The organism is Conexibacter sp. CPCC 206217 (assembly GCF_030646165.1).
Taxonomy (GTDB): Bacteria; Actinomycetota; Thermoleophilia; order Solirubrobacterales; family Solirubrobacteraceae; genus Conexibacter.
Genome location: NZ_JAUTDO010000002.1, coordinates 282,568 through 339,144, shown reverse-complemented (window position 1 = coordinate 339,144; position 56,577 = coordinate 282,568). Strand labels below are relative to the sequence as shown.

Here is a 56,577-nt window from a genome sequence, read left to right as displayed (position 1 = left end):
CGTCGTCCAGCTCGTCGCGAGCGCGACGTCGGCGCCCGACCACTGCGAGAAGCCTCTGTGGACCGGCCCGGAGCAGCCGCCGAACTGCTCCTCGATCCGCTGCGCGAGCGCCTCGTCGTCGGCGAGCGCCGCGTGACGGCCGGTCGGGTCGTCGAGCCAGATCGAGCAGCGGTGGCCGCGCGCCTCCAGCTGGCGCACGAGGTTGAAGATCGTCGCGTGGCCGCCGGAACCGGGCGGAAACCACGGGATCACGACCGCGACGTCGAGGGCGGCGGCAGCGTCGGAGGTCGCTCCTCCGCGCGCCGCGTCGCGGTCGGCGCGCGCCGCGTCGCGATCCGCGTCCGGCGTGTTGCGCGCCGCGTCGCGATCGGCGCGCGGCACCAACGGCGCTGGCCCGCGGCGCGCCAGCTCGGCAACCGCCGCGTAGGCGGTGAACGGCGAATCGTCGACCGGCGTCGCGCCGCCGCCAAGGCGCTGCAGGGCGCGATCGACGGGCGCGACGGTGTCACGCACGCGGCGCACCGCGCGGTCGACCTGCGGGGCGCTCGCGCGCAGCTGCCGCACGGCGCGATCGATCCGCGGGTGCCGCGCCATCGCTCAGCCGCTCAGCTTCGCCCGCAGCTTGCGTGTCAGCGGCCGCAACAGCACCCACACCGGCTGCATCGCGGGATGCTCGCGCAGCACCTTCAGCCGGCGCCAGGCCGAGGTCCGCTTGATCCGCAGCATCGGCTTCGCGAGCCGTCTGTACTCGTTGCGCTCGTGCAGCCGCAGGCGGTGCGTCTCGAGCGCGAGGCGGCTGTCGGCGGCGAGCTGGCGCGCGCCCGCGTAGGCGGGCGGCGGCGGATCGCGGCGGATCGTCTCCAGCGCCGCGGCCATGAACGTCGCCGACTGCTCCCAGGTCGGCCAGGCGCGCGCGGTCTCCAGCGCGTTGGAGCGCAGGAAGGTCAGCAGCCGCCGGTCGCGCGCGAGCAGGTCGAGCGCGCGCGCCGCGCCGCCCGCGTCGTCCCAGTCGACGACGAGCCCGTTCCAGCCGTGGACGATGTACTCGTCGTAGCCGGTGACGGGCGCCACCACGCAGGTCGCGCCCATGTGGAAGCCCTCCAGCGGCGGCCCGAACATCCCCTCCACGCGCGACAGCTTCAGCACGACGTCGCTGGCGCCGTACAGCGCGGCCATCTCGCGCTGCGTCAGCGGCCCGACGACGGCGTCGGCGGTGCCGGGTCTGATCTTCGTGTGGTCGCCGGTGACGACCGTCAGGTGGCGCTGCTCGCGCATCAGGCCGACGACGCCGATCGCCTCGTGGACGCCCTTGAACCAGACGTCGGGGTTGCCCTCGACGACGATTCGCAGCGGCTCGCCGAGCCGCACCTGCGGCGCGGCCGGGGACGCGAAGACGTCCTTGTCGATCCCGTTGCGCACGAGGAAGCGCGGCGCGTCGGGCCGGATCTGGGCGAGCGTCTCGGCGATCCAGCTCGCCTCGGTGACGAACGTCAGCGGCAGGTCGAGCGTCATCGCGGCAGCCGGGCGCTCGGCGCTGTCGCGGTCGTAGAAGCGGTCCTCGAAGCTCTGCAGGAAGTGGACGTAGCGGTCCGCCTCCAGCTCGAACAGCGAGTAGGTCGTCTCCCACCAGGTCGCGATCGCGAGGTCGAAGTGCTCGCCGCGGGCGTCGTCGAGCCCCTCCACGTGCAGGTGCGCCAGCCCCTCGAACTCCCACGGCGCCGCCTCCTGCTCGCGCACGAGCACGAGCGTGACGTCGTGCCCGTGTCTGAGCGCCAGCGCACGCGCGTGCTGCACGACGACGCCGACGCCGCCGGACAGCTGCAGGTCGTTGAGCAGGAAGGCGATCTTCACGCGTGGCCGTTCGCAGCGGGCGCGCTGTCGGCGTCGCCGTCCTGCGGCGCCGCGCCGGCGGACGCCCCTGCTGCGGCCAGGCGCTGCTCGAGCGCCCGCACCGACGTCTCGTAGAACAGCAGGTCGCTCTCGCGCTGGCGCTCCCAGCGGCGCTGCGCCTCGACGTCGGCCTGCACGACGCGCGTCGCAGGCCCGCCCAGCTGCCCGGCGCCCGCGCCGAAGGCGAGCAGCACGTGCGAGGGGACCGCGGGCGCGAGCGCGACCTCGGCAGCCACGTCGGCCGACGTGCCGGCGACGACGATCGCCGAGCCCTGCAGCGCGACCTGATGCAGCATGACGTGGTCGGCCGGCAGCAGCGTGCGCAGCTCCCGCACGGCGCCCTCGCCCCAGGTCGTCTGGTGATGCGGGTTCTCGACGCTCCAGAAGGCGTCGTTGGGGACGCTGAGCAGGACCGTCGTCGCCGGTCGCGCCGCCAGCTCCACCAGCAGCGCCACGAGCGGCGCGAAGTCCGACAGGTGCTCGATCGTCTCGAAGCAGGTGACGAGCAGGCTCACGCCGGGCCCCGATCCGGCCGCGGCTCTTCTCGCTCTCGCCGACGTCTTCGGCGGCGTCGCGAGCGCCTCGCGCACGCGGCTCACCCCCGCCTGGTCCGACAGGTCGGCGACGAGCGCGACCGTCTCGCGCGCCTGCACGGCGGCGGCCGCGCGGTCCGCGACCGCCTGCTCGCGGTCGACCAGCAGCGCGCTGCCGTCGTAGGCGGCGTCGCCGAGCGCGGCGACGGCGCCGAGGCCGGTGCCGCAGCCGAGGTCGCACCAGCGCGCGCTGGCGCGGATCAGCGGCGCGGCGAGCGCGTAGCGCAGCTCGTGCTCGGCACGGACCGCGGGGCGGGTGTCGTCGGTGATGCGTTCTTGCCAGTCGGGCATTGCGGAAGCCTCCTGCTCGCCGCGGAAGGCTACCCGTCGCTGCGGCTGGCCGCGTGACGCTGGCCGCGCCCGTACCATCCACGGCCATGCGCACGCGACCCGCCCGCCGTTCGTGAACCCCGCGTTCGCCCGCTCCGGGCAGCCGTACGCGGTGCCGGCCGAGCACGAGCCGCTGCGGCTCGCGTTCGTCGGCCAGGGCACCTTCTTCGAGGCGTGCGCGCTGATGCACGACACGCCGCAGCTGGCGACGCGCTTCGTCGAGTTCCGCGAGGGCGCCGAGCTGGGGCGCCTGCTGGGAGAGCTGCACGCCTACAAGCCGCACGTCGTGCTCGTCTTCCGGCCCGAGATCGTGCCGACGGGCGCCTTCGCCGAGCTGGACGCGGCGACGCTCGGGTTCCTGACCGAGCCGCTGCCGCGCGGCAACGGCGCCGCGCACGACGACCTCGAGATACGGCTCGCCTCGCTGCGCAAGGTGGACCGCTCCAACTTCGACCGGATCGTCGCGTTCGACCCGAACATCGTCGAGGCGGCGGAGGAGGTGCTGCCGGTCTGGCGCTCGCTGCCGCTGCCGGTCGACGACCGCTTCTACGCCGACGTGCGCGAGATCCGCGGGCGCCCGCGCGTGATGTTCGTCGGCCGCTCGACCGACCATCGCGAGCAGCTGCTGATCCCCTCCAAGCACAGCTTCGACGTGCTGCACCTCGCCTTCGGCGTCGACGCCGAGCGGCTCGACGCGCTGATGCGCGAGCACCACGTCGGGATCAACCTCCACAACGAGCCGTACCCGTCGTTCGAGAACCGCGTCTCGCTGCACCTCGCGGCCGGCCACCTCGTGCTGAGCGAGCCGCTGCACCCGCTGCACGGGCTGGAGCCGGGGATCGACTTCCTCGAGATCGGCACGGCGGGCGAGCTGCACAACCGCATCGAACTGCTGCAGCGCTCGCCCGACGCCCACCACCGCGTGCGTGTGCGCGGCCGCATGAAGGCCGAGAGCTTCCGCGCCTCGAAGGTCTACCCGCGGCTCGTGCACGACCTGCTGCTTGACCTGCGGGCGTTCGGGACCGAGCGCGTCACCGGCGTCGGCGCCGCCGGCGCGACGCGCTAGCGTCTGAGGCGCTGCTGAACGCGCTTGCCGGCCTTCAGCAAGGTGCGCATGGCGATCTGGGCGGCGCTCTGCGACAACTCCGCGTTGAGCGCCCGCAAGCTGCGGATCTCGGCGTCCATCGCCTCCTCGCGCTCGCGCGACTGCGCGGCGCGCACCTCGAGGCCGTCGATCCAGACGCGCTGCTCGGCGACGCGCCGCTCGTACGCGTCGCGCTGATCCTCGACGACCGCCTGCAGGCGCAGCACATCGCTGCGGGCTCCGCGCAGCAGCCCGGGAAGGTCGCCCGCCGCGTCCGCGAACGGGCGCTCGACGCGCAGCCACTGCTCCGCGTCGTACGGCGGCTCGATCGTCACGCGCGGCCACTGCGCGCGCAGGTTCACCCACAGCCCGGCCCGGCGCTTGAGCGCGAGCGGCTCCGGCAGCACCTCGAGCCGCAGCCCGGCCGCAGCGGCGCGGTTGAGCAGCTCGTCGTCCGCCTCCTGCGCAGCCGCGTCGGCGGCAAATCCCCCGAGCCGATCCAGCGCGGCGCGCCGGATCGCGTACGGCCCGGCCGTGAAGACGGCCCCACCGAGCCCCGCGAGCGGGGGACCGGGGAGCGGAACGAAGGCGTGGAAGGCGGCGTCCGCGGCGGTAGCGTCCCGGCTGCCGAGTCCGTCGAGCACCGCGCAGGCGTACACGTCGGCCGACGTGGCGGCCGCGGCGCGCCGCAACTCGCCGGCGAAGCGCGGCAGCGGGACGTCGTCGGCCGGGACGAACGCGACGAGCGGCGCGTCGCTGGCCGCGAGCGCGGCGGCGCGTGCGTCGGCGGCATGGCCGGCGCGGGCCGGGCGCACCACCGTGGTGTCGCCCACGACGGCCGGGAGGCGCGTGGCGTCCGCAGGACGCAGGTCGGCGACGACCACGTCGACGCCGTCGATCCCGGTCAGCGACTCCAGCTGCCCCCTCAGCAGGGCCTCGTCGCCGTCGAACAGGACGCAGACGGCGAGCGTCGGCAGCGCGCCGTTCTCGCTGTCGGCGCCTGCGCTCGGCGCGTCAGGAACGCTGGCTGCGCGCGCGCCCGTTCCTGCCGCGTCAGGACCGGCCGCGCCCGCGCTGTCGCTCCCGTCGGCGCTGGTCGCACCCGCCTCGCGGTTCGTGCGCGCGACGGCGCGGTGCCAGCGGTCGTAGGCGGCGTCGACCGCCTCCAGCGTGGCGGGCGGTCGCGCGGGCGTGACCGCTGTCGTCAGGCGGCGCAGCAGCAGCGCGGCGAGCGGGGCCGGATCGACCATCGGCGTCGGCTGCGTGAGCGGGACTGGCAGCGGCGGGCCGTCGCCGGTCGCGCCGAACATGTGGTCGTCGCGCTGCTCGGCGGCGATCAGCTCGCCGGTGCCGCCGGCGCGCGCGGCGACGAACGGCACGCCGAGCGCGATCGCCTCGCTGACCGTGTTGGGCGCGTTGTCGACCGTCGAGGGCATGACCGCCATCACGCCTGGCCGCGCCAGGTACTCGGCCGCGCCGCGCTGGTCGCGATCGCTGACGATCCTCCAGCCCCACGGCCACTGCGCAGCCCGCGCCGCGATGTAGGCGTCGGCGGACTGCCCCAGCACCTCGGAGACCGGGCCGAGGAACGTGACGGAGAACGCCGGCAGCTCGTCGTGCGCGGCCAGCAGGTCGAGCGCGTCGCACAGCGTCACGACGCCCTTGCGCGTCTCGATCCGGCCGAAGAAGACCAGCTCGTCCGGCAGCGCGAGCGCGTCGCCGACGGCGGCGTGCCCGGGCGCGACGACGCCGACGGCGGTCTCGCGGCGCGCGCGCACCGACCGCGGCACGGTCGCCGCACCCGGCCGCACGGCGCTCGGCGTCGCGTACGGCTGCACGTGGACGCGCTCGGGCAGCGCCCATCCGCGCTCGCGCATGTACCCGTGCAGATAGCGGCTGGGCCCGAGCAGGACGTCGGCCAGCTCGACGCTGATCCGCTCCAGCTGCTCGTTGACGAGGAACTCCTCGCGCGTCAGCGCGACGCGGTTCGCCTCCGCGGCCCAGCGCGTCGGTCCGTGCGTGCCGACCACGAACGTCGTGCGCGCGAACGCCGCGCCGTGGCGCTTGGCCAGCTGGGCGTACGCGCCGTGTCCCATGTTCTCGGGCAGGTGGACGACGTCGAACGGCTGCTGCGCGCGCAGCCAGCAGTAGACCTCGTAGGCCGAGCGGGCGGGGAAGTGCGGGTTCTTGACCGATCCGCCGCCGGGCGGACGCAAGATCTCCAGGTGCACGTCGCGCTGCGCGTAGTGCTCGGCCCAGCGCGCGTTGGCATCCTCCGCGCCGGCCTCCTGCCAGCCGCTGAACAGCAGCGTCACATCGTGACCGGCGCGTGCGAGCGTCTCGGCGAGCGAGCTGCTGGCGGTCCCGATGCCGCCGCCGGTCATCCCGGAGGCCTCGAAGCTGACGACGCAGACGCGCGCGGCCGGATCGTCTGCGGACGCGCTCGCGGCGCCGACAGCCGCGTCGAGCGTGAGCGCATGCGGCCCCGCCGCGAGCAGTTCGGCCACGCGCGCGTCGCCCGCGGCTGTCGCGACGACGAGCGGCACCTCCGCCGACGCGCTGGCGGCGAAGGTCGCCAGCGCCACGCTGAGGCCGCGTGACTCGACACGCTCGGCGAGCGCGACAAGCGCTGCGCTGGACGCGTCCGCGGACGCTCCGGTGACCACTGCCGCGGCAGCACTTCTCAGTCGCACCGCCGGCACGTCGTCGAGCTGCTCTGCCTGCATCAGCAGGACGGCGCCTGTGGAAGCGCGTGCCGGCCAGCGGCACACCTCGGCGCCGAGGCTGGCGGCGAGCCGCTCGGCGATCGTGAGCGGCTCGTCCCAACTCATCTCAGCTTCCGGCGCACCAGCTCCAGGCGCCAGCGCGCGAAGCGCGCTCCGCGAGCGGGCCATCCGCTGACCGGTCCGCGCGCCGCGCGCCTCAGCCGCTGCGTCGCCAGGCGCGTGCGCGCGGCGCGCGCGGGCGTCCCGCGGCCTGCGAGCGCGACCCGCATCTCCTCCTTCTGACGCTCGTAGAGCGCGATCAGGTAGCGATGCTCCGCCAGGTTGCCCTCGTAGACGTCGACCAGCTTCGCGAACTCCGCGAGCCGCTCCTCGTACTGGAGCACCAGCTGCTCGCGAACGCCGGCTTCGCCGTTGAACGCCCGCTGCGCTCCCGCCAACAGCGCCGGCAGGTCGCGCAGGTCGTCTCCGAGCGCCCGCCGGAACGGCCGCAGCCGGCGGATCTGCGCCTCGCCCTCCGGCGTCGGTATCGCGCTGGAGCCGAGGAAGCGGCTGCGCACCTCCGACCAGGCGTCGTCGCGGACGGTCGCCGCGAGCGGATCCGGGTGGACGTCGAAGCGCACGCCGTCGAGGGCGAGGCGCGCCAGCAGCTCGTGGTCGATCGTCTCGCCCCACGTGTCGGCCGCATAGCCGCCGGCACGGACGAGCGCCGTGAGCCGGATCGCGTACGGACCGATCGCCAGCGCGGGATAGATCGCTGCGGCGACCGGCGGGCCCGCGATCGGCACGAACGCGCGCAGGTCGGGCGAGGCGCTGGTGTTTCGCAGCGACTCCGGGACGCCGGTTCTGCGCTCGGCGTCCGCATCGCGGCAGATCATCGAGAGCACGTCCGCATCGCCGGCCGCGAACGCCGCGCAGACGCGCTCGACGAGCGTCGCGTCCGGTTGCTCGCGGCCGCGCAGCACGATCAGCACGTCGGCGTCGAGCCGCTCCGTCAGCGCGCGTCGCGCGACGCCCTCGCCGCGTCCGGACGCGCGCACGAGCTCGATGCCCGCGGGCAGCTCCTCGGCCGCGTCGGCGTCGCTGCCGACGGACTCGGCGAGCATGGCGACGATCTGCGCGGGCTGCCGCGTCCCCGCAGCCAGCGCCGCGCCGATGCGGCGCACGTCGTCGCCCTCCGCGTCGACGATGCAGACGGCGGCGGTCGGCAGCCCCGACGAGGCGGGCGCGGTCACCCGCGGGCGACTCGCGATCGCGCGGTGCCAGTGGTCGTAGACGCGGTCGCAGGCGACGTCGGAGACGGCGGGCGAGACGCTCGCCTCGTGGTCGGCGGCCTTCGCGCGCAGCGCCGCGGCGAGCGCCGCGGCGTCGAACGGCTCCTCCGCGTCGGCGAACGTCGGCGGTTCCAGCGCGGTCGCGTTGCTCCAGCCGTCGAACGTCGAGACGGCGAGGTCCTCGGCGGCGATGATCTCGGCGGTCCCGCCTGAGCGCGACGCGATGAACGGGACCCCGAGCGCGACCGCCTCGTAGACCGTGTTCGGCGAGTTGTCGACCAGCGACGGGATCGCGACGACGCACGGGGTCTCGCGCAGGTACGCGATCGCCTCGTCGTGTCCGAGGTCGGGCAGGATCTTCCAGGTCAGGTCCCAGGCGGAGGCGCGACGCGTCACGAAGGCGGTCGCGTCCTCGCCCATCACGCGCTCGGGGCGGCCGACGAACGTGACGCTGTCGAAGGGGCAGTCGGCGCCGTCGCCGACGAGCAGGTCGACGGCGTCGCAGAACGCCTCCAGCCCCTTGCGCGTCTCCAGGCGCCCGAAGAAGACCAGCTCGGTCGGCGCCGGTCCGCTCGCCCGCCGCTCGCTGTCGGCTGCCATCTGACGGACCGACTGCGGCCGCGCGTAGGGCTGCACGAACGTGCGCTCGGGCATCGTCCAGCCGCGGGCGCGCATGTAGTCGAGCAGATACGCGCTCGGGCTCATCACGACGTCGGCGCGCGCGACGCTGAGCCGCTCCAGCCGCTCGGTCACGAGCAGGTCGACGTCCTCGATCCCCTCGCGGTTGCACTCGGCGACCCAGCGTGTGGAGGAGTGCGTACCGATCACGAACTCGACCCCCTCGTAGGCGAGCCCGAGCGCCTTCGCGGTCATCGCGAACGCGCCGTGGCCGAGCGTCTCCGGCAGGTGCACCACGTCGAACGGATGCGCGGCGTGGGCCTCCAGCAGCCAGCGGTGGAACTCGTACGCGCGCCGCACGGCGTGGTGCGGGCTGCGCACGGGCGTGTCCCACGGCGTGCCGAGGATCGAGAAGTCGATCCCGCGCGCTGCGAATCTGCGCTTCCACTCCGGCTCGCCCGTGGCGGCCTCGGGGGCCATCCAGCCGGTGAACAGCAGCGTCACGTCGTTGCCGGCGGCGGCGAGCACGTGCGCGAGCGAGTGATATGCGGTCCCGATGCCCCCGTTGCCGGTCGGGCCGGTGATCTCGTAGGAGGCGATCAGCACGCGCGCCGGTCGGGTCGTCGCCGGCGATCCGGCGATCGCCGGATCGAGCGCGAGGCTGAGCGGGCCGTTGTCGAGCAGTTGCACCAGCTCGTCGTCGGCTCTGCACGCGATCACGAGCGCACCCTCGGTGTGCGTCGCGTGGTCGCCGCTGGTGTCGGGGTGCACGAGCCCCGCGTACGCGGTCGTCCACCCGGCGGCCTCGGCGCCGCGGCGGGCGGCGGCGATCGCGTCGAGCGACGAGCCGGCGGGGTCGAGGTCGACCGCGAACACGACCCGGGCGCGTTCGGCGCGCTCCCACCCGTCGCCGCCGTGCAGCACGATGACGTCGTCGGGTTCGATGCCGGCTGCGGCCGCGACCCGGTCGATCGCCATCGTCAGATAGGGAGATGCCGTGAGGGGCTCCGGCTCGCGACCGGAAAGGGGAGTGCCACCTTCCATGCCCCGGCATCGTAGGCGACCTGTCGCCGGAGTGACGGCAGGTGGGCCCCGGCGCATGTCAGAACAAGCCTCGCGCACCTGGTGCAGCGAAGCGCGGATCAGCTGGCGCGTCGCCGCTGACGCAGCAGACGCTTCAGGCGGTCGGCCGCACGCAGCGACCGCCGATTTCTGAGCTCGGACAGCTGGGCCTCGAGCTCCGCGCCCCGATGCTCGGCCGCACCCGCTCGGGCCTCCAGCTCGTAGACGCGCCGCTCGGCGTCGGCTGCCCGCAGCTCTAGCTCGACCACGCGCCGCTCGGCTGCGACCGCGCGCTCCGTCTGCGCCTGCGCGTGCTGCTCGCCGACGACGGCGCGTGCCTCCAGCTGCTCGCTCCGGAGCGTGGCGGCGGTGGCTTGCTCCTGCGCGGCGGCGGTCACCGCTTCGGCGCGCTCCGTCGCCGCCCGCAGCTGCGTCAAGATCGTGATCGCGCCCGGGCCGCTGTGGCTCTGCGCGCCCCGCCCGAGGCGTGCGTTCGTCTCCAGCAGATTCGCGTTGGCAGCTTCGAGCGAGCGAATCCGCCGCACGAAGACCGGCGCGACTGCAGCGCGCAGGGTCGCGCTGTCGGGCAGCCGTGCGACCGCGTCGGCGAGGCCCGCGACGATCATGAAGTGCTCGGCGTGCTCGGGTTCGAGCCTGTCGGGGAGCACCAACTCGGTCGCGAGCGGCTGCTGCGGGGCGGCGTCGGCTCGTCGCAGCAACGACCCTTCAGCGGCTGCCTGCAGCAGCAGGACGGCGCCGGGGAAGCGCGCGGATGCCGCGAGGACGTCCTCGTAGGTCGCGCCGCCGGTCGTCCCCTGCGCGGTCGCGAGGCCCTCCGCGCCGGGCAGCGAGACGACGACCGCGATCCCGCGGGCGGCTTCGCGCGTCAGCGCGTCGAGCAGCGACTCGCGTCGGGTCGCGTCGCCGAGGTCATCGACGTCGTCGAGCCAGACGATCGCGTCCCACTCTGCCCCGACGCCGTCGGTCAGCAGCGTCGCGAGATCGTCGACGACGAGCAGGTCGGTGCACCCGTGGCTGCGCAGCGTCTCAGCGCCCGCTCCGCTGCGATCGCCCGCGAGGACCACGCGCCGCTGCGCCAGCAGGTCGCCGGCGAACGCGTGGCGCTGGACGAGCGCCGCGTCGACCAGCCCGGCGGCGAAGGGCGCGAAGGCCCGCCGATCTCTGCTCACGTCCACTCGACGCTCCGTTCGCGTTGTCGGGCGCGCAGCTCACCCTCCAGACGCTCCATGTGCGGGATGCCCATCGTGCGCAGCTTCGACGTCGTGCGGACGCGATAGGAGACGAGCGGCGCCGGGATCACCGCTCCGTCATGCCCGGCGTCGTGAAGCTCGCGGTACAGCATCCAGTCCTCGAGGCTGACGAGGTCGGTGCGGTAGCGGAAGCCGAGTTCGAAGACGCGCCGGCGGATCAGCGCCGCGGCATCGCCGGCGATGTTGCGACGGTCGAACTCGATGCCGTGACCGCCCGGTGGGCTGTAGCCGACGTGACCGTCGCCCAGGGGCACGCCCGCCTCGTCGACGAAGGTCGACCAGGAGGTCGCGTAGGCCAGCTGGGGCTCGGCCTCGAGCAGCTCGACGGCACGCTCGACGAAGCTCGCGCAGAGCTCGTTGTCGGCGTCGAGCGGAAGCACGTAGCGACCCGCGCACTGGGCGATCCCGAGGTTGCGCGCCGCGCCGACGCCCTGGTTCACCTGCGTCAGCAGCGTCAGCGGCCAGCGCTCGGCGAGCTGAGGGAGGATCGCGTCAGCGGGCTCGCCGGAGCCGTCGTCGACGACGATCACCTCGATCGCCGGGTGCGTCTGCGCGAACGCCGAAGCGATCGCGCGCTCGACGAATGCCGACAGCCGGAAGTACGGGATCACCACGCTGACGAGCGGTGGACGCGGCCGCGGTGGCGCGACGCGACGCCGCGCGGGGAGTGCCGCGAGCAGCTCCGCATATCCGTCGACCACGGCGCGCTCGTCCGCGACGCGACGGCCGTGCTTGCGCGGTCCTTCGGCGGCGATCAGCGCCGTCAGCTCCTGCGGGTCGTCGAGCACCGCCGCGACGGCCTGGCCGATTGCCCGCGGCGAGCCATCGGCGGTCAGCCAACCCGAGACGCCGGGCTCCGCCAGCGCGTGCAGCCCGCCGACCGGCGTGGCAAGCAGCGGCCGGTTGGCGAGCAGCGCGTGCACGCCGACCGCGGACCAGGACTCCCAGCGCGCGGGCAGCACGAGCATGTCGTGGCTGGCGAGCAGTTGGTCGAGATCGCTGCCGGCGTCGGCGAACACGATGCGCGGGTCGCCGGCCGCCGTCAGCACGAGCTGGTCGCGGATCGAGGTCGCGAGGCCGCCCGCCGCGCGATCGGCGCCGCAGATCGTCAGCTGCCATGCATCGGTGTGCCGAACGAGCCCGAGCAGCGCGTCCACCAGTGCCTGCGGGCCACGCCGCGGATCGAGCGGCGCCGCGAACAGCAGTCTGAGCGGTCGCGCGCCAAGCGCCGGGCGCGGCGGCGCCGCCGCGGCTCTCGCAGCGGTCGCCGCCGCGATCGCGGGCGGCAGCGTCCAGGCTGCGGCGAGCCCGTCCGCTTCGGTGACGAAGTGCGCGTAGGTCGCGTCGACCTCTGCGGTCGGCGTGAGCCGCACGTCGGCATGTCGGAGGCTCGTGCGCTCGAGGTTGTGCAGCAGGTTGGTCTCGGTCTCGTCCGGCAGCCAACCGTCGAGGATTCGCAGCATCTCGTCGGTGCCCCAGGCGCGGACGCCGACGCGCGTCGTGGTCAGGAAGGGGTCCCGCGCGAAGCGCGCCTGAACCGTCACCGCGGCCTCTCCACCGCGGTCGACGAACTCGACGTAGTCGGGTCCCCGCTCGCCGTACACGGTCCGCAGCGACTCCAGCGCCAGCGCGCTGCGGCGGTGCGCGAGCGAGGTGAAGCTGCCGGCGTCGGCGGGTTGGGCGATGACGACGACTCTGACGCGCGCAGCGACGACGTCATCCGTGCTGAGCAGCTGCGCGCCGGCCTGCGGCCCCACGATCGCCGTCACCTCGTGCACCGCAGCGAGTGCGCCGGCCGTCGCGAGCGCGCTTTGGAGCGGTTCGGACGTGAGGCCTGCGGTCGGGTCCAGACACACGAACGCGAGGCGCACGGCTACGGTGGCGATCCTGGCGAGTGGCCCTGGTACCGGTCGATCGTGCGACGCGACAGGAAGAGCGGGTTGGTCCGGCGCAGGTGCGGCTCTGCCGTCGGCCACTCCTCCTTCTGCTCGTAGATCGCGAACAGCCGGTACCCGTGTTCCTCCAGATGCCGCTTGAGCGTCTCGAACGGCACGTGGGTCGCGTTCTCGGGGTTCATCCCCGCCTCGACCCCCACGACGTCGATCTGCTGCGCCGCCAGCAGGCCGGCGGCACCGCGCAAGACCTCGAGGTCGAAGCCCTCGGTGTCGATCTTGAGCAGATCGATGTGGGCGATTGCGCGCTCCCCGCAGAGCTCGTCGAGCGTGCGGACTTCCACCTGCTCGGTGCCGGCGACGCCGCCGGCGCGCTGCGTCGTCGTGAGCGAATGCATCGTCGAGCCGCCGCTGAGCGAGATCGAGGCCGGGCCGCTCGTCGCGCCCAGCGCGCACTGCGTGCAGTGGACGCGCGGCGTGTCCGCGAAGCGCGTCGCGAGCTCGGCGAAGACGCTGGAGACCGGCTCGAAGCAGTGGATCTCCGACTGTGGGAAGGCTTCTGCGAAGACGGCCGCGGACTGCCCGACGTTGGCGCCGACGTCGAACACGACGGCGGGCGCGAAGCCGGGCAGGCAGTGCAACAGGTCACGGATCGGGTCCAGGCCCTTGACGAAGTACTGCTGTTCGGGATCGGCGGACACGGGCGTGAGACTAGTGATTGACCGTCTGGCCGTTGCCAGCTCGCTCAGAGGTCTTCCGCGATCAGGGGGGCTTCGCGGTTGAAGTAGCGGTAGGCGCCGACGACGAGCAGCAGCAGCACGCCGGCGGGGATCAGCAGGAAGGTCCAGCTGCCGGCGGCGGTCGCGGCGCTCGGGTGGCTCGGGTCGATGACAGCGTGGCGGAACTGCTGGATGATCACCGCGAGCGGGTTGACGAGCATCAGCCGCTCGATCGTCGTGTTGTTGATGACGTCGAGCGTGTAGAAGATCGGTGTCGCGTAGAACAGCATCTGCATGATCACGTCCCACACCGGTCTGATGTCGCGGTAGCGGACATAGAGCGCGGACAGCAGCGTGCAGATGCTCGCTCCGAACAGCGTCAGCAGCAGCATCAGCAGCGGCAGCTCCAACCAGCCCCAGTGGACCGTGCCGCCGGAGATCAGCAGGAAGATGATCACGACGATCAGGTTCAGCCCGAGGTTCAGCAGCGCGGTCGTCGCGACCGACAGCGGGATCACCAGGCGCGGGAACTGGACCTTGCGCACGAGCGGCTCGCGGTCGACGAGGCTGGTGACCGCGGTCGTGGTGCTCTCCGACAGGAACGTGAACATGACGATGCCGGACAGCAGCGCGACGGGATAGAACTCCGCGTCGCTGGAGAACTTCAGCACCTGCGTGAAGACGACGTACAACACGCCGAACAGCATCAGCGGCCGCATCAACTGCCACACGTAGCCAAGCGCGGAGCCGAAGAAGCGCAACTTGAACTCGGTGATCGCGAGCGTCCAGGTCAGGTTGAAGAACCGTCTCGCATCGACGCCTATCGCGACCGGACCGGAGATGCGGGCGCCACGCGCCAGCGGTTCTCTGTCCGCGACGGGCGGCGGGGTCGTCGGCAGCTCGACGCTCATGACTCGATCTCCGCGGTCGGCTGGACGGTGGTTCGCTCGACGCCGGCGGCGTAGGGCAGCTCCAGCAGCGCCCCGGAGGCGTGCGTGCCCGACACGACGGTCGAGATGAAGCGCTCGCGACGGTCCATCACCGCGGTCCCGCTGCCGCGCTGCGAGACGACCGGTGTCGCGTCGTAGCGGCCCGGGGCCAGCACGTTGATGAACTGCACGCGGAAGATCGCCTCCTCGCCGGCTGCGAAGTGACCGGTCTCGGCCTCCTGCCACTGCGTCGAGGCGCTGAAGACGTTGTCGTGGGCGGCGTTCTCGAGCGTCACGCCGAAGACGGGATGGTCGATCGCCTCGCTGAAGCGGACGCGGGCGGCGAATCTGCAGCCGTGCTCCAGCTCGAGCATCGACGCTCTGGCGCCGTGCTGGTCCTCGAACCACGCCTCGACGATCTCGGCGCCGCCCACGCCCGAGCGATCGGCGTCGATTCCGTCGGCGCCCTCCGCGGCGACGATCGGCTTGGGCTTGCCGAAGTTCAGCTCGAGGTACTCGACGCCGACCCGGTGCGGGTCGCCCTCGCTGACCATGTCGCCGTGGTCGAACAGCACGGCGCGGTCGCAGAAGCGCTCGACGGCGCCCATGTCGTGCGTCACGAGGATCACGGTGCGGTTCTCGTCCTTCAGCCGGTAGAACTCGTCGAAGCACTTCTGCTGGAAGGCGGCGTCGCCGACCGCGAGCACCTCGTCGACGAGCAGGATCTCCGCGTCGACGTGGATCATCACGGCGAACGCGAGCCGCACGAGCATGCCGGAGGAGTAGTTCTTGATCTTCAGCTGCTCGAACTCGCGCAGCTCGGCGAAGTCGATCACGCTGTCGTAACGGCGCCGCGCCTCGCGCGGGGAGAGGCCGAGCATCGTGCCGTTGATGAGCACGTTGTCGCGCGCCGGCAGGTCCGGGTTGAAGCCGACGCCCAGCTCGATGAAGGCCGACAGGCGCCCGTCGACGTAGATTCCGCCCGTGTCTACGCGATAGATGCCGGCCATGCACTTCAACAACGTGCTCTTGCCCGAACCGTTGCGCCCGACGATCCCGAGAAACTCGCCGTGAGCGACGTCGAACGAGATGCCCTTCAGCGCGACGAACTCCTCGTACGTCGTACGACGCAGCGGATGCAACGCCGTCTCCTTGAGCGTGTGCACACGTTCCGCCGGCACGCGGAAGGACTTGGAGACGTTGTCCACGGCCACGGCCGCGACTGCGCGATTCGTCGACATCAACGCTGAAAGGTAGCGAGAGACGCTCGCGGCGGGCGAGCAGCCACGCGTGCGACGGCCGGCGTGCCAGGCCGCAGCGCGACCGCGCGGGAGGGGGCGTCTTCGCGAGCCGCAATACTACGGCGCCGTCATGACCTCGCCCGACGCGTCACCGACACTGCCACGCCGCACGACCCCGCGGCCGGACGCCGCGACGCTCGCCGCCGTCGCGCTGCTGACGCTCGGTGCGCTGTTCCTGCTCTACGCCAGCCGTCACATGACGTTCTTCTCCGACGACTGGAGCTTCATCGAGACGCGGCGTGCAATCAGCGCCGACGCGCTGCTGGAGAGCCACAACGGCCACATGACGCTCGTGCCGGTCGTGATCTACCAGCTGCTGTTCGCGATCTTCGGGCTCAGCAGCTACCTGCCGTACCTCGTCGTGCTGATCGCGCTGCACGTGACCGCGTGCGCGTCGGTCTTCGTGCTCGCGCGCAGATATGTCGGCGGTGTCGCGGCGCTCGTGCCGATGGTGCTGCTGCTGTTCCTCGGCGCCGCCTACGAGGACCTGCTGTGGGCGTTCCAGATCACGCTCGTCGGCTCGACCGCGTTCGGGCTGCTGGGGCTGGTGCTGCTGGGGCGGGAAGGGCGGCGATCCGACGTCGGCGCCGCGATCGCGCTGTTCGCCTCGGTCGCCTGCTCGGGCGTCGGCGTCGCGTTCCTCGCCGGCGCGGCGGTCGAGTTGCTGCTGCGCCGCGACTGGCGCCGGCTGTGGGTCGCCGGGATCCCGATCTTCCTGTACCTCTGCTGGTACGTCGGCTACGGCGGCGACCAGGAGAAGGCGACCGCGGCCAACCTCGCCAACGCGCCGCAGTACGTCTCCGACGCCGCTGCCGGCGCGGCCGCCGCGATCGGCGGCCTGACGTACAACTGGGGTGCGCCGCTGCTGCTGTTCGGGATCCTCGCGGTGTGGGTCGCGCGTCGCGCCCAACTCGACCCGCGCGAGCTGGGCCCGCGCTTCGCAGCGCTGCTGACGGTCGCGCTCGTCAACTGGGGCCTGACGGCGCTCACGCGCGGACAGCTCAACGACCCTGCCGGCAGTCGCTACCTCTACGCCGGCTCGGCGCTGCTGCTGGTGCTGGCGGTCGCGCCGCTGCGGCCGCCGCGCCGCGACGTGCGGCTCGCGGCCGCCGCGCTGGTGCTGACGGGCGCCGCGGTGCTGTCGAACGTCGGCGCGCTGCGCGACGGTCAGCGGCTCTGGCGCGGCTACGCCGATCAGGTCAAGGCGGCCGTGACCGCGCTCGACGTCGCCGGTCGCACCGCGCCCGCGGACCTGCGGCCGGTGCTCGGCTACTCGCCGCAGATCGTCTCCGGCGAGTACCTCGACGCGGTCGACGACATCGGCTCCTCGCCCGGCTTCAGCCCCGCCGAGCTGCTGACGGCGACGGCCGCGACGCGCGCCTCCGTCGACGCGACCCTGACGGGTGTCGCGGCTGCCGGGATCAGACCGCTGCCGCGCGGCGAGCGGGCGTCCGCGGGCGGCACGGCGCCGACCGTCGACGACGCCGCGGGCGGCGACGCGAGAGTCCGCGGCGCGTGCGTGCGCTTCACCCCGAGCGCCGCCGGCGCGACGCTGCAGTTGAGCGCCGCACCGGGCGAGACGCTGACGTTCAGACCCGCCGCGCGCGGGGCGGCCGTGCCGCTGTGGCTGCGCCGCTACGGCGACGAGTTCCCGACCGATCCGGTCACGTCGCTGGCGCCGGGCGTCGTGACAGAGGTCGCGCTGCCGCGCGACACGCAGCCGCAGCAGGTCTGGCGCCTGCGCGTCGTGCCGGCACGGCCGCTGGTCGCCTGCCGCGACTAGACGGCCGCCGTCGTGATCAGCGACGGCCGATCACGAAGAACTGCTTGCCGAGCACGCGCCAGGCGGCCGGCGTGCGCAGGTAGCGCCGCGTCAGCGCCGGCGACGGCGGCAGCTTGCCCGTGAACGAGTAGGGCAGGAACTGCGCCTCGATCCGCTCGGGCTCGAAGCCGGCCGCGTAGAGGTGCTCGGCGATCGCGCGGTGGGTGAAGATCAGCGTGTGGTCCGCCATGTCGAAGTACTCCTTCGAGCAGTAGCGAAAGTTCGGGCCCATGATCGCGATCCGCCCGCCGGGTCTGATCGACGCGTGCATCTTCTCGAGGAATCTCGCGCAGTCCTCCTGCGACAGCAGGTGCTCGAGGAAGTTCGAGACCCAGACGCCGTCGAAGTGCTCCTGCGGCAGGTCGGCCGTGAAGATGTCGGAGACGACCGCTCTGACGCCGGTGGCGTAGGTGCCCTCGGCGTAGGCGACCTGGTCGACCGCCCAGCGCTCGCGCGCCGGCACCGCGTTGATGAACTCGCCGCGCCCGGCGGCGGGGTCGAGCACGCGCTCGGGCGACCCCATCTGCTCGTGGACGAAGCCGGCGATCTCCTTCCACACGTCTGTCCGTGCGCTCTGGTCGACGTCGCGAAAGCGGTACTCGTACAGACGCTGGAAGTTCAAGTGTCCTGCTCCTATCGGGCTGGGTCGGGCACGCCGGGGCGCAGAGGATAGGCAACGAGCAACGAGCTGTCCGCCGACGTCGACTACTCTGCGCCGTTCGAGATGGCCCAGGACAGCATCGACATCCGCAGCGACGAGGCTTCCCGCCGCGTGCTCGTCACCGGCGGAGCGGGCTTCGTCGGCTCCAGCCTCGCGCTGGCGCTCGCGGCCCGCCACCCCGGCTGGGAGGTCGTCGTGCTCGACAACCTCAAGCGCCGCGGCTCGGAGCTGAACCTGCCGCGGCTGCGCGCCGCCGGCGTCACGTTCGTCCACGGCGACGTGCGCGAGCGCGCCGACCTGGAGGCGCTGGAGCGCGTCGACGCGGTCGTCGAGTGCTCCGCCGAGCCGTCCGCGCTGGCGGGCCGCGACGGGCTGACCGACTACGCGATGCAGGCGAACCTCGTCGGCGCCTGGCACTGCCTGGAGTTGGCGCGCCGCGACGGCGCGCAGTTCGTCTTCCTCTCGACCAGCCGCGTGTACCCGGTCGCGGCGCTGAACCGGCTCGTCCTGGAGGAGGCCGCGACGCGCTTCGAGCTGGCCGCCGCGCAGCCCGTCGCGGGCGCCTCGCCCGCCGGGATCGCCGAGGACTTCCCGCTCGAGGGCGCGCGCACGCTCTACGGCACGACGAAGCTGTCGGCCGAGCTGCTGATCGCCGAGTACCGCGATGCCTTCGGCCTGCGCGCGACGATCGACCGCTGCGGCGTGATCGCCGGCCCGTGGCAGATGGGCAAGGTCGACCAGGGCGTCTTCACGCACTGGATGCTCGCGCACCTGCTCGGCGGCAGGCTGTCCTACATCGGCTTCGGCGGCAGCGGCAAGCAGGTCCGCGACCTGCTGCACGTCGACGACCTCGTCGACCTCGTCGAGCGCCAGCTGCTGGACCCCGCGGGCTGGGACGGCGTCACCGCCAACGTCGGCGGCGGGCGCGACTGCTCGCTGTCGCTCGCCGAGACGACCGCGCTGTGCCGCGAGATCACCGGCAGAGAGCTGCCGGTCGGCGCGGCGGGCGAGGACCGTCCCGGCGACGTGCCGGTCTACCTGTCGGACTGCTCGCATCTGTTCGAGCTGACCGACTGGCGTCCGCAACGCGACGCCCGCAGGGTGCTCGAGGACATCGCGAGCTGGATCACGGAGCACGAGGACGCGGTTCGCTCCGCGCTCCGTCTAAGGTAAGGAGACAGGGATGCCGGTTGCGATCGTCACAGGTTCGGGGGGACTCATCGGCTCAGCGTCGGTGCGTCACTTCGCCGAGGCGGGCTACGACGTCATCGGCGTCGAGAACGACATGCGCGCCCGTTTCTTCGGGCCGGAGGCGTCGACCGCCGGCAACACGCGGCGCCTGACCGACGCCTACGACACGTTTCGCAGCGTCGAGCTCGACATCCGCGACCGCGAGGGCGTCGAGGCGCTGTTCGCCAAGCACGCCGCCGACCTCGAGCTGATCGTGCACACGGCCGCGCAGCCGTCGCACGACTGGGCCGCGTCGGATCCGCACACCGACTTCACCGTCAACGCGAACGGGACGCTCAACCTGCTGCAGGCCGCGCGCGAGCACAAGCCCGACGCGACCTTCGTCTTCACCTCGACGAACAAGGTCTACGGCGACCTGCCCAACCAGCTCCCGCTCGTCGAGCTGGAGACGCGGCTGGAGCTGCCCGCGGACCACAGATGGCACGGCGGGATCGACACGACGATGTCGATCGACCGCTCGATGCACTCGCTGTTCGGGGCGTCGAAGGTCGCCGCCGACCTGCTGGTGCAGGAGTACGGGCGCTACTTCGAGATGCCGACGGTCTGCTTCCGCGGCGGCTGTCTGACCGGTCCGCAGCACGCCGGCGCGCAGCTGCACGGCTTCCTCGCCTACCTGATGAAGTGCACCGTCACCGGCACGCCCTACACGATCTTCGGGTACGACGGCAAGCAGGTGCGCGACAACATCCACTGCGACGACGTCGTGCGCGCGTTCGCGGCATTCCATGCGAACCCGCGCTCGGCCGCGGTCTACAACCTCGGCGGCGGGCGCGCCAGCAACGTCTCGATGATCGAGGCGATCAGACTCAGCGAGCAGATCTCCGGACGCCGGCTGCAGTGGACGCTCAGCGACGAGGCGCGCATGGGCGACCACCGCTGGTGGGTCTCCGACCTCGGCGCGTTCGAGGCCGACTACCCCGACTGGTCGCTGACGTACGACGTGCCCGCGGTGCTGCGCGAGATCCACGACTTCAACGTCGAGCGCTGGAGCGCACCGGTCGCGTGAAGCTCTCGGTCGTGATCCCGGCGCACAACGAGGCCGAGGTGATCGAGCCGACCCTGCGGTCGCTGACGCAGCGGCTGATCGAGCACGAGATCGACTACGAGGTCGTCGTCGTCGACGACAACTCCAGCGACGGGACCGGCGAGGTCGTCGGCCGCGTCGCCGCCGAGGACGGTCGCGTGCGCTGCATCCGCAACCAGCCGCCCAACGGCTTCGGCTACGCGGTGCGCGCCGGCCTGGCGGCCTTCTCCGGGGACGCCGTCGCGATCATGATGGCCGACGGCTCCGACGACCCCGGCGACCTCGTCCTCTACTACCGCGTGCTGGAGGCGGGCTACGACTGCGCGTTCGGCTCCCGCTTCATGCCCGGCGGCGCGGTGATCGACTACCCGCGCTTCAAGCTGTTCGCCAACCGCGTCGTCAACGCCGGCATACGCCTGCTGTTCCAGCACGGCTACAACGACACGACGAACGCGTTCAAGGCCTACAGACGCGAGGTGATCGAGCACATCGGCCCGTTCATCTCGCCGCACTTCAACCTGACCGTCGAGCTGCCGCTGAAGGCGATCGTGCGCGGCTACTCGTACGCGATCGTGCCGACCTCCTGGCGCAACCGCACCGCCGGCGAGTCGAAGCTCGCGCTGCAGGAGATGGGCTCGCGCTACCTCTTCATCGTGCTGTACGTGTGGCTGGAGCATCACCTCTCGCGCGGCGACTACCGCAAGCCGGGCGTCACGAAGCCGATCCGCAGGCGCGCCGCGCTCGCGGAGGAGCGCCGCAGAGCGTCGTAGCCGCGTCGCGGGGGCCGCGTGGCGGCGCCCGCGCCCCGTGTGCGTCATCCTTACGTGGTCGTGCTCGACCGTCTTCCAACGTTCACCGCCGAACGCTTCCGCAAGCTCACCTGGGTCGCGCTCTTCTTCCTGACGGCCGTCGTGCTGACCGGTGCGGCGGTGCGGCTGACCGGCTCCGGCCTCGGCTGCCCGGACTGGCCGGCCTGTCACGGCCAGGCCGTGCCGCCGATCGGCTTCAACACCTTCGTCGAGTACGGCAACCGCGTCTTCTCCGCCTGCATCGGCTTCATCTCGCTGTTCGTCTGGTTCGCGGCGTGGCGCCGGCGCCCCTACCGCCGCGACCTCTTCCTCGTCGCCGGCTTCCTGCCGCTCGGCTGCCTGGCGCAGGGCGTGCTCGGCGGCTTCACGGTCGAGCACCACCTCGCGCCGGGCTTCGTGATGGCGCACTTCTGCCTCTCGATGCTGATCCTGATCGCCGCCGTCTGGCTCGTCTGGCGGGCGCGCTACGAGGAGGACGCCGAGCGGCCGCGCACGGAGGACCGCTGGACGGTCTACCTCGTCCGCTTCGCCGCGCTGCTGGGCGCCGGCGTGATCGTGCTCGGGACGCTCGCGACGGCCGCGGGCCCGCATCCCGGCGACAACGACGGCGAGCTGGTCCACCGGCTCGACTTCAAGGGCGCCGAGACGCTCGTGTGGCTGATCCACCGCCACGGCGTGACGGCGACGACGCTCGGCCTCGCCGTGATCGCGGCCTGGTTCATGGCGCGGCGGCTGACGACGAACGCGCAGCTGGTCGAGGCGCTCACGCTGAGCGGCATCCTGATGGCCGCGCAGGGCCTCGTCGGCAGCGTCCAGTACGCGCTGAAGCTGCCGGCGGACTTCGTCTGGGTGCACGTCACGCTCGCGACGATCACGTGGATATCGCTGCTGTGGTGCGTCGGTGCCGCCGGCCGCGTCGGGACCCCGACGCGCCGCGCCGACGACGACGGCTCCGGCAACGGCAGCCACGGCCTGATCGGCGCCGAGTCGATCGCGCGGCCGGTCCCGCCCGCCGCCCTGCGGTAGCCGCTGCCATCCGGGGCGGCCGGTGAGCTGTTAGCCTGCGCGTCCCGCAAGACGGCGCGTCAGCGGTGGGTCGTCTTCCGGCGAACGCGCTTCCCTGGGCCTATTTCTCGGATTGGAGTGAGTGTTGTTGGAACTGCTGGCTTGGCGCGAGGTGGACCTGCCGGATGACGTTCGCGCCATCCCGACGATGCTCTCTCCCGACGAGCTGACGCTGCTGTATGCGCTGGCGCGCGACCATGCCGACGGGCGTGGTGCGATCGTCGACGCTGGCTGCTTCCTGGGAGGCTCCTCGGTGGCGCTGCTGGCCGGACTGCGTGATCGCGACCGGGAGTGGACCGGGCCGCCGCTGAGCACCTACGACCTCTTTCGCGTCGAGGAGTACACGCGCGAGCAGTTCTTCAAGGGGTCCGCGCTGAAGGTCGGCGATTCGTTTCGGCCACTCTACGACCAGCACGTCGCGCCGTTCACCTCGCCCCACGTCGTTCACGAGGGCGACATCACGCAGATCGGCTGGGACGGGGGTCCGATCGACGTCTTTTTCGTCGACGTGCTGAAGTCGTGGGAGGTCAACGCCGCGGTGCAGCGCAGCTTCTTCCCGCACCTGATCCCCGGTCGGTCGTTGATCGTCCATCAGGACTACGGCTGGGGCATGCTGCCGTGGATCCACCTCTCCGTCGAGCTGATGTGGGACTCGTTGCGACGCCTGGACGTCCTTCCCTGGGCCACGCACGTGTTCCTGCTGGAACGGCCCGTTGATCCCGACGTGCTCGCGCTCGACCCGTTGCGCGACCTCAGCGCTGCCGATCGGCTCGCGCTGCTGGACCGTGCGATCGAGCACAACGAGGGTGAGGCGCGAGGCATGGTGGCGCTGTCGAAGGCGTCCCTGCTCGGATATTCGGGCCAGCGTGGCGCCGCGCTGGAACTGATCGAAGCGGTCGAGGCCGACCATCCCGGCAACGCATCGATCAAGGCTTGCGCTGACGGCACCAGAGTGATGCTGCAGGCGTCGGGCGGCTGACGCGTCCGGGCCCCGGTGCGGGACCGGACGGCATGTCAGGTGCGTCAGCCTTGGCGCACCGCGACCAAGCGGTACGAGGATGCGAGCGAGTGCACGTGGTTGGTGCTCGTGAGCGCCTTGCGCTTGATCACGGGGTAGGTCAGCCAGCGCAGCAGCTTGCCCTTCCACCCCGGGAACGGGCGCAGCCACTCGATGAAGATCCAGCCGAGCGTGGAGTAGACCGAGTGGACCCCGGTCACCTCGCTCACGTCGAAGCCGTGGTCGCGCGCGAGCGTCGCGAGACCGTCGCTGGTGTAGCGCTGGAAGTCGGTCGGATCGAGGTGCTCCGGCTGCATGAACGGGACGCAGAGGTACAGGATGCCGCCCGGCCGCAGCACGCGGTGGAACTCGCTCACGACCTCGTGCGGATTCTCGACGTGCTCGAGCACCGCGTTGCAGATGATCGCGTCGAAGTGCCCGTCGTCGAACGGGATCTCGTGCAGCGGGCTGAAGACGTCGATGTTCTCGTTGTGCAGGCCCGTCTCGATGTCCTGGTTGACGAGCGTGCCCGGCAGCAGGTGCGAGATGTCGCGGTGGCCGGCACCGGCGTTGAGAACCTTGCCTCTGAAGAGGTGCTCGTAGCCGGCCAGCTCGCTTTCCAGCGGCGGGAACAGATCCGCCACCTCGAGGCTCGGTTCCAGTCTGCGCAGTCGCTCCAGATACGCTCTCATGAAGTCGGCGAGGATAGTCGATCGCCTTGACGGAAGCGCGTCAGCGCGCCGACGATCATCTAGCATCGTCTGACACATGCCGGAGCCTGCGCCGAGCACGAGCAACGGGGCCGCGCCGTGGCACGACGGCCCCGACACCTCGCTGACGATCCTGGTCGTCGACGACGAGTCCGATCTGCGCGACATGCTGACGCGCTCGTTCTCGCGCGAGGGTCATCGCGTGCAGGCCGTGGCGGACGGCAACACCGCGATCGACCGCGCCTCGACCGAGGCCTTCGACGTCGTCCTGCTCGACGTCGCGCTCGGCCCCGGGCCCGACGGCTACGAGGTCTGCCGCACGCTGCGCGCCCGCCGCAACGTCGTCCCGATCATCATGCTGACCGCGCTCGACAGCGAGGCCGACGCGGTCCTCGGGCTGGAGGCCGGTGCCGACGACTACGTCACGAAGCCGTTCGGCCTGGCGGAGCTGCGCAGCCGCATCCGCGCGGTCCTGCGGCGCGCCCGCGCGCGCCCGCTCGGCGCCGGCGACGGCGACCAGCCCGGCGACGTCGTCGCGGTTGGCCCGATCCAGCTCGACAGAGCGCGCCGCGAGGTGCGCATGAACGGCGAGCCGGTCCACGTCACCTTCTCCGAGTTCGAGCTGCTCGAGGCGCTGATGGCCGACCCCGGTCGGCTGCGCAATCGCCAGGAGCTGCTGCGCGCGATCTGGGGCGACAGCGCCTACCGCGACCCGCGCGCGATCGACGTGCACGTGCGCCACCTGCGCGAGAAGCTCGAACCCGAGCCCGACCACCCCCGCCACATCGTCACCGTGCGCGGCGCCGGCTACCGGCTGCAGGCCGGCTGACGGCCATGCGGCGCCTCGGCGCGCTCGGGCTGCGCGGGCGCATCGTCGGCGCGCTGGTGCTGACGGCCGCGATCACGCTCGCGGTGGCGGCGTTCGGGCTGTTGGGGCCGTTGGAGCGACGCTTGCGCAACGCCGAGCTGAGCGCGCTCGTGACGAAGGCGAGAGAGACGCGCGGCTCGTTCTCGTCGCTGACGCCGCGCCAGCTCGCGATCGGCTCCAACGCGCTGCAGCAGATCGGGCTCGCGCTGGTGCGCACCAGCGGCGCGCAGGAGATCTACGTGCTCGACTCGGCGCACGCGCTGCGGCTGCGCACGACCGATGCGAGAACCGCTGCCGCGGACCCGTTCGACGACGTCGCACAGGCGTTCGAGCGCGGCAGAATCGTCAGCACGGCCGGGACGTTCGAGGGCGACGAGGTCGTGCGCGTGGCGATGCCGGTGCGGATCGACGGCCGTCGCTACGTGCTCGCCGCGCGCAAGGAGGTCAGCGAGGTGCGCGACGCCGTCGCGGTCGTGCGGCGGGCGTTCCTGACGGCGGCGCTGAGCGGCCTCGTGATCGCGCTGCTGCTGGGCCTCGGCTTCGCCGCGACGCTCGTGCGGCGGCTGCGGCGGCTGCGCGACGCGACCGTGCGGATCGCCGAGCACGGGCCGGTCGAGCAGGTCCCCGCCGATCGCAACCGCGACGAGGTCGGCGATCTCGCGCGCGCCTTCGCGCGGATGCAGCAGCGGTTGCAGCAGCAGGAGGAGGCGCGCCGCGCGTTCGTCGCGACCGCCTCGCACGAGCTGCGCACGCCGGTCGCGTCGCTGCGCGGGATGCTGGAGCTGCTCGACGACGAGCTGGCGCACGGCGAGGTCGCCTCCGGCGAGGCGCGCGAGCAGGTCGCGCGGGCGCTCGCGCAGGCGCGCCGCCTCGGCCGCCTCGCCGCCGACCTGCTCGACCTCAGCCGGATCGACGCGGAGGTCGCGTTGCGCAGCGAGCCGGTCGAGCTGCGCGAGCTGTCGCGCGCCGTGATCGCGGAGTTCGAGCTGGGCGCGCCGCCGGCGGGCGAGCAGCGCACCGTGCCGCGGCTGGAGGACGCGAGCGCGGCGGCGTGGGCGCTCGGCGACCCGGGCGCGGTCGCGCAGGTGCTGCGGATCCTGCTCGACAACGCGGTCCGCGCGACGCCGCCGGGCGAGCCGGTCAGCGTGCGCGTGCACGCCGCGGCGAACGGCCATCCGCCGTCCCTGATGGTCAGCGACGCCGGTCCAGGCGTGCCGCCGGAGGACCGCGAGCGGGTCTTCCAGCGCTTCGCGCGCGGCAGCGGCTCCGGCGGCGCCGGCTTCGGCCTCGGCCTCGCGATCGGTCGCGAGCTGGCCGAGCGGATGGGCGGCACGCTCGTGCTCGAGCAGACCGCCCCGCCCGGCGCGACCTTCACGCTGCGCCTGCCGTCGCCGCCGCACGAGCACGACGAGGTCTGAGGCGGCGCCGCACCCGGCGCCGCCGCCGCGCCTGGCGCGCGACCTCGCCGCGCCGCCACCGTGCCCGCCGCGCGATGCTGCCCCGCCGCCATCCGCGCGCCGCTGCGGCGATCTCTACCCTTTCTGACGATGCAGTCCGCCGCCCGCGCGAGCCGTCTGCGCCTGCGCGCGCTCCTGCTCCTGACCCTTGTCGCCACGCTCGCATGCCTGGCCGCGACGCTGCCGGCCCGCGCCGCGGCCGAGTCGAGCGCGGTGCTGGCGCTGATGCCGCTGTCGCCGGACACGCCCGCCGGCGTCGAGCCGCTGCCCGACACCGAGCCGCCCGGCGGCGACACCGAGCTGCCGGAGGTGCTGCGCCGCCTCGCCGGCCACCCGCAGCTGGCGCTCGGCGCGCTCAGCGCGACGCAGTCCGGCTACAGCCAGACGCAGGCGCTGCTGGACATCACGGCCGGCACGCGCACGTCGCTGAGCACGTACAGACCGAAGGATCCGCCCGACCTGCGCTTCATACGCGGCGGCGACCACAGCGGCCTGATCGTCGACTGGCTGGCGGCGGTCCAGCGCGCCGACAGCGCGCCCGCCGACGTCGTGCCGGGCCTGCTCGCCAGCTCCGTCCCCGGCGGCGTCGGCTACGTCGGGATCAGCGGCGATCCGAACCTCGAGGCGATCGCGGCGACCGACCGAGCGGGCACGATCCCGTCCGTCTCGCTCGGCTCGCCGCTGACCGTCGCCGCGCGCACGCGCACGATGCTGAGAACGCACCGCTTCGTCGTCGCGCGGCTGGCACCCGGCTCGGCCGGCGACGACCAGCTCGACGCCATGATCGCCGAGCGCGCGCCCGACCAGCTGCTGATCGCCGAGCAGGCGCCGCCGCCGTTTCGCGCGCCGCAGCTGCTGTGGACCGGGATCGTCGGCCTCACGAGCGGATCCGGCGGCAGCTTCACGTCGGCGACGACCCACCTCGACGGCGTCGCCGCGGGCATCGACCTGCTGCCGACGATCCTCGACCACCTCGGCGTGCCGGTGCCCGACGGCGTGCGCGGTCAGCCGATCAGCCTCTCCGGCGTGCGCGACGCGGCGGCGCTGAACAAGCTCGACGAGCGTCTCAGCGTGATCTCCGCGCGGCGCATGCCGGCGCTGCAGACGTTCCTCTTCACATGGCTGGCGATCGTGCTGCTCGCGGGCATCGTGCGCGACCGCGTCGGCGTCCGCTTCGCGCTGCGACTCGGCGGGCTGGCGCTGATGTGGCTGCCGGCGATGGTGCTCGTGACGGCCGCCTTCGCGCCGTCGCGCCAGGCGGAGCTGTTCATGCTCGCGGGCGGCTCGTTCGCGCTCGCGCTGCTGACCGATCGGCTCGTGCGCTGGCCGCGCGGGCCGGCGGTGCCGTGCGTGGTCGGACTGGTCGCCTACACCGTCGACCTCGCCAACCACTCGCACCTCGTGATCCGCTCGCTGCTGGGCCCCAGCCCGCGTTCGGGCTCGCGCTTCTACGGCCTCGGCAACGAGCTCGAGATCGTCCTGACGGTGATGCTGCTGATCGCGATCGCGGCGCTGTGGCGCCGGCGCGAGCGCTCGCGCGCCGGTGCGCTGACGTTCGCGCTCGGCGGCGTCGTGCTGGCGCTCGTGATGGGCTCCGGCCGGCTCGGCGCCGACGTCGGCGGCATCTTCACCGTCGCCGGCGGCGCGGCCGTCGCGACGCTGCTGATGCTGCCCGGAGGGATCACGAAGAAGGCGCTGCTGGGAGCGCTGCTGACGCCAATCGCGGGGCTCGCGGCGCTGGCCGTGCTGGACCTCGCCACCAGCGGCGACGGCCACTTCACGCGCACCGTCCTGCACGGCTCGCTGTCGGACCAGCTCGACACCTTCCAGCGCCGCTACGAGCTCGCATGGAAGGTCCTGCGCAGCGGCTACGGCCCGCTCCTGCTGCTGCTGTGCGCGCTCGCGGTCACCTACGCCGTCAAGTACCGCAAGCGGATCTACTCGGCGGTCGAGACCGACCCGGTCTGGCGGGCGGGGCTGTTCGGCGGCCTCGGCGCGTCGATCTCCGGCTCGCTCTTCAACGACTCCGGCCCGACGCTGCTGTTCATCGGCGTCGTCGCGCTGACGTTCCTGACGACCTACCTGCGCGCCGGTCCGGGCGGGCCGGCAGCGGCCGATCCCGCGCCTCAGCGGCCCGAGGTCGGCGGCAGCCAGCCGTCGCGCACGGGCGCGTCGTCGACCGGCGGCGCCGGGGGCGGCGGCAGCGGCGTCGAGCGGCCGCTCGTCGGCTGATCCTGCGCGACCGGCTGATCCGGAGCGTGCGCGTCGACGCCGGTCGTGAAGCTCGCGACGGCGTCCGCGCTCAGCGGCGTCAGCAGCACGACGCGCGTCTGCGCGACCTTGTCGTGCAGGCACTGTCTCGGCTTGTCCCACCACGGCCAGGCGTAGTCGACGACCGCGTAGAGCCCGTAGGTGAAGGCGACCAGCAGCTGTCGGCCGATGATCTCGCGCAGGGCGCCGTTGCCGAGCGTGACGGGCTCGCCGTTCTCGCGCACGACGCGGATTCTCATCGCCTGCTTGCCGAGCGTCTGGCCGTTGCGCTCGCCCCTGCGCATCAGCAGCAACGGCGCGTAGGCGAGCCACAGCGGCGTCGCGACCGCGAGCCCGAGCGTCTGCGCCAGTCTGCGCGCCTGCTCCGTGTCGCCCTCGGCGATCACCGCGCCGGCGGCGACGACGATGCAGAGCCCCAGCAGCACCAGCAGGTCGATCAGGTACGCCCACGCCCGCACGCCCCAGCTGGCCAGCTCGTACGTCACCGGCGCCGGGGCGTCCTGCGCGCCGCCGAAGCGGCGCAGCTCGCTCACGACGGCAGCTCCGGCCGTTCGAGTCCCTCCGGCAGGCCGTTGCCGCTGGCGGGCACGGACGCGTCCTTCAGCTGCGGCAAGACCGGCGTGGAGCGATCGATCCGCTCGGGGCGCATCTCCAACAGGCCGGCGGCGGCGTAGGCGTCGGCCTCGTCGAGCGTCTCTCTCTTCAGCAGCTCCGCGACGAGCGAGTCGAGGTTGCCGCGATGCTCGCGCAGCAGCTGCGTGACGTCGGCGTGCGCGGTGTCGACGATCCGGCGGACCTCCTCGTCGACCAGCCGCTGCGTCGACTCCGACGTCTCCGAGACGCCCGGCAGCAGCATCCCGTTGCCCTCGGAGGCGAGCACGGCGATCGGGCCGATCGCGGGGCTCATGCCCCAGCGCCCGACCATCTGCCGCGCGATCCCGGTCAGCTGCTGGATGTCGGACTCGGCGCCGGTCGTGAGGTCGCCGAAGACGACCTCCTCCGCGACGCGCCCGCCCAGCGCGACCCGGATCTTGCCGACCAGGTAGCGCTCGTCGTAGTTGTACTTGTCCGCGTCCGGCGAGGAGAAGGTGACGCCGAGCGCCTGCCCGCGCGGGATGATCGAGACCTTGCGGACGGGGTCCGCGCCCTCGGTCAGCATCCCGACGACGGCGTGGCCCGCCTCGTGGTAGGCGGTCCGTCTGCGGTCCTCGTCGCTCATCATCACCTTGCGCTCGGCGCCGAGCACGACCTTCTCGAGCGCGTCGGTGAAGTCGGCGCTGCTGACCTTGTCGTGGCCGCGACGGGCGGCCAGCAGGGCGCCCTCGTTGACGAGGTTGGCGAGGTCGGCGCCGACCATGCCCGGCGTCGTCGAGGCGATCGCGTCGAGGTCGATGTCGTCGGCGAGCGGGACGGAGCGCGTGTGCACCTTGAGGATGTGCAGGCGGCCGTTGCGGTCGGGTGGGGCGACGGTCACGCGGCGGTCGAAGCGGCCGGGGCGCAGCAGCGCCTGGTCGAGGATCTCCGGGCGGTTGGTCGCGGCGATCACGATCACCGCGGTCGTCGGCTCGAAGCCGTCCATCTCGGTGAGGATCTGGTTGAGCGTCTGCTCGCGCTCGTCGTTGCCGCCGAACGAGCCGCGGCCGCCGCCGCGCGCACGCCCGATCGCGTCGAGCTCGTCGATGAAGATGATCGCAGGGGCAGCTTCCTTGGCCTGTCTGAAGAGGTCGCGCACGCGCGACGCGCCGACGCCGACGATCATCTCGACGAACTCCGACGCCGACATCGAGAAGAACGGCGTGCCGGCCTCGCCCGCGACCGCGCGCGCCAGCAGCGTCTTGCCGGTGCCGGGCTGGCCGCTCAGCAGCACGCCCTTCGGGATCTTGCCGCCGAGTCTCTGGTACTTCTGCGGGTTCTTGAGGAAGTCGACGATCTCGTGCAGCTCGTTCTCGGCCTCGTCGATGCCGGCGACGTCTCTGAACGTGACGCGCTGCTCGCCGCCCTCGGAGCGCCGTGCTCTGGAGCGGCCGAACGACATCATCCCGCCGCCGGCGCCGGCCATCCGGCGCGACAGCATCACGAACAGCAGCACGATCAGGATCACCGGGCCAAACCCGAGCAGCAGCGATACCAGCAGCGACGGGCCGTCCTCGGGCGGCTTCGCGTTGACGATCACGTCGTTGTCCTGCAGCAGCTTGGTGAGGTCGTCGGTGTCGGCGAACGCCGGGATCTCGGTCGAGAACTTCGTCGAGGTGACGGAGCCGTCTCTGCCTCTCGCCGGGTTCGTGACGTCTCTGTCGAACTCGCCCTGGATCGAGGCGCCGGTCGAGAAGATCTCTCTGACGTTGCCGTCTCTGACCTCCTGCAGGAAGCTCGGCGTGTCGGCCGGGCCGCTGTAGGAGACCTTCACGCGCTCGCTCGGCGACAGCGCGTTGGAGGAGATCCAGAAGTTGAGTCCCAGCAGGACGACGACGAAGATCAGGATCCCCCAGCGACCGCCGGGCATCCGCGGCCCTCTGTAGCCGCCGGTGCGGGGTCTGGTCGGCGTGCCGCGGCCGTCGGGCGCCGGCGTCACTCTCCAACCGGGCGGGGCTGGCGGCGGCGGGGTCGGTCTCCCGTCGCCCGTCGGGGGCCGCTCAGCGGGCAGGCGATCCCCGCTGGGGCGCTGATCTGGGGGATCTGCGGGCATCTAACTGAGAATTCTTTCAGGGAAGGCTGCGCGACGGATAAAAGTCAACGTAGCGGACCGCTGTCGCGTTCTTCCAAGACAACGTGCAAATGGGGGAATACGGTGACTTCATGGAGACGAACGGACAGACCGACTACACGCGCGTGAACCTCCTCGACGTCGAGGACGCCGCCGCCAAGCACGGGTTCGGTGAGACGGGCGCCGCGCGCTTCCCGGCCGGAGACCTGCACGCGGAGCGCACCGGGCTCAGCCTGCACAGCCTGCTGCCCGGCAGACGCCAGTCGTTCGGCCACCGCCACAGAGACGCGGAGGAGGTCTACGTCGTGCTCGCGGGCAGCGGGCGGGCGAAGCTCGACGAGCAGGTCGTGGAGCTGAAGAGACTCGACGCGATTCGCGTCGCGCCGCCGGTGGCGCGCTGCTTCGAGGCCGACGACGACGGGCTCGAGCTGCTCGCGCTCGGCGCGCGCCACCAGGGCGACGGCGAGATCCTGCCGGGCTGGTGGAGCTGAGCGCGACTGCGGGCGGTCCGCTGCGGACCGCCCGTGCTCGTGCCTGTGCTGGTGCGCCGCGCGAGCGCTACTCCTTCGCGTCGAGCTCCAGCGCTGCGGAGTTGATGCAGTAGCGCAGCCCGGTCGGCGCGGGGCCGTCGTCGAAGACGTGCCCGAGGTGGCCGCCGCAGCTGTTGCAGTTGACCTCCGTGCGGACCATCCCGTGGCTGGTGTCCTGCTCGACCGCGATCGCGTCCTCGCCGGCGGGCGAGTGGAAGCTCGGCCAGCCGGAGCGGGAGTCGTACTTCGTGTCGGACGCGAACAGCTCCGCGCCGCAGCCGGCGCAGCGATAGGTGCCGTCTGCCTTCACGTCGACGTACTCACCGGTGAACGGTCGCTCGGTGCCCTTCTGGCGCAGCACCGTGTACTGCTCCGGCGTCAGCTGCGCGCGCCACTCGGCGTCGCTCTTGGTCACTCTCGTCGCCATCTCGTCGTCACCGTCCTCTTCGATATTCGTTCGGTATCGAAGATAGCGGGGCGCGACAGGGTTGCTCGGGGTTTGCGACGTGGTTCAGGAGCGGTGCGCGTTCGCCCAGATCATGAGCGCGTATGTGACCGCAGTGAGCGTGATGACGATCGCTGCGGCGATGGTGATCGCGGTGTCTTGCATGGAAGGGATCTTCGCCCCCTTCGCGCAACACGTGCTCAACGTCACATGAAAGGTCGCTAAAGAGGTCTGCTGCCGTCCCTGATCGCCGTGCGCTCCGGCTGCGAGGCGCGCTGCGGTGACGCCTGCGATTGCAGCCGCATCCGCATCAGCGCGGTCCGGATCAGCCGTGATACGTGCATCTGCGAGACGCCGACGCGCGCGCCGATCTCCGACTGCGTGAGGTCCTCTGCGAAGCGCAGCCGCAGGATCTCGCGCTCGCGCGGGTCGAGGCCGCGCGAGAGCTGCTCGATCGTGACGCGCGCGGTCGCCCGCTCCAGTTCGTCGTCGTCGCCGCCGAGCCGGTCGGCCATCGTCGGCGCGTCCTCCTCCGCGTCGGCGCCGGCGCGGGCGGGCGCGTCGAGCGACAGCGCGCGGTGCGCGCCCGCGACCTCCAGCGCCTCCAGCACCGTCTCCAGGCCCAGACCGGTCTCGCGCGCCAGTTCAGCCGGCGTCGGCGGTCTGCCGACGTGGTCCCTGATCATCCGGTCGACACGCAGCGCGGCTTCCTTCAGGTCGCGCGGGACGTGGATCGCCCAGCCGCGGTCACGGAAGTGGCGGCGCAGTTCGCCGAGGATCGTCGGAACGGCGTAGGAGCTGAAGCTGACGCCGCGCTCCGGATCGAAGCGGTCGACGGCCTTCAGCAACCCGATCGAGGCGACCTGCACGAGGTCGTCGAACGGCTCGCCGCTGTCGGCGTAGCGGCGCGCGAGATGCCGTGCGAGGCCGAGGTGCTGCTCGACCATCCGCTGACGTTCAGCGTCCGCGGGCCGCCTGTAAGCTGACGGGCGTCCATGGCTGCGCCCGTCTCTTTCGAGATCTCCGTCTTTCGTGATCACCGTCGCGGGTGCCCTCCGGCTGCTGCATTGGGCGCCGGGGGTCTGGGGCGCTTCGGTGATGCCGGTGCAACGCACCGGCACATGACGTTTCATTCTACTGGCCGCGGCGAGCGAATGGGCGTCGCGTGAGCACTCAGGGACTGCGCGTTCTGATCGCCGACGAGGATCGCGAGGCGCTGGAGCGCCTCGGCGCCACGTTGCGCGACCTCGGCCACGAGGTGATCGCGTTCGCGATCGAGGTCTCGGAGGTTGCGGAGAAGGTCGCCAGCGAGGACCCCGACATCTCGATGGTCGTGCTGCACGCCGACGACGACCACGCGCTCGCGCTGATCGACGAGATCTCGGCCTATGCGTCCGGCCCGGTCGTCGTGCTGACGCTGAGGGAGGACCCGGAATTCGTCGCCAGCGCCGCCGACCGCGGCATCGACGCCTACGCGCGCCCGGAGACGCCGGACGCCGTGCAGAGCGCGATCGAGCTGGCGCTGCGCCGTCACGCCGAGCTGGCGCGGCTGGAGACGAAGGTCGAGCAGCTGGAGAACGCGCTCGAGCGCCGCGCGACGATCGAGCGCGCGAAGGGGATCCTGATGGAGCGCCACGGGGTCGACCAGCTGACGGCGTTCGAACGCCTGCGCACCCACGCCCGCGCAACCCGCCGCCGCGTCGTCGACGTGTCGCGGGAAGTCGCGGACGGAGTGCTGCAGCTTCCGTAGGTGACCGTCAGCGTTGAGCGTTCACGGCGATCTCCGCGCGGCCGCGGGGCGTCGTGACGCTGACCAACACGCGCGCGCGCTTTGCGATCGGCCGCTTTGCGGTCAGCGTCACGCGGAGCGTGCCGCGGCCGCTGCGGTGCGCCTGCTTGTGCGTGCCCGCCAGGCGGACCGTCGCCGACGTGCGCGCGCTCGCTCTGCTGCGCACGATGCACGTGACGGCCGTGCGGCGTCTGACCAGCCTGCAGCTGACGGCGACTCTCGGCGTCGCGCCGCGCGGGCCGATCGCGCCGCGCGGTCCAGTTGCCCCCGCTTCGCCCTTCGCCCCGGTCGTGCCGGGGGTGCCGAGCGCGCCGGGCGCGCCCGTGGGGCCGGCCGTCCCGTCGGCGCCGGCCGGGCCGCTCGGTCCCTGCGGACCCGCCGGCCCGGCGTCGGCGGCGACGCCCGCGCCGCTCAGTGAAACGGTCGTGGTGCCGGCGACGGTCGAGTCGGCGATCGTCAGCGTCGCGGCGCGCGCGCCGGCGGCGCCGGGGACGAACCGCACGGCGATCGCGCAGGCGCGGCCCGGCGCGACGCGCACGCCGGTGCAGCCGTCCTCCACACGCGCGAAGTCGCCTGCCTGCGCCCCGCCGATCGCGCTGTCCTGCACCCACAGCGGCTCGTCGCCGTCGTTGACGAAGCGCGCGCGCAGCACGGCGCCGCGGCGCCCGACGGTCACGTCGCCGAAGTCGAGCGCCTCGCCGGCGACGACGGTGGCGGGCGTGAACAGCTCGCTGCTTCTCAGCGCCACGTTGCCGACGTCGGTGGCGGTGCGTCTGTAGCCGCCCGCGACCAGCACGCGGCCGTCACCGAGCGCGACGAGCCCCGCGCGCGAGCGCGAGCCGGCCAGTCTCGGCCCGTCGCTCCAGCTGCCCGTCGCCGGGTCCCAGATCTCGGTCGAGTCGAGCGTCTGGGTCGAGCCCGCGTTGCCGCCGGCGACCAGCACCCGGCCGCTGCTGAGCAGCGCGGCGCTGTGGTACCAGCGACCGGTTCTGAGCGGAGCGGCCGCGCTCCAGCGATCGCTCGCCGGGTCGTACAGCTCGGCGCTCGCCAGGCCGGTGGGCGTGCCGTATCCGCCCGTCACCAGCACACGGCCGTCGCGCAGCGTCGTCGCGGTCGGTCTGTTTGCGCGCGCCTCGGTCAGCGGGCCGGTTGCGGCGAACGCGCGGCTCGCCGGGTCGTACAGCTCCGCGCTCGTGACCGCGTCGCCGCCCTGGCCGCCGACGAGCAGCACGCGGCCGTCGCGCAGCAGCGCCGCGGAGTGGTAGGCGCGGCTCTGGGTCATCGTGCCGACGGTGCTCCAGCTGCCGCTCTGCGGGTCGTACAGCTCGGCCGTGGTGCCGGCGGAGCTGCCGCCGGCCACCAGCACCGTGCCGTCGCGCAGCGCCGTGGCGGTCGCGTTGTGGTGCACGGCGGCGAGCGCGCCGGTCGGCGTCCACTGGCCGGTCGCCGGATCGAACAGGTCGGCGGTTCTGTCGCCGAGCCCGCCGCCGAACAGGACTCTTCCGTCGGGCAGCGGCGCGGCGAAGCCGAGGTAGTGGCCGAAGCCGGCCACTCTCGGCGTGTCGGCCCAGCTGCTGGCGAGCGGGTTCCAGCGGCTGCCCGTGTCGCTGAACGCGCCGGCGCCGTCGCCGGCCGCCAGCACGCCGCCGTCCGGCAGCGTCACCGCGTCGAAGGCGTAGCGGGCGCTCGGCAGCTCGCCGGCCGGCGACCAGCCGGAGGCGGCCTGGGCGGCGGTCGGTGCCAGCGCGCCGGCCGCCGCGGCGGCGAGCGCGCCGCCGAGCGTCAGCGTGCGCCGCAGGGCGCGTCCGCGCCGCCGGCGTGCCCCGGCGGCGGGAGCGGAGGCGCCGCGGCACGTCCGCGACAACGAGGGTTCGTGGTGCATGTGGGGGATCCGTTCCTGGTCTGGTCGGAGGTGCGGTGCCGCTGTGGCGCGGGTGTCACCGGCGCCGCGCACGGCGAGCGCGCGCGGGCCGGGTGGTTCGGGGGATGCGACGCGACTCAGCGCCGCGTCGCGGGCGCCGCGCGCACGACGACCGTGCGCGCGAGCCGGATGGAGCTGGACGAGCTGCCGGGCGCGTCGGCGCGGACGGTCACGCGGTAGGTGCCGGGCGACAGGCGGGGCAGCCTGACGCCGATCGTGCCGGCGCGGGCGCTGCTGAGCCTGACGGTGCGAACGTGGCGCCAGACGGTCTTCGTGCGGGTGCGCCCGTTGCGCCGCACGCGTCTGACGGTGCGCCGCTCGATCCGCGCGCTGCCGCGCGCCGCGCCCGAGAGCCGCAGCGTCAGACGCGTCGCGCTCAGCTTGAGCTGGGAGACCCTCGGCGCTGCCGGTCTGCGCTGTGGCTGCGGCTGTGGCGCGGGCGGCTGTGGCGGGGGCGGCTGCTGGCCGCCGCCCGGCAGATCCCCGCCGGGCTGGTCGCCCCCGCTCGGCGGGTCCTCTCCGCCCGTCGGCGGCGCGGTCGTGGGCAGCAGCTTGACCGACAGCGTCGCGGGCGCCGTCGCGACCGCTCCGGCCGCGTTCTCGAACACGGCGCGATAGCGGCTGCCTGCTTCCGCGGCGGTCGCCGCGACCGTCAGCGAGCCGCTCGTGGCGCCCGGCACGTCGCTCCAGCCGGCGCTGCCCGGTACCCGCACCTGCCAGCGCACGCTCGGCGCCGGGGTGCCGTCGGCGGCGGCCGCGAAGGTCGCCTGCGCCGAGGCTCCGGGCGCGTCCTCGACCTCGACGGAGGCGTCCTGCGGCTGCTGCGTCAGCGCGGGGGAGGCGCCGGAGCGCGTGATCGCGTATGCGGCGCTGCCGCCCTCGCTCTCGTACCAGTCGGCGCGCATGTAGATCGTGCCGTCGGCGCCGGTCAGCACGTGCGTGTCGAGCGTGCCGCTTCTGTTCGGGTTGGGGATCGTGCGGACGGTTCTGCCTGCTCTGTCGAGAATCTGCAGGTCGTAGGCGCCGTCGAGCAGCCCGACCGTCGCGTCGTTGGGGTCGACGGCGATGCCGGCCGCGGCGATTCCGGGTCTCAGCGGCGGGCCGTCGAGCGCCCACTCGCCGTCGCTGCCTCTGAGCTTGACGAGGTACCCCTGCTGCTTGCGAAACTCCGCGGCGTAGGCGGTCGCGTCCGGGCCGGGCTGGATCCAGGTGAAGCCGAGGCCGCTGATGCCGAGCGCCTCCTGGCCGGGGATCGCTCTGCGCGAGACCGTTCTCGTGACCGGGTCGTAGTGGCGCGTGACGATCGGCGTCGTGACGTTGTAGTAGGAGTTGTCGACCTCCAGGATGGTCCCGTCGGTCGCCGTCACGACGTCGCGCCAGGTCATGCTGAGGGGGTACATGTTCTCCGGCGCGTACGACGTGAAGGTCCAGCTGCCGTCGTCGCCCTGTCTGATGACCGGCTGCGGGATGAAGTCGTCCTCCTGGACCCCGTAGAGCGTTCTCGTGAACGGGTCGTAGGCCAGCTGCCTTGCGGCCGCGTTGGTCGTCGGGACGGACTCGGTCGTGTAGCTGGCGGTCGCCTCGTGCCAACGCAGCAGCGTGATTCTGCTGCCGGCGCCGGAGGGGACGGTGTGCACGAAGACGGTGCCGGTCGACGGGTCGAGCGTCGCGCCGCTGTACTTCCAGTCGATCTCGACCGGGTCGGCCTTCGGAGCGAGCGTCGCGGGGTCGAGCGCTTGGACGGCGGCCTTGCCGCCGCCGACGTTGAGGATCGCGTGCGTCACGTCGCGCCGCTCGTCGGGCAGGACGGTGTAGACCTTCCAGCCCGGTCTGCTGTACGTGCCGCTCAGCTCGTACTTCGAGACGCCGGGGGCGGTCCACTGCTCGAGCGCGGGTTTGCCGCCGGGCCCGTCGTAGGCGAAGGTGACGGGGTCGAGCGTCGTGCCGGCGGTGTAGAAGCCGGCGAAGGCAGGTGCGCCGGGCGCGGTCAGCGTCGCCGGCAGCGCGGTCCACGTGGTGGTCGGGCTGAGCACGCTGCCGCCGATCGTCGGGCTGGCCTCGCCGATGTCGAGGTCGGCGAGCGCGACGCCCGGGTAGCCGATCGTCGCGCCGTCGAGCTGCTTGCTCTCGACGTCGGCGACCAGCTGCGCGCCGTCGGCGGTCAGCTCGACGCGCGGATCGGTCAGCTCCATCTCCAGCTGACCGGCGTGGCCGCTGAAGTGGACGCGGCCGTCGAACTGCACGACGGTCGTTCTCGCGACCGGGTCGAAGCTCCCGGACTGCAGCGGGAAGCGGAAGCTGCCGTCCGGGTTGGTCGTGACGCCGTCGGAGACCGTGATCGAGCCATGCGCGATCGGCCCTGCGATGTAGGTGCGAAACGACTGTTTCACGCCCCAGTCGAGGTGACCGGAGGCGAGCGAGACGGGCGGCTCGCCGGCGGCGAGCGCGGCGGCTGGAGCGGCGGCGGCGACGATGACGGCGGTCGACGCGGCCACGCCGGTCGCGAGCGCGAACCGTCCGAGCCGGCGCCGTCGCGGGTGAGCGCGGGGCATGCTGGTTCCTTCTCCGTGGCGACCGCGTACGGTCGCAGGATATCTGTAAGGTTGCCTTTATCTAAAGCAGGCGGTGACCCTACCAGCAAATTGATTAGGGTGCCCTAATTGGATGTCGCGCACTAGGATCGGACGATGGCCCTTCCCACAGCTCCCGTCGCCGCCGGCTCGCTCGTCGGCGGCTACCTCGTCGCCCGCGAGACGGGCGTGCGCCCGCTCGGCGGCGCTGTCCTCGCGGTCGCCGGCGCGTGGTGCACGCGCGAATGGGCGCGCTCCGCAGGCGCGCCCGTCGCGGGTGCGCTGCTCGCCACCTACCTCGGCGGCTTCGGCGCGTCCCATCCGCTCGCGAAGCGGATCGGCGCCTGGCCGTCGGTGCTGACGGTCGCCGCCGTCAGCGGCGCCGCCAGCTGGGCGCTCGCCGACCGGCGCGGCTGAGCTCCGCCCCCGCGCGGGGAAGGGCGCGCGGGGACGGGTCTCTGGGTCAGACGCTGCCGGTCGCGTCGGCGCTGCCGGAGCTGGAGGAGTCGCTGGAGCCGGACTCACCGGAGCTGCGCGGGGCGGTGCCCTCGGGACATGGCGCACCCGCTCTGCCGCCGTTCTGGCCCTGCGGCTGCGATGGTCTGTCCTGCTGCTGTTGCGTCGTCGTGCCCGACCCGCTCGACCCGGAGCCCGAGTCGGACGAGCTGCTGGCTGCGAGCGCGGTGCCGCCGCCGAGCAGCAGCGTGCCGGCCGCCAGGGCGGCGATGATCGGCTTGGGGAGGCGCATTGGCGTGGTCCTTCCTGTCGGTGACTGGTGTCCTGGACCAGTCAACGCCCGCCGCCTCGGGATCCCCTCGCGGGAGGCTGAGATCTGCCCGAGAACGCGCTGATGCCCCGGCGGGGTGGCCGGGGCATCAGCGGTCGGGGATGGTTCGGGTCAGTTCAGCCAGGGCAGCCGCTTGACGAGCGCGGTCTCAGACCAGATGCGGCCGAGGCCGAGCGTGTCGCCGGCGCGGACCAACGCCAGGCCGATCAGGACGATCGCGTAGATGATGTGGTCGTCCATGAAGACATGGTTCTCCGGCGGCAGCGACGCGCTCCACATGAGGACCATCATCAGTGCGCCGGCCGCGGCGGCGAAGCGCATCGCGATGCCGCTGAGGAGCGCGACGCCGATCGCGGCGAGGCCGGCCATGAACAGCACGTTGACGATCGTCGCGCCGGCGATGTCCTGGTAGATGCCGGAGAACGGGCCGACGGAGTGGCTCAGGAAGCCCTCGGTCGGGTTGCCGCCGTTGAGCCAGGAGTCGGCCGAGGCGGTCTCGTGGCCGAGGCCGAAGAGCTTGTCGAGGAAGGCCCACAGGAAGATCGTCGCGAGCGAGATGCGGGCGGCGGCCCAGGTGTAGCGCGCGGCGACCTCGCGGGTCAGCGTGTGGGCCGCGTTCGCTGCAGCGCTGTCGTTCGCAGCGGCGGCCGGCTTGCGTTCTGCGGCGGTTTGAGCCGGACCTGCGGGGTTCGAGGCGATAAGCGTAGAGCGGGCCATGAGGGTCTCCTTCGGAGTTCGTCGGCGGGGAGCTGAGGTGTGCATTCACCGTACGACCGCAGCGCCCCCGCGCCATCGGGCAGAGCTGCGTGTCCGCCCTCCGTGACAACCACCGACCGTTGCGGGAAACCCGCGAGGGCCTGCCAACGCATGAGAGCCGCCCACCGGGCGGCCCTCACGGAACGTCTCTGTCAGCGCGGCGGCAGCGCGCCGCCGGCTGGGATCAGCCGCAGCCGGTGTTGTTGCCGCAGCTGGAGCACGTGTAGCAGGAGCCCGTGCGCTGCATCATGCCGCCGCACTGCTCGCACGCCGGGCCGAGGTCGAGGCCGAAGTTGCCCATGCGGGCCGGCACGACCGGGGGGGTGTCGGTCAGCGCAGCCGTCGGCGGCTGCGCGACGGCGCCGTTGGCCGGGGTGGTCGGCGTCGTCGGCGCGGCGGGGGCCGCAGCCGCGGCGGACGGCAGCGACGGGCCCGAGGTGTCGCCGTTGACCGACATCGCGGTCTCCTGCGCGCTCTTGCGGGCGCGCACGGCCGGCGTGAGGATGCCGAGCTCCTCCTGCGCGTCCGCGTCGAGGAAGCGCGATGCGAGCCAGCGCATGATGTAGTCCGGCATCGACTTCGCGAACGGGATCTCGGGGTTCATCGTCATGCCTTCGGGCTCGAAGCGCATGTAGCTGAACTTCTGCACGAGCGTCTCGAGCGGCACGCCGTACTGCAGCGCGATCGAGACCGTCGTCGCGAACGAGTTCATCATGCCGCGGAGGGTCGAGCCCTCCTTGCCGATGTCGGTCAGGAAGATCTCCCCGACCGAGCCGTCAGGGTAGAGGCCCGCGGTGATGTAGCCCTCGTGGCCGGCGAGCGAGAACTTGTGCGTCAGCGACTGACGCTCGCGCGGCATCCGTCTGCGCGCCGGCGTGATGTCGGTCTTGACGCCCGCCTGCGCCTGCGCGACCGCGTTGGCGACCGCCGCGTCGAGCTGCTCCTGCGTGAAGAGGCCCTCCGCAGCGGCGTCGACGCTCTTGCCCTTCTGCGCGTCGGTGCGCAGCGCCTGCGCCGTCTTGGAGCCGTCGCGGTAGATCGCCAGCGCCTTGACGCCGAGGCGCCACGCCTGGATGTACGCGTCCGCGATGTCCTCGACGGTCGCCGTCTGCGGCAGGTTGACCGTCTTGGAGATCGCGCCTGAGATGAACGGCTGGACCGCGCCCATCATCTTGATGTGGCCCATGTGCGAGATCGCGCGCTCGCCGACGGCGACGTCGAACACCGGCAGGTGCTCGGCCGCGAGGCCGGGGGCGCCGACGATCGTGCCCTTGTCGTTGATGTAGGCCTCGATCTGCTCTATCTGCGCGTCGGAGTAGTCGAGCTCGCGCAGCGCCAGCGGCACCGTTCTGTTGACGATCGTCATCGAGCCGCCGCCGACCAGCTCCTTGAACTTGACGAGCGAGAAGTCCGGCTCGACGCCCGTCGTGTCGCAGTCCATCAGGAACGAGATCGTGCCGGTCGGCGCGAGCACCGTCGCCTGCGCGTTGCGATAGCCGTTCTTCTCGCCCAGCTCGACCGCGTCGTCCCAGACGCGACGCGAGGCCGTCAGCAGCGCGGCGTCGCTGCACGAGCCGTTCGGGATCGCGTACGACGCGTCGCGGTGCATCCGCATGACCGCGTTGTGCGGCTCGCGGTTCTCCTCGTAGCGCTCGAACGTGCCGACGGCGCCGGCGATCTCGGCCGAGCGCTGGTAGGCGCGGCCGGTCATCAGCGCCGTGATCGCGGCGGCGGTGCCACGGCCCGCGTCGGAGTCGTACGGCATGCCGTTCGCCATCAGGTAGGCGCCGAGGTTGGCGTAGCCGAGACCGAGCTGGCGGAACGCGTTGGCGTTCTTCGCGATCCCCTCGGTCGGGTAGCTGGAGGCGCCGACGATGATCTCCTGCGCGAGGAAGACGACGTCGATCGCGTGCTCGAAGGAGGCGACGTCGAAGCTGCCGTCGGGGCGGCGGAACTTCATCAGGTTCAGCGACGCGAGGTTGCAGGCCGAGTCGTCGACGTGCATGTACTCCGAGCACGGGTTCGACGCGTTGATGCGGCCGGAGACCGGGCTCGTGTGCCACTGGTTGATCGTCGTGTCGTACTGGACGCCCGGGTCGGCGCAGCGCCAGGCGGCCTCGGCGATCTCGCGCATCAGCTCGCGCGCGTCGACCGTCCTGACCGCTCTGCCGTCGGTGCGGGCGGTCAGGTCCCACGATCTGCCGTGCTCGACCGCGTGCATGAACTCGTCCGAGACGCGCACGGAGTTGTTCGCGTTCTGGTACTGGATCGAGGTGAAGCCGTCACCGTCGATCGACATGTCGAAGCCCGCGTCGCGCAGCGCCTCGGCCTTGTCCTCTTCCTTCGCCTTGCACCAGATGAACTCGTGGATGTCCGGATGGTCGACGTCCAGCACGACCATCTTCGCCGCGCGACGCGTCTTGCCGCCGGACTTGATCGTGCCGGCCCAGGAGTCGGCGCCGCGCATGAAGGAGACGGGGCCGGACGCGGTCCCGCCCTTTCTCAGCGGCTCCATCGAGCCGCGGATGTTCGACAGGTTGATGCCCGAGCCGGAGCCGCCGCGGAAGATGTTGCCTTCCTTGGTGTTCCAGGCGAGGATCGACTCCATCGTGTCGTCGACGGAGAGGATGAAGCAGGCCGAGCACTGCGGCTGCTCCTCGAAGCCGACGTTGAACCAGACCGGCGAGTTGAACGCCGCCAGCTGGTGCAGGAGGATGTGCGTCAGCTCGGCTTCGAACGTGTCGCCGTCCTCCGCCGTGGCGAAGTAGCCGCGCTGGCGGCCCCAGTCGGCGATCGTGCCGGCGACGCGGCCGATCATCTGTCTGACAGAGCGCTCGCGGGCCGGCGAGTTCAGCTGTCCGCGGAAGTACTTCTGCGTGACGATGTTGGTCGCGTTCTGCGACCACGTCTTCGGGAACTCGACGCCGACCTGCTCGAACGAGACCTTGTCGCCATGGCCGATGCGGGCATCGCGCAGCTCCCACTCGATCGCATCGAACGGATGCACTCCGGGGGACGTGAAGCGGCGCGAGACGCGCAGCGCTTCAGCTGGCTGGGTGCCGGTCGTGTTCGGGGGGGTCTGCGAGAGATTTGCCATGCCTGCCTGCTCCTTGGGATTGCCCGCCGGTCGCCTCCACCTGGATCTCGGCCTGATCAAGGGGGGTGTGAATGCTCCCGCTCACACCGGACGACTCTTTAATCCCTGGAAAACATCTATTTTAGACGTTCCGGGGCCACGACGGGACACTTCCTCAGAACCTAGCCAAGTCGGCGGTCGGCTCGCAGGGCCTGCCCCGCTAACTGCGAGGAATATCTGCGCGTCCTGGCCGAGTGTCTCAGCGGCCGAGCCGCAGCCAGTCGGTGAACTCGGCCCACGTCGTCGTGACACGGTAGCCGGCTTCGCCCCAGGCGTGGCGCGCCCGTTGCGCCCACAGCGGATCCCAGCCGCGCAGGCGCGCCCAGCCCCACGTCAGCAGCGCCAGCAGCAGCAGCGCGGCGAGCACGATCGCGCCGGCGATCAGCGGTCTCGTCGAGCGCTTCGTCGCGGGTGGCTGCACGCCCGGCGTCGTCGTCACCTGCGACGGTGCGGCGGCGGCCGGGGGCGTCGCCGACGGGGTCGTCGCGACCGGTGGCGGCACGGCGCCCGTCTCGGTGCCGGTCGTCGTCGCCGGGGTGGTCGGCGTCGTCGTCGGCGTGGCGGGCGTCGTCGGGGTCGTCGGGGTGCCGGCGGGCGTCGTCGTGGCGCCGCCGGTCGGCGCGATCCCTCTGCAGTCGCCCTCTCTGTGCGCCTGGATGCCGGTCTCGATCGCTCTTCTGAGGTCCGGCACGACGCTCTCGAACTCTCTCGGGATCCCTTCCAGCGCCGACTCCAGGTCGGCCTGCGAGAACGAGCACGGATCGAGCTGGCCGGCGTTGTTGGCGTACGCGGTCGAGACTCTGTCGAACGTCGCGCGATCGGCAAGGGCGGCGGCGCTCGGCAGCAGCAACAGGAGGAGCGCGAGCGCGAACACGCGGCGGATGCGGGTGCGGGGCCTCATCGCGAGCGCCCAAGGGTACTCAGTGCGCCGGCTCGGCGACGAGCCTCCGGAGCCGTGAGGTCCGTCTGTTAGAAACTCCGGCCATGAAGCTTCTCGTCACCGGCGGCGCCGGATACATCGGATCGATCGTCGCGCAGCAGCTGCTCGGCGCGGGTCACGAGGTCGTCGTGCTCGACAGCCTGGAGCGGGGACATCGCGCGGCGGTGCCGGATGGCGCGCGGCTGCTGGAGCTGAGCCTGCTCGACGCGGAGGGGGTACGCGACGCCGTCGCCGAGGGCTTCGACGGCGCGCTGCACTTCGCCGCGTTCGCGCTCGTCGGCGAGTCCGTGCTGAGACCGGAGCTGTACTACCGCAACAACGTCGTCGGCTCGCTGAACCTGCTCGACGCGCTGCGCTCGGCCGGCGTGCAGCGACTCGTCTTCTCCTCCACGTGCGCGGTCTACGGCGAGCCCGAGGTCGTCCCGATGGACGAGCTGACGCCGACCCGGCCGGTCAACTCCTACGGCGCCTCGAAGCTCGCCGTCGACGGGATGATCACCGACGAGTGCCGCGCGCACGGGCTCGGCGCGGTCTCGCTGCGCTACTTCAACGTCGCGGGCGCCAGCGGCCACCTCGGCGAGGACCACTACCCCGAGACGCACCTGATCCCGAACGTGCTGCGCGCCGCGCAGGGGCGCCAGGACGCGGTCAAGATCTTCGGCACCGACTACCCGACGCCGGATGGGACCGCGGTGCGCGACTACGTCCACATCGAGGACCTCGCGCACGCCCACGTGCTGGCGCTCGAAGCGACGCGCCCGAGCGAGCACCGCATCTTCAACCTCGGCAGCGGCGACGGCTACTCCGTGCGCGAGGTGATCGAGGCGGTCAGAACGGTCACCGGCCTCGACGTCCCCGCGCAGGAGGCCGACCGCCGCCCGGGCGACCCGCCGAGGCTGGTCGCCGCCAACGGCAAGGTCCGCGCCGAGCTGGGCTGGTCGCCGACGAAGTCGCTGACCGACATGGTCGCCGACGCCTGGAGGTTCGCGCAGGAGCGGCCGCTGGGGTACGGGGGGTAGGGAGCGGAGGCGCGGGTCCGGGTTGAGCGGCGTCAGGGCGCCGCTGCTGTCCGTACGATCGGCCGATGCGCCTCCGCTACGCGAGCGGCTCGGACCCGACCGAGGCCGCCTCGACGCAGTGCTTCTTCCTGCGCAGACCGTGATGTAGCCGCGGCGCCTCGCAGCTATCTCGTCCGGATCGCCCGGTCGCGCTCGCGCGCCGCGCTGTCGGCCGCCCCGCCGGCGCCGACGGGCGCGGTCACGGCCGCGGCGCCCTCGCGCTCGATCGCGGCGAGCATCTTGTCCTCGACCTCCGCCACCTCTCTGCGGCCGAGCCGGTCGATCAGCACCGCGAGCGGGCCGCGCAGGAGGATCATCGCGCGCACCCACTTCGGCACCGTGACCCAGCGGCGGCGGCGCTCGATCCCGTCCACGATCCCGTCGATGCAGTCCTCCAGCGGCGAGGTCCTGCCGAGCGGGCCGGACAGCTTCTCCCGCATCCCGCCGAGCTCTCTGCGCGCATCGGCGCCGCGCACCATGTCGGTGTCGATCCAGGAGAAGTAGGCGACGCCGACGTCGACCCCGTGACGCGCGACCTCGGTGCGCAGCGAGTCGGCGAACGCCTCGACGCCGGCCTTGCTCGCGCTGTAGGCGGACATGAACGGCGCGTGGCCGACCGCCGCGAAGGAGGAGATCTGCAGCACGTAGCCGCGCCGCGCGATCACGTGCGGCAGCGCGGCGCGGATCGTGCGCCAGCTGCCGAACAGGTTGACCTCGACGACGCGCTCCCACGCGGCCGGGTCGATCGAGCGGACGGTGCCGCCGGTCGCGATCCCGGCGTTGGCGATCACGACGTCGATCCCGCCGAAGCGCGCGACCGCGCCGTCGACGGCCGCCGCGATCGCGTCGGCGTCGGTCACGTCGGCCTCGAACCAGGCGGCGTCGGGACCGCACTCGGCGGCGACCTTCGCCAGCTCCAGCGGCTCGAGCCCGACGAGCGCGACCTTCGCGCCACGCGCCGCGAGCGCTCGCGCCGCCCCCGCGCCGATCCCGCGGGCGGCGCCGGTGACGAGCACGACCTGACCTGAGATGGGGCGTCTGGTGGGCATGGCGAGACGCTACCCGTGCATCGCCGTCTCACGCGTCGGTGGACAGTCTGCGCACACCCGCCGATAAGCTCGAATCCACATGGCCGACCTGCCCGGCACCGAACACGCCCCCAACGCGCGCGCGACGCTCGGCGCCGCGCTCGCGCCCGGCGGGAGGCCGTCGCACGCGTACCTCTTCCACGGCCCCGCCGGCAGCGGCAAGCGGACCGCCGCGCGCGGCTTCGCGGCCGCGCTGCTGGCCGACGGCGCGCCCGATCCCGACGGCGTCCGCAGGCGCGTCGAGCACGGCACGCATCCGGATCTGACGTGGGTGACGCCGAGCGGCGCGCACGAGATGCTCGTCGGCGACGTGCAGGAGGCGGTCGTCGAGGCGGCGGCGATGACGCCGTTCGAGGCGACGCGGCGGGTGTTCGTGATCGAGCGCGCCGACACGCTGATCGACCAGGCCGCGAACAAGATGCTGAAGACGCTGGAGGAGCCGGCGCGGTTCGTCCACATCGTGCTGCTGAGCGACCGCATCGCGGAGGTCCTGCCGACGATCCGCTCGCGCTGTCAGCTGGTCCGCTTCGACGCGCTCACGGTCGCGCAGCTGGAGGCGCGCGTCGGGCGCCACGGCGTCCCGCCGGAGCAGGCCGCCGCGTGTGCGCGCCTGGCGCTCGGCGACGGCGCGCGGGCGCTCGAGCTGGCGCTCGGCGACGGGCCGGCGCTGCGTGCCGGCGGCGAGCGCTTCGCGCGCGCGGCGATCCACGGCAAGGTCGGCAGCATGAGACCGTGGGGGGAGCTGCTGAGCGTCAAGAGAGCGCGCGGCGAGACCGCGGTCGGGCAGCTGGAGGCGCAGCTCGCCGACGAGCTGGAGATGGTCTCCAGAAGAGAGAGGCGCAGACTCGAGAACGAGTACGCCGAGCGCATCCGCCGCACCAGACGCCGCGTCGAGACGGGCGCGCTGGACCTCGGCCTGCAGCTCTCCTCGCTGTGGCTGCGCGACGTCGCCTGCCTGCTGTGGCAGACGCCCGAGCTGGTTCACAACAGCGACCGCGCCGAGCAGCTGGCGAAGGACGCCGACGGCCGCAGAGCCGACCAGCTGCGCGCCGGGGTCGAACTGGTCGAGGAGACCCGCCGGCGCCTGCGCAGCAACGTCACCGAGGAGCTGGCGCTCGAGGCCCTCGCCTACCGCCTCGAGGCGCTGCTGAACTAGCGGCGCACCGAGGACCGACAGTTTGCTGCTGTACAGCAGCAGTAATCCTTCGGTCCTCGTCAGTGGAGCACCCCGCGCAGTTCGTCCGCGGTGCGCCGCGGGGCTCCGACGACGTCGCGCCAGCGGTAGCGGACGACGTGCCAGCCGGCGGCCCGCAGCGCGCGTTCCTTGACGGCGTCCTGCCGTCGTGCGGCAGGGGTGTCGTGGAATCTGCTGTCGAGTTCGACGATGAGACGTTGCGGGCGCCAGCATGCGTCGACTTCCCATCTGCCGATGTGGACGTTGTGCTCGGCTCGGGGGAGTGCGTGATCGATCAGCAGCTCTCTGAAGCGGTGTTCCAGTTCGGAGCGCAGCAGATCCGGGCCGAGGTGGCGCTCGAGCGTGGCGACGATCATGCCGCGGCCGCGGCCCCGCCGTCCGCGCAACCGGCCCGTCGCTGCGAGCACGTCGTCGAGGTCGAGCATGCCGAGCACGTCGGCCTCGTTGATGGCGCGCGCCAGCGGACGGGGCCCGAGCAGCTCGGCAAGATCCACGAGGGTGCGCGAGACCGTTGTGACCGGGATCCCCGCGCGTGCGGTGACGTCGGCGTCGGGGAGCAGTTGGCGGCGGTGCACTTCGATCCGATGCGTGCTGACCCGGTTCGCTGCGGTAGCGACGTCGACACGTCTGCCGCGCTCGCCTCGCAGGCCGTGCAAGGCCGCGGCGCTGCGGTGGCTCAAGACGGCGCCGGGTCCGGCGGCCAGCACCGCTGCCAGCCATTCACCCTGTCGCGTCAGACGGGCATGGCCGACGGCGTAGACGCCGCGGTGGAGTTTGAGCAGTCGCCGACGGTCGAGGCGAACGGCCACCATCGAAGGTGTGACCCCGAGCGCGTCGAGCTGCCGCCTGGCCACAACACCATGCTGGCGATCCGCCAGCTTTGCGATGTCTCGATCGATAGGACCGACAGTTTGCTGCTGTACAGCAGCAGTAATCCTTCGGTCCTCAAGGGGGAGTGGCGGCATGCTCCGAGCGTGCCAGGAAAACTGTGCCGTGTGGCGCGCGGGCTGTGCCGAATCGGCGCCGAGAGCGCGGCACGATCACACGCCGCGCCGCCCCTACCGCCCGTACCCCTCCGGCCAGCGCCCGTGCTCGTCGTAGTACTCGCGCGCTCTCTCTTCGTCAGCGCGCTCGTTGTTGGACTTGATGCTGAGGCGGAAGAGCAGGTTGAGCATCAGGACGATGACGGCGGTGCCGATCAGCATCACGCCGAGGCCGCCCCACTTCTCCGACTGCGTCTCCAGCAGCCAGACGCCGACCGCGGTCAACAGCAGCGGCAGGCCATAGCGGACGGCGGGGACGAGGACTCGCATCGCACCGTCCAGGATGTCACGACCGCGCGCGAGCGGTCACGACAGGTCAGACCGGAGCGTCCTCGGTCAGCTCGTAGAGGTCGATGCCGAGCCGGCGGATCCGCTTCAGCGTGACCGCGCGCTCCAGCGCGCGGCCGAAGTGGGAGTCGGCGTGCCAGTAGTCGGCACCGGCCAGCGTCGCGACCCGCTGGACGGGCATCACGCCGTACCGGCGCAGGATCTGAACGATCTCCTCGATCTCGGCATCCAGCCGAGGTGAGCGAGCTTCTAGAGGCACGGGCGCGATCTTCCCGCGCCGCGCACGTCAGCGCAAGTGACTCGTGGGAACTCTCAGAAATCGCGTTCACCCGCGCGCGGGTGAAAGGGACCGGCGGCACGGCTGACCTGATACCACTCTGCGCGTGTCACAACGGACGGTTGAGGACGACGCCCTGCTCGACGCCGCGCGCGCGTGCGTGCTCGCGGTCGGTGTGCGCCGCACGACGGTGACGGACATCGCGCGGCGGGCCGGCGTCAGCCGGATGACGCTCTACCGCCGCCACCCCGACGTGACCTCGCTGATCCAGGCGCTGATGACGCGCGAGTTCTCCGCGATCATCGGCGACGTCAACCGCACCGCGGCGACGCTCACGAGCGCGCGCGAGCGGCTCGTCGAGGGTGCGGTGCTCGGCGCCGACCGGCTCACCCGCAACCCGCTCTTCCTGCGCATCGTCGACGTCGACCCGGAGCTGCTGCTGCCGTACGTCACGACGCGCCTGGGCAGCTTCCAGCATCTCGTCGTCGACGCGTTCGAGGCGCAGGTGCGCGACGGCGTCGCGGACGGGTCGATCGTCGCGTCGGATCCGCCGATCGTCGCCCGCTCGATCGAGCTGGCGCTGCGCGGCTTCGTGCTGCAAACGCTTGCGGAGGGCGCCGAGGCTGCGCGTGAGCCGGAGCTGGCGGAGCTGCGCCGGCTGCTGGATCGCTATCTCTCACCGTGACTGAACGGCGCACCGATTAGCAGGCGAGGGTCCGCCACGGGCGCCCTCAATTCTTGTTCACAGGGATTCCTCACCCGCTTCACTCGCGAGTAACAGTGCACTAGGTCGCGCCACGTTTGATAGCGGTCTATGACTGCTATTCGTCGACGAGACTTCCTGGCCGGCGGCGTCGCCGCTGCCGGCGTGCTCGCGCTCGGCCCGTCCTTCTGGCGCGGCGCGCTCGCTGCCCCCGCGACCGTCGGCGACGGCCCCTACGGCCCGCTGCAGGCGCCCGACGCCAACGGGCTGATGCTGCCGCAGGGCTTCAGATCGCGCGAGCTGGCGCGCGGCAGAGCGCCGGTCCCCAACACCTCCTACACCTGGCATCCGGCGTCTGACGGCCAGGCGACGTTCGCCCAGGCCGACGGCAGTTGGGTGCTCGTGTCCAACTCCGAGAGCGTGCCGGGCGGCGCATCGGCGCTGCACTTCGACAGACAGGGCAACGTCAGCGCCGCCTACCGGATCTGCGAGGGCACCTCGTCCAACTGCGCCGGCGGCCGCACGCCGTGGGGTACGTGGCTGACATGCGAGGAGTTCGGCGGCGGCCAGGTGTGGGAGTGCGATCCGCTCGGCCTCAGAGACGCCGTCGTGCGCCCCGCGATGGGCACGTTCAGTCATGAGGCGGTCGCGGTCGACCCCGTCCAGAGACGCCTCTATATGACCGAGGACGAGGGCGAGGGCTGCTTCTACCGCTTCACGCCCACCACCTACCCGGACCTCACCAGCGGCCTGCTGGAGGTCGCGGTGCTCAGCAGCGGCACAAACCGTGTCAGCTGGCGCGAGGTCCCGGATCCGCTCGGCGTGACTGTCAGCACGCGCAGACAGGTCGCGACCGCGACGAAGTTCGACGGCGGCGAGGGGATCTGGTTCGACGAGGGCTTCGTCTACTTCACGACCAAGGGCGACCACACGCTGTGGGCGTACGACACGGTCAGAAGAACGCTCGAGAAGCTCTATGACCCGGCGACCAGCGGCAACGGCGACTTCCTGCACGGGCCGGACAACCTCACCGTCGCGCGCTCGGGCGACGTGTTCGTCTGCGAGGACAACGGCGACGACGAGTTCGACATCGTGATGGTGACGCCCGAGCGCGTGATCTCTCCGGTCGTACGCGCCTCGTCGGTCTCCGGCATCCATGAGGGCTCCGAGTTCGCGGGCGTGATCTTCTCCCCCGACGGCGAACGGATGTACTTCTCCTCGCAGCGCGGCCAAGGCGGCGACGGCGTCGTCTACGAGGTGACTGGCCCGTTCCGGCCCGCCCGCGAAGTGCCCGAGGATCCCGATCAGGATCAGGGCGAGGAGGAGCCCGGTGGCGAGGAGCCGGGCGGCGAGCATCCCGCCGGCCAGCAGCCGGCGGCGCCGCAGCCGCCGGCCGAGCCCGCGCCGCGCGCCCCGCGGCCTCCGCGCGTGCCGAACCCGCGCCCCGGCGTCGTGACCGTCGAGGACGTCGACGCGCCCGGCCTGAGACTGGCGGCGGCACGTTCCCGCGTCACGCTCGCGAGCCTGCGCAGCGTCGGCCTGCTCGTGACCGCGCAGGTCGACGAGGCGGCGACGCTGACCGCCATCCTGCGGACGTCCCAGCTGGCGACGAGACCGGGCCAGCGCGGCTCGGAGGACCGCCCCGTCGACGTGACGCTCGCGCGGGCGACGGCGTCGGCGCAGCCCGGCAGACGCCAGCTGCGGCTGAAGCTGTCGGCGAAGGAGGCGAAGCGGGTCGAGAGCGCGCTCGCGAGGCTGCGCCGTCGCGGCGCCGCCCCGCAGTTGCGCGCGCGCCTGTCGGTGCAGGCGAAGGACGCCGCCGGCAACGTGCGGATCGCGACGCGCGCCGTCGTGATCACCCAGGCCGTCGCGCACAAGCAGCGCGCAGGCGTCAAGCGCGGACGGGCGATCTGATGCCCGCGCGCACCCCCTCCCACGACAGGACCTTCTCCATGCGACGACTCATCGGCCTGCTCGCGGCGACATGCGCGCTGCTGCTTGCGACGGCGCCCGGCGCGCTGGCCGCCTTCACGCCCGGCCCCGTGCAGTTCTCGCTCTCCGGCTTCGCGCTGCAGTTGAGAGACGACGACCTCGCCTCGGCGCTGCCGGGCGTGCCGTGGAGCGGCACGATCGACGCCGCCGGCAACCTCGACTTCCCGGGCTCGGGCTTCGCGCTGCCGACGATCCCGGTCGCCGACATCGGCGCCAACGTCACGATCGGCGCGACCGAGGACATGGTCGGCAGACTCGACGAGACGACCGGCGAGGTGACGCTGACGGGCGACTTCCACATCGTGCTCAGATTCACGACCCCGACGGTCGCGACGTGCGAGATCCTGCTGCCCGACTACCGCTACACGACCGACGGCGTCGTGCTCGGCAGCGCGCTGGATCCGATCCCGGTGACGGGCGCGCCGCGCGACCTGCTGACCGGCTCGATGGCGATCGCCGCCGGCGACCCCAGAGCCACGATCACCGGCGGCGACTTCTGCACCCAGGCCGGCATGCTGCTCGGCGTCCCGGGCCCGATCGGCCTCAGATTCGCCGGCAGACTGGCGCTGCCGGCCTCTCCGGTGGTTCCGGGCGCGCCGTTCCTGTTCGCGCCCAAGCCGCAGTTCGCGAACCAGACCGCGCAGACGATCGGCCCGGCGCGGACCGTCACGGTCACCAACCACGGCGATCAGCCGCTCGACGTCGACGACCTGTGGGTCGAGGGCGCGCAGGCGGACGACTTCATCGTCACGACGCAGACCTGCACGCGCGCGGACGTCGCGCCGGCCGCGAGTTGCACCGTGTCGATCCGCTTCGCGCCGTCGGCGGCGCTGGCGACCAGCACCGCGCAGCTCGTGCTGCACGCGAACACGACGGCCGGCGAGCACCGGGTCGGGCTGGCCGGCACCAGCACCGGCGCCCCGATCGGTGAGCCGGGCGAGCCGGGTGAGGAGGGGCCGGCGGGCGCCGACGGCGAGAGAGGCGCGAGAGGCGCCAGAGGCGCGACCGGTGCGACCGGCGCCACCGGCGACGCAGGCGCACCCGGCGCCCCTGGCCTGCCCGGGCTCCCCGGCTTGACCGGCTACGACGGCTACGACGGCCTCGACGGCGCGCGCGGACCCGTCGGTCCGGCTGGTCCGGTGGGCCCGCAAGGCGTGGAAGGCCAGCGCGGCGCCCGCGGCCCGGCCGGCAGATCGGCTCCGAGCGCGAGAGCGCGCAAGACGGCGGCGGCGAAGAAGAAGGCTGCCGCGGCGAAGCAGAAGCGTGCGGCTGTGGCGACGGCGAAGCGCAAGCGCGCCGCGGCCGCGAAGCGGAAGCGCGCGCTCGCGGCGAAGAAGCGCGCCGCGGCGGCGAAGGGGCACGCCGCCGTCAAGCGCAGCTGAGCATGCGCGAGCGGTCGCGGCGGACGCACCCGCCGCGACCGCTCGCTCCGTGACGCGGCGGCCGCCGCAGGCCACAAGGCCGCCGGCGGCGGGCGCCGGTCCGACCGACGCTCGCTACGGCTTGATCATCGGGCGCACGGTGATCGTGCCGCGCTCGCAGACGGGGCCCATCCGCCAGGGCAGCACGAGGTGCTGGAAGTCGTTGGGCGGGGTGATCTCGATTCGCGCGGGCGTGATCTCGCAGGGGCCCTTGGTCGGCTCGCCTCTGCCGGCGATCGCGCCCCAGCGCCAGGCCGACTCCGCGCTCTCGCCCGGCTTCAGCACGACCGTCTTGGGCGTGCGGCTTCTGTCGCGCACGATCTGCGTCGGCAGCTCGGCGTTCGTCTTGCCGAGCAGCTGCGCGCCCGGGTAGTTGAACACGCTGCAGCTCTTGCGCGTGTGGTTGGTCAGCACGAGGTTGACGAAGCGGCTGCCGGCGCCGGCAGAGGGCTTCTTGAACTCGCCCAGCAGCTTGGCGGTGGTGCAGCGCGGCGTCGCGGCGGTGGCGCTCGGGGCGGCGACCGCGGTGAGGCAGGCGGCGGTGGTCGCCGCGGCGGCGAGCAGGCTCGCCGCGCGGCGCCCGCGCCGCAGGGGAAGGAGGGTCAGTCGGGGCATGTCTCAGAGCTTTCCCCGGCCGACCGTTCCTTCCTGCCTGCGGCGTGCCCCTCAGCGGCTCAGCTGACTCATCCCGTCACGGTGAAGCTCCCCTGCAGCCCGCCGACGGAGCTGGTCGAGACCCAGACGGTGAAGGCGCCGGGCTCGACGACTTCTCTGCCGCTGTTGTCGATCAGCGACAGGTCGTCGTGGTCGAGTCTGAACGTCACCTGTCTGGACTGGCCGGCCGCCAGCGGCACGCGCTCGAAGCCGCGCAGCGATCTGACCGGACGGGTGACACTCGCGACTCTGTCGCGCACGTACAGCTGCACGACCTCGTCACCGGCGACGCGACCAGTGTTGCGCACCGTCGCCGTCACGGTGACCTCGCCGTCGGGCGCGATCGAATTCGGCGTCACCGTGAGTCCGCTCAACGCGAATCTCGTGTACGAGAGGCCGAAGCCGAACGGGTACTGCGGCGTGTTGTCGACGTCGAGGTACTTCGACGTGTACTTGTTGGCCGGATCGAACGGACGGCCCGTCGGCTTCTCGTCGTAGTGCAGCGGGATCTGGCCGACGTTGCGCGGGAACGACATCGGCAGCTTGCCGCCCGGGTTGACTCTGCCCAGCAGCACGTCCGCGACGGCGTTGCCGGCCTCGGTGCCGGGGTACCAGGCTTCGAGGATCGCGGGCGCGTGTCTGGCCGCCCAGTCGAGCGTCAGCGGACGGCCGTTCATCAGCACGACGACGTACGGCTTGCCGGTCGCGGCGATCGCTCTCAACAACTGCAGCTGTCTGCCCGGCAGGTCCAGTTGGCTGCGCGAGGAGGCCTCGCCGCTCCAGTCCCACGGCTCGCCGAGCACGACGACCGCGGCCTGCGAGGAGCGCACGGCGGCGACCGCGTTGCCGAAGCCGCCGCTGCTTCTGCAGACGGCGTCGCAGCCCTGTGCGTAGCGCACGCCGCGTCTGCCGAGCACCTGCTCGAAGCCCTCGCGGACGGTGACGACGTCGTCCTCCTTGCCGTCGCCGATCCAGGTGCCCATCATGTCGAGCTTCGAATCGGCCAGCGGGCCGACGACCGCGAGCTTGTTCAGCTTGCGCGACAGCGGCAGCGCGCCGCCGTCGTTCTTCAGCAGCACCATCGAGCGCCCGGCGATCCTTCGCGCTTCCCGCCGATGCTCCGGGTCGCTCAATACAGCGGCTTCTCTGGAGGCGTCGACGTACGGTCTGTCGAACAGCCCGAGGCGGTACTTCAGCCGCAGCACGTGGCGCACGGCGTCGTCGATCGTCGCCTCCGAAAGCCGTCCGTCGGCGACCAGTCTGGCGCCGTTCTCGGCGAGCGTTCTGCTGACCATCTCGATGTCGGTGCCGGCGTTGACCGCCAGCTGCGCGGCGTCGGCGTCGTCGGCCGCTATGCCGTGGTTGATCAGCTCTCTGAACGCGGTGTAGTCGGACACGACGGCGCCGTCGAAGCCCCACTCGTCGCGCAGCACGTCTCTCAACACGAACGGGTTCGCGGTCGCGGGCGTGCCGTTGAGATCGTTGAACGACGTCATGAACGAGGCGACGCCGGCGTCGACGGCCGCTCTGAACGGCGGGAAGTACGTCTCGCGCAGGCGGCGCTCGGAGATGTCGGTCGTGTTGTAGTCGCGGCCGGCCTCGGCGGCGCCGTAGCCGACCCAGTGCTTCGCGGTCGCGGCGACGCGGTCGGGTCTGGAGTAGTCGTCGCCCTGGAAGCCGCGCACGCGCGCGGCGGAGAAGACGGAGCCGAGGTAGACGTCCTCGCCGGCGCCTTCGACGACGCGGCCCCAGCGCGGGTCGCGCGCGATGTCGACCATCGGCGCGAAGGTCCAGTGCACGCCGGCCGCGCGCGCCTCCTGCGCGGCGATCGCGGCCGAGCTCTCGGCGGCGGCGGGATCCCAGCTGCTGGCCTCGCCGAGCGGGACCGGGAAGACGGTGCGGTAGCCGTGGATCACGTCGAAGCCGAACAGCAGCGGGATTCTCAGCGACGACTCCTCGAGCGCCACTCTCTGCGCCGCGTTGGTGGGGACGGCGCCGCGGCCGTTCAGCGTCGAGCCGAGCCGTCCCTCGCGCACGAGCTGCAGCTGGTCGTCTCTCAGTCTTCCCGTCGGGAAGTCGGCGTCGAGCTGCTGCAGCTGCCCGAGCTTCTGTTCGAGCGTCATTCTCGACAGCCAGCCGTCGATCTTCGCCTCGACGTCGGTGCTTGGGTCCTGCGCGATCGCGGGCGGCGAGGTGCCGCGCGGCATCAGCAGCAGGACGAGCGCCAGCAGGGCCGCGAGAGCGGCGGCCAGCGCGATCCGTACGACGAACGGTACGGGTCTGGACATAGGGCTCTCCTCCGGGGGTTTGCTCCGGTCCCTTGAGGTGCCTGCCCGCTCCAGACGCGGCCAAACGGGAGGCTGTGGCTCAGACCAGCGCCTGCTCGGCGGCGGCGAGCGCGGCGTCGCGCCGGCTCGCCACGAAGCCGAGGCGGGTGCGGCGGTCGAGCAGGTCCGCGGCCGTCAGCGCCAGCTCGTGCTCGACGGCGAAGCGCAGCTCCGCGCGCGAGACGGGCACGTCCGGCGCGATCGGGGCGAGCAGCTCTGGGTCGCTGTGCGCGAGCGCGGCGACGCGGCTCGCCTCGGCGCCGTAGCGGCGCACCAGCGGAGGCGGCAGCTCGCCGGCGGTGGGCGCGTCGGCGGGCGCGACGGCGCCGACG

Annotated in this window: 47 protein-coding genes and 1 pseudogene (2 of these 48 cut by a window edge); 19 read left to right on the top strand and 29 right to left on the bottom strand. The window is 72.4% G+C overall.

Annotated features, from left to right (window positions below; genetic code table 11):
• The 3 genes in view from Q7L65_RS06305 to Q7L65_RS06295 are tightly spaced (at most 3 nt apart) and all read right to left on the bottom strand, a layout consistent with a single transcriptional unit that may run on beyond the window.
• Positions 1–594: the 5' portion of a glycosyltransferase family 4 protein gene (locus Q7L65_RS06305; RefSeq protein WP_304719513.1), read on the bottom strand. Its footprint begins 765 nt before the window's first position; the window shows 594 of its 1,359 coding nt (coding positions 1–594); it begins with the start codon at positions 592–594; its stop codon lies off the left edge, out of view.
• A 3-nt stretch (positions 595–597) separates the two neighbouring features.
• Positions 598–1,851 (bottom strand): glycosyltransferase family 4 protein, encoded by a 1,254-nt coding sequence (locus Q7L65_RS06300; RefSeq protein WP_304719510.1) that lies wholly within the window; start codon positions 1,849–1,851, stop codon positions 598–600.
• Positions 1,848–2,774 (bottom strand): methyltransferase domain-containing protein, encoded by a 927-nt coding sequence (locus Q7L65_RS06295; RefSeq protein ID WP_304719508.1) that lies wholly within the window; start codon positions 2,772–2,774, stop codon positions 1,848–1,850. Before Q7L65_RS06295 ends, Q7L65_RS06300 begins: the two co-directional genes overlap by 4 nt.
• A gap of 112 nt (positions 2,775–2,886) precedes the next feature.
• On the opposite strand from Q7L65_RS06295, the gene Q7L65_RS06290 reads away from it, so the two are divergent.
• On the top strand, positions 2,887–3,879 hold the full coding sequence (locus Q7L65_RS06290; RefSeq protein WP_304719507.1) for a hypothetical protein: 993 nt from the start codon (positions 2,887–2,889) through the stop codon (positions 3,877–3,879).
• On the opposite strand, the gene Q7L65_RS06285 is transcribed toward Q7L65_RS06290, so the two are convergent.
• From Q7L65_RS06285 to Q7L65_RS06255, 7 genes are all read right to left on the bottom strand, one after another.
• The gene (locus tag Q7L65_RS06285) at positions 3,876–6,728 is read right to left on the bottom strand and encodes a glycosyltransferase family 4 protein (RefSeq protein ID WP_304719505.1); all 2,853 of its coding nucleotides are present in this window, start codon (positions 6,726–6,728) and stop codon (positions 3,876–3,878) included. The genes Q7L65_RS06290 and Q7L65_RS06285 overlap by 4 nt on opposite strands.
• Complete coding sequence (locus Q7L65_RS06280; protein WP_304719504.1) at positions 6,725–9,490, bottom strand: glycosyltransferase family 4 protein; 2,766 nt, start codon at positions 9,488–9,490, stop codon at positions 6,725–6,727. The genes Q7L65_RS06285 and Q7L65_RS06280 overlap by 4 nt, the downstream gene beginning before the upstream one ends.
• Positions 9,491–9,654: 164 nt before the next feature.
• Entirely contained in the window at positions 9,655–10,764 is a 1,110-nt protein-coding gene (locus Q7L65_RS06275; RefSeq protein ID WP_304719503.1) for a hypothetical protein, read from the bottom strand.
• Positions 10,761–12,614 (bottom strand): glycosyltransferase, encoded by a 1,854-nt coding sequence (locus Q7L65_RS06270; RefSeq protein WP_304719502.1) that lies wholly within the window; start codon positions 12,612–12,614, stop codon positions 10,761–10,763. Before Q7L65_RS06270 ends, Q7L65_RS06275 begins: the two co-directional genes overlap by 4 nt.
• 104 nt (positions 12,615–12,718) lie before the next feature.
• Positions 12,719–13,438, bottom strand: a complete 720-nt coding sequence (locus Q7L65_RS06265; protein ID WP_304719500.1) for an FkbM family methyltransferase — start codon at positions 13,436–13,438, stop codon at positions 12,719–12,721.
• Between the two features lie 44 nt (positions 13,439–13,482).
• On the bottom strand, positions 13,483–14,367 hold the full coding sequence (locus Q7L65_RS06260) for an ABC transporter permease (RefSeq protein ID WP_304719498.1): 885 nt from the start codon (positions 14,365–14,367) through the stop codon (positions 13,483–13,485).
• Positions 14,364–15,626: an ABC transporter ATP-binding protein gene (locus tag Q7L65_RS06255; protein ID WP_304719495.1), complete on the bottom strand. Its 1,263-nt coding sequence runs from the start codon at positions 15,624–15,626 to the stop codon at positions 14,364–14,366. The genes Q7L65_RS06260 and Q7L65_RS06255 overlap by 4 nt, the downstream gene beginning before the upstream one ends.
• A 130-nt stretch (positions 15,627–15,756) precedes the next feature.
• On the opposite strand from Q7L65_RS06255, the gene Q7L65_RS06250 reads away from it, so the two are divergent.
• On the top strand, positions 15,757–17,469 hold the full coding sequence (locus Q7L65_RS06250; RefSeq protein ID WP_304719494.1) for a hypothetical protein: 1,713 nt from the start codon (positions 15,757–15,759) through the stop codon (positions 17,467–17,469).
• A gap of 16 nt (positions 17,470–17,485) precedes the next feature.
• Here the strand turns inward: Q7L65_RS06250 and Q7L65_RS06245 are convergent, their stop codons facing one another.
• Positions 17,486–18,130, bottom strand: coding sequence for a bifunctional 2-polyprenyl-6-hydroxyphenol methylase/3-demethylubiquinol 3-O-methyltransferase UbiG (locus tag Q7L65_RS06245; protein WP_304719491.1), 645 nt, complete (start codon positions 18,128–18,130; stop codon positions 17,486–17,488).
• 102 nt (positions 18,131–18,232) lie between these two features.
• Between Q7L65_RS06245 and Q7L65_RS06240 the strand changes: the two genes are divergently transcribed.
• The 5 genes and pseudogenes from Q7L65_RS06240 to Q7L65_RS06220 all read left to right on the top strand — a co-directional run bounded on the left by Q7L65_RS06240 (position 18,233) and on the right by Q7L65_RS06220 (position 23,297).
• Entirely contained in the window at positions 18,233–19,342 is a 1,110-nt protein-coding gene (locus tag Q7L65_RS06240) for an NAD-dependent epimerase/dehydratase family protein (RefSeq protein ID WP_304719488.1), read from the top strand.
• 10 nt (positions 19,343–19,352) lie between these two features.
• Complete coding sequence (locus tag Q7L65_RS06235) at positions 19,353–20,426, top strand: NAD-dependent epimerase/dehydratase family protein (RefSeq protein ID WP_304719486.1); 1,074 nt, start codon at positions 19,353–19,355, stop codon at positions 20,424–20,426.
• 2 nt (positions 20,427–20,428) lie between these two features.
• Positions 20,429–21,214 (top strand): annotated as a pseudogene (locus Q7L65_RS06230) (glycosyltransferase family 2 protein); the annotation flags it as partial.
• 60 nt (positions 21,215–21,274) lie between these two features.
• Complete coding sequence (locus Q7L65_RS06225; RefSeq protein ID WP_304719483.1) at positions 21,275–22,279, top strand: heme A synthase; 1,005 nt, start codon at positions 21,275–21,277, stop codon at positions 22,277–22,279.
• A gap of 187 nt (positions 22,280–22,466) precedes the next feature.
• On the top strand, positions 22,467–23,297 hold the full coding sequence (locus Q7L65_RS06220; protein WP_304719482.1) for a hypothetical protein: 831 nt from the start codon (positions 22,467–22,469) through the stop codon (positions 23,295–23,297).
• Positions 23,298–23,341: 44 nt separating this feature from the next.
• Here Q7L65_RS06220 and Q7L65_RS06215 read toward each other — a convergent pair whose 3' ends face one another.
• Positions 23,342–24,007, bottom strand: a complete 666-nt coding sequence (locus tag Q7L65_RS06215; protein ID WP_304719481.1) for a class I SAM-dependent methyltransferase — start codon at positions 24,005–24,007, stop codon at positions 23,342–23,344.
• Between the two features lie 76 nt (positions 24,008–24,083).
• On the opposite strand from Q7L65_RS06215, the gene Q7L65_RS06210 reads away from it, so the two are divergent.
• From Q7L65_RS06210 to Q7L65_RS06200, 3 genes are all read left to right on the top strand, one after another.
• On the top strand, positions 24,084–24,854 hold the full coding sequence (locus Q7L65_RS06210; RefSeq protein WP_304719480.1) for a response regulator transcription factor: 771 nt from the start codon (positions 24,084–24,086) through the stop codon (positions 24,852–24,854).
• Positions 24,855–24,859: 5 nt separating this feature from the next.
• Positions 24,860–26,311, top strand: a complete 1,452-nt coding sequence (locus Q7L65_RS06205; protein WP_304719477.1) for a HAMP domain-containing sensor histidine kinase — start codon at positions 24,860–24,862, stop codon at positions 26,309–26,311.
• Positions 26,312–26,440: 129 nt separating this feature from the next.
• Entirely contained in the window at positions 26,441–28,582 is a 2,142-nt protein-coding gene (locus tag Q7L65_RS06200) for a hypothetical protein (protein ID WP_304719475.1), read from the top strand.
• Here the strand turns inward: Q7L65_RS06200 and Q7L65_RS06195 are convergent.
• Positions 28,477–29,154 (bottom strand): RDD family protein, encoded by a 678-nt coding sequence (locus Q7L65_RS06195; RefSeq protein WP_304719474.1) that lies wholly within the window; start codon positions 29,152–29,154, stop codon positions 28,477–28,479. The genes Q7L65_RS06200 and Q7L65_RS06195 overlap by 106 nt on opposite strands.
• Positions 29,151–31,307, bottom strand: coding sequence for an ATP-dependent zinc metalloprotease FtsH (gene ftsH, locus Q7L65_RS06190; protein ID WP_304719473.1), 2,157 nt, complete (start codon positions 31,305–31,307; stop codon positions 29,151–29,153). The genes Q7L65_RS06195 and ftsH overlap by 4 nt, the downstream gene beginning before the upstream one ends.
• Positions 31,308–31,417: 110 nt before the next feature.
• Here ftsH and Q7L65_RS06185 point away from each other — a divergent pair, with 110 nt between their 5' ends.
• Positions 31,418–31,816, top strand: coding sequence for a cupin domain-containing protein (locus Q7L65_RS06185; protein ID WP_304719472.1), 399 nt, complete (start codon positions 31,418–31,420; stop codon positions 31,814–31,816).
• 67 nt (positions 31,817–31,883) lie between these two features.
• On the opposite strand, the gene msrB is transcribed toward Q7L65_RS06185, so the two are convergent.
• On the bottom strand, positions 31,884–32,282 hold the full coding sequence (gene msrB / locus Q7L65_RS06180) for a peptide-methionine (R)-S-oxide reductase MsrB (protein WP_304719470.1): 399 nt from the start codon (positions 32,280–32,282) through the stop codon (positions 31,884–31,886).
• A gap of 79 nt (positions 32,283–32,361) precedes the next feature.
• Here msrB and Q7L65_RS06175 point away from each other — a divergent pair, with 79 nt between their 5' ends.
• On the top strand, positions 32,362–32,514 hold the full coding sequence (locus Q7L65_RS06175) for a hypothetical protein (protein WP_304719469.1): 153 nt from the start codon (positions 32,362–32,364) through the stop codon (positions 32,512–32,514).
• Between the two features lie 7 nt (positions 32,515–32,521).
• Here Q7L65_RS06175 and Q7L65_RS06170 read toward each other — a convergent pair whose 3' ends face one another.
• Positions 32,522–33,433 carry a SigB/SigF/SigG family RNA polymerase sigma factor gene (locus Q7L65_RS06170; RefSeq protein WP_304719467.1) on the bottom strand — a complete coding sequence of 304 codons (912 nt, stop codon included), beginning with the start codon at positions 33,431–33,433 and terminating at the stop codon, positions 32,522–32,524.
• Between the two features lie 32 nt (positions 33,434–33,465).
• Between Q7L65_RS06170 and Q7L65_RS06165 the strand changes: the two genes are divergently transcribed.
• Positions 33,466–34,050, top strand: a complete 585-nt coding sequence (locus tag Q7L65_RS06165) for an ANTAR domain-containing response regulator (protein ID WP_304719466.1) — start codon at positions 33,466–33,468, stop codon at positions 34,048–34,050.
• A 7-nt stretch (positions 34,051–34,057) separates the two neighbouring features.
• Here the strand turns inward: Q7L65_RS06165 and Q7L65_RS06160 are convergent, their stop codons facing one another.
• Together Q7L65_RS06160 and Q7L65_RS06155 are read right to left on the bottom strand one after the other, a co-directional pair.
• Complete coding sequence (locus tag Q7L65_RS06160) at positions 34,058–35,971, bottom strand: kelch repeat-containing protein (RefSeq protein WP_304719465.1); 1,914 nt, start codon at positions 35,969–35,971, stop codon at positions 34,058–34,060.
• Between the two features lie 116 nt (positions 35,972–36,087).
• On the bottom strand, positions 36,088–38,562 hold the full coding sequence (locus Q7L65_RS06155) for an HtaA domain-containing protein (protein ID WP_304719462.1): 2,475 nt from the start codon (positions 38,560–38,562) through the stop codon (positions 36,088–36,090).
• A 135-nt stretch (positions 38,563–38,697) separates the two neighbouring features.
• On the opposite strand from Q7L65_RS06155, the gene Q7L65_RS06150 reads away from it, so the two are divergent.
• A complete protein-coding gene (locus Q7L65_RS06150) occupies positions 38,698–38,997 on the top strand; it encodes a hypothetical protein (RefSeq protein WP_304719461.1) in 300 nt (99 codons plus the stop codon).
• Between the two features lie 46 nt (positions 38,998–39,043).
• On the opposite strand, the gene Q7L65_RS06145 is transcribed toward Q7L65_RS06150, so the two are convergent.
• The 4 genes from Q7L65_RS06145 to Q7L65_RS06130 all read right to left on the bottom strand — a co-directional run bounded on the left by Q7L65_RS06145 (position 39,044) and on the right by Q7L65_RS06130 (position 44,160).
• Entirely contained in the window at positions 39,044–39,328 is a 285-nt protein-coding gene (locus Q7L65_RS06145; protein WP_304719460.1) for a hypothetical protein, read from the bottom strand.
• A 150-nt stretch (positions 39,329–39,478) separates the two neighbouring features.
• Complete coding sequence (locus Q7L65_RS06140; RefSeq protein WP_304719458.1) at positions 39,479–40,084, bottom strand: DoxX family membrane protein; 606 nt, start codon at positions 40,082–40,084, stop codon at positions 39,479–39,481.
• 223 nt (positions 40,085–40,307) lie between these two features.
• Positions 40,308–43,220 carry a vitamin B12-dependent ribonucleotide reductase gene (locus Q7L65_RS06135; protein ID WP_304719456.1) on the bottom strand — a complete coding sequence of 971 codons (2,913 nt, stop codon included), beginning with the start codon at positions 43,218–43,220 and terminating at the stop codon, positions 40,308–40,310.
• A gap of 238 nt (positions 43,221–43,458) precedes the next feature.
• On the bottom strand, positions 43,459–44,160 hold the full coding sequence (locus Q7L65_RS06130; RefSeq protein ID WP_304719454.1) for a hypothetical protein: 702 nt from the start codon (positions 44,158–44,160) through the stop codon (positions 43,459–43,461).
• A gap of 83 nt (positions 44,161–44,243) precedes the next feature.
• On the opposite strand from Q7L65_RS06130, the gene galE reads away from it, so the two are divergent.
• Positions 44,244–45,218, top strand: coding sequence for a UDP-glucose 4-epimerase GalE (gene galE / locus Q7L65_RS06125; protein WP_304719453.1), 975 nt, complete (start codon positions 44,244–44,246; stop codon positions 45,216–45,218).
• Positions 45,219–45,382: 164 nt separating this feature from the next.
• Here the strand turns inward: galE and Q7L65_RS06120 are convergent, their stop codons facing one another.
• The gene (locus Q7L65_RS06120; protein WP_304719452.1) at positions 45,383–46,306 is read right to left on the bottom strand and encodes an SDR family oxidoreductase; all 924 of its coding nucleotides are present in this window, start codon (positions 46,304–46,306) and stop codon (positions 45,383–45,385) included.
• Between the two features lie 79 nt (positions 46,307–46,385).
• Between Q7L65_RS06120 and Q7L65_RS06115 the strand changes: the two genes are divergently transcribed.
• The gene (locus Q7L65_RS06115; RefSeq protein WP_304719450.1) at positions 46,386–47,501 is read left to right on the top strand and encodes a hypothetical protein; all 1,116 of its coding nucleotides are present in this window, start codon (positions 46,386–46,388) and stop codon (positions 47,499–47,501) included.
• Positions 47,502–47,560: 59 nt separating this feature from the next.
• On the opposite strand, the gene Q7L65_RS06110 is transcribed toward Q7L65_RS06115, so the two are convergent.
• The 3 genes from Q7L65_RS06110 to Q7L65_RS06100 all read right to left on the bottom strand — a co-directional run bounded on the left by Q7L65_RS06110 (position 47,561) and on the right by Q7L65_RS06100 (position 49,130).
• Positions 47,561–48,505 (bottom strand): DUF559 domain-containing protein, encoded by a 945-nt coding sequence (locus Q7L65_RS06110; protein ID WP_304719449.1) that lies wholly within the window; start codon positions 48,503–48,505, stop codon positions 47,561–47,563.
• A 93-nt stretch (positions 48,506–48,598) separates the two neighbouring features.
• A complete protein-coding gene (locus Q7L65_RS06105; RefSeq protein ID WP_304719448.1) occupies positions 48,599–48,853 on the bottom strand; it encodes a hypothetical protein in 255 nt (84 codons plus the stop codon).
• A gap of 46 nt (positions 48,854–48,899) precedes the next feature.
• Positions 48,900–49,130, bottom strand: a complete 231-nt coding sequence (locus Q7L65_RS06100) for a hypothetical protein (RefSeq protein ID WP_304719446.1) — start codon at positions 49,128–49,130, stop codon at positions 48,900–48,902.
• 124 nt (positions 49,131–49,254) lie between these two features.
• Here Q7L65_RS06100 and Q7L65_RS06095 point away from each other — a divergent pair, with 124 nt between their 5' ends.
• The 3 genes from Q7L65_RS06095 to Q7L65_RS06085 all read left to right on the top strand — a co-directional run bounded on the left by Q7L65_RS06095 (position 49,255) and on the right by Q7L65_RS06085 (position 53,225).
• Positions 49,255–49,833, top strand: coding sequence for a TetR/AcrR family transcriptional regulator (locus Q7L65_RS06095; protein ID WP_304719444.1), 579 nt, complete (start codon positions 49,255–49,257; stop codon positions 49,831–49,833).
• A 129-nt stretch (positions 49,834–49,962) separates the two neighbouring features.
• Entirely contained in the window at positions 49,963–51,765 is a 1,803-nt protein-coding gene (locus tag Q7L65_RS06090; RefSeq protein ID WP_304719441.1) for an alkaline phosphatase PhoX, read from the top strand.
• Between the two features lie 38 nt (positions 51,766–51,803).
• On the top strand, positions 51,804–53,225 hold the full coding sequence (locus Q7L65_RS06085; protein WP_304719439.1) for a choice-of-anchor D domain-containing protein: 1,422 nt from the start codon (positions 51,804–51,806) through the stop codon (positions 53,223–53,225).
• A 114-nt stretch (positions 53,226–53,339) separates the two neighbouring features.
• Here the strand turns inward: Q7L65_RS06085 and Q7L65_RS06080 are convergent, their stop codons facing one another.
• From Q7L65_RS06080 to Q7L65_RS06070, 3 genes are all read right to left on the bottom strand, one after another.
• Positions 53,340–53,879: a DUF4232 domain-containing protein gene (locus tag Q7L65_RS06080; RefSeq protein ID WP_304719437.1), complete on the bottom strand. Its 540-nt coding sequence runs from the start codon at positions 53,877–53,879 to the stop codon at positions 53,340–53,342.
• A gap of 68 nt (positions 53,880–53,947) precedes the next feature.
• A complete protein-coding gene (locus Q7L65_RS06075; RefSeq protein WP_304719435.1) occupies positions 53,948–56,206 on the bottom strand; it encodes a glycoside hydrolase family 3 N-terminal domain-containing protein in 2,259 nt (752 codons plus the stop codon).
• Positions 56,207–56,285: 79 nt separating this feature from the next.
• Positions 56,286–56,577 carry the 3' portion of a glycerol-3-phosphate dehydrogenase/oxidase gene (locus tag Q7L65_RS06070; RefSeq protein ID WP_304719431.1) on the bottom strand. Its footprint extends 1,271 nt past the window's final position, so the window shows 292 of its 1,563 coding nt (coding positions 1,272–1,563); the start codon falls outside the window, past its right edge; it ends in the stop codon at positions 56,286–56,288.

Bases quoted from the DNA above. Each gene is read 5' to 3' on its own strand.
- Q7L65_RS06215 (WP_304719481.1), bottom strand. From the start codon at position 24,007: ATGAGAGCGTATCTGGAGCGACTGCGCAGACTGGAACCGAGCCTCGAG.
- Q7L65_RS06255 (WP_304719495.1), bottom strand. From the start codon at position 15,626: ATGTCGACGAATCGCGCAGTCGCGGCCGTGGCCGTGGACAACGTCTCC.
- Q7L65_RS06200 (WP_304719475.1), top strand. From the start codon at position 26,441: ATGCAGTCCGCCGCCCGCGCGAGCCGTCTGCGCCTGCGCGCGCTCCTG.
- Q7L65_RS06205 (WP_304719477.1), top strand. From the start codon at position 24,860: ATGCGGCGCCTCGGCGCGCTCGGGCTGCGCGGGCGCATCGTCGGCGCG.
- Q7L65_RS06210 (WP_304719480.1), top strand. From the start codon at position 24,084: ATGCCGGAGCCTGCGCCGAGCACGAGCAACGGGGCCGCGCCGTGGCAC.
- Q7L65_RS06075 (WP_304719435.1), bottom strand. From the start codon at position 56,206: ATGTCCAGACCCGTACCGTTCGTCGTACGGATCGCGCTGGCCGCCGCT.
- Q7L65_RS06160 (WP_304719465.1), bottom strand. From the start codon at position 35,971: ATGCACCACGAACCCTCGTTGTCGCGGACGTGCCGCGGCGCCTCCGCT.
- Q7L65_RS06115 (WP_304719450.1), top strand. From the start codon at position 46,386: ATGGCCGACCTGCCCGGCACCGAACACGCCCCCAACGCGCGCGCGACG.
- Q7L65_RS06140 (WP_304719458.1), bottom strand. From the start codon at position 40,084: ATGGCCCGCTCTACGCTTATCGCCTCGAACCCCGCAGGTCCGGCTCAA.
- galE (WP_304719453.1), top strand. From the start codon at position 44,244: ATGAAGCTTCTCGTCACCGGCGGCGCCGGATACATCGGATCGATCGTC.
- Q7L65_RS06185 (WP_304719472.1), top strand. From the start codon at position 31,418: ATGGAGACGAACGGACAGACCGACTACACGCGCGTGAACCTCCTCGAC.
- Q7L65_RS06085 (WP_304719439.1), top strand. From the start codon at position 51,804: ATGCGACGACTCATCGGCCTGCTCGCGGCGACATGCGCGCTGCTGCTT.
- Q7L65_RS06260 (WP_304719498.1), bottom strand. From the start codon at position 14,367: ATGAGCGTCGAGCTGCCGACGACCCCGCCGCCCGTCGCGGACAGAGAA.
- Q7L65_RS06145 (WP_304719460.1), bottom strand. From the start codon at position 39,328: ATGCGCCTCCCCAAGCCGATCATCGCCGCCCTGGCGGCCGGCACGCTG.
- Q7L65_RS06220 (WP_304719482.1), top strand. From the start codon at position 22,467: ATGCTCTCTCCCGACGAGCTGACGCTGCTGTATGCGCTGGCGCGCGAC.
- msrB (WP_304719470.1), bottom strand. From the start codon at position 32,282: ATGGCGACGAGAGTGACCAAGAGCGACGCCGAGTGGCGCGCGCAGCTG.
- Q7L65_RS06250 (WP_304719494.1), top strand. From the start codon at position 15,757: ATGACCTCGCCCGACGCGTCACCGACACTGCCACGCCGCACGACCCCG.
- Q7L65_RS06090 (WP_304719441.1), top strand. From the start codon at position 49,963: ATGACTGCTATTCGTCGACGAGACTTCCTGGCCGGCGGCGTCGCCGCT.
- Q7L65_RS06120 (WP_304719452.1), bottom strand. From the start codon at position 46,306: ATGCCCACCAGACGCCCCATCTCAGGTCAGGTCGTGCTCGTCACCGGC.
- Q7L65_RS06135 (WP_304719456.1), bottom strand. From the start codon at position 43,220: ATGGCAAATCTCTCGCAGACCCCCCCGAACACGACCGGCACCCAGCCA.
- Q7L65_RS06155 (WP_304719462.1), bottom strand. From the start codon at position 38,562: ATGCCCCGCGCTCACCCGCGACGGCGCCGGCTCGGACGGTTCGCGCTC.
- Q7L65_RS06110 (WP_304719449.1), bottom strand. From the start codon at position 48,505: ATGCCGCCACTCCCCCTTGAGGACCGAAGGATTACTGCTGCTGTACAG.
- Q7L65_RS06150 (WP_304719461.1), top strand. From the start codon at position 38,698: ATGGCCCTTCCCACAGCTCCCGTCGCCGCCGGCTCGCTCGTCGGCGGC.
- Q7L65_RS06080 (WP_304719437.1), bottom strand. From the start codon at position 53,879: ATGCCCCGACTGACCCTCCTTCCCCTGCGGCGCGGGCGCCGCGCGGCG.
- Q7L65_RS06295 (WP_304719508.1), bottom strand. From the start codon at position 2,774: ATGCCCGACTGGCAAGAACGCATCACCGACGACACCCGCCCCGCGGTC.
- ftsH (WP_304719473.1), bottom strand. From the start codon at position 31,307: ATGCCCGCAGATCCCCCAGATCAGCGCCCCAGCGGGGATCGCCTGCCC.
- Q7L65_RS06130 (WP_304719454.1), bottom strand. From the start codon at position 44,160: ATGAGGCCCCGCACCCGCATCCGCCGCGTGTTCGCGCTCGCGCTCCTC.
- Q7L65_RS06105 (WP_304719448.1), bottom strand. From the start codon at position 48,853: ATGCGAGTCCTCGTCCCCGCCGTCCGCTATGGCCTGCCGCTGCTGTTG.
- Q7L65_RS06235 (WP_304719486.1), top strand. From the start codon at position 19,353: ATGCCGGTTGCGATCGTCACAGGTTCGGGGGGACTCATCGGCTCAGCG.
- Q7L65_RS06240 (WP_304719488.1), top strand. From the start codon at position 18,233: ATGGCCCAGGACAGCATCGACATCCGCAGCGACGAGGCTTCCCGCCGC.
- Q7L65_RS06280 (WP_304719504.1), bottom strand. From the start codon at position 9,490: ATGGCGATCGACCGGGTCGCGGCCGCAGCCGGCATCGAACCCGACGAC.
- Q7L65_RS06170 (WP_304719467.1), bottom strand. From the start codon at position 33,433: ATGAAACGTCATGTGCCGGTGCGTTGCACCGGCATCACCGAAGCGCCC.
- Q7L65_RS06285 (WP_304719505.1), bottom strand. From the start codon at position 6,728: ATGAGTTGGGACGAGCCGCTCACGATCGCCGAGCGGCTCGCCGCCAGC.